This window comes from Streptomyces sp. NPDC091649, from assembly GCF_044756785.1.
Lineage (GTDB): Bacteria > Actinomycetota > Actinomycetes > Streptomycetales > Streptomycetaceae > Streptomyces.
In genome coordinates, this window is record NZ_JBIVTR010000004.1 from 110,723 (window position 1) to 166,734 (window position 56,012).

Here is a 56,012-nt window from a genome sequence, read left to right on the forward strand (position 1 = left end):
GACCCGACGCTGCGGACCCGGGTGATGGACGGGTGCCTCGGCCGCCGCCCGGCCCGGATCCCGGTGCCGGAATGGGCGGCCCCGTACGACGCGGAGACCGCCCGCCTGGACGCGCTGCTCCGCGACATCGGGGACTCCGAATGGCACGCCCCGGTACGCCTGCGGTGGTTCGAGGAGGAACGCGAGGCACGCCGGCGGACCACGGTCGCCGGCGTGATCGGCCATCTGACGGCGGTCGACGGGCTGCTGTCCGCCGCACTCGGCCTCGACGATCCGCTCGGCGGCGGCGAGGTGCCGCTGGACCCCACGGAGCGCACCGAGGCGTACTGGTCGGCGACGCGCCTGCCGCCCACCCGGGCCGTCCGCGAGCCCTGGCGGGCCCAGAGCCACGAGCTGATCCGTACGGCGTCCTTCGCCGGGCGGAACGTCGCCGAGACCTCCGTCTCCTACGGGTCCTTCGCGCTGCCGCTCCAGGACGCGGCTCTGGACCGGGCCTTCGAGTGCTGGGTGCACGGCGGAGACATCGCCGACGCCGTCGACTACCCGTACCGGGCCCCGTCGGCGGCCCATCTGCACCGGATGATCGACCTGGCGGCCCGGACGCTTCCGGCCGCCCTCGCGGGGCGCCGCCACACCGGACTGGCCGGACCGGCGAAGGAGCTGGTCACGGCCGGCGCGCCGGGCCGCTCGCTCCACCTGGAGATCGAGGGCCACGGCGGAGGCGACTGGTACATCGCGCTGGACTCGCCGGCCGCCGTCGGGTCGCCCGAGCGCGCGGTGGCACAGGTGGCGCTGGACGGGGTCGAGTTCTGCCGGCTCGTCGCGGGCCACATCTCACCGGTGGAAGCGGCCGCCGGCCAGGAGGGCGACCGCGAGGCCATCCGTGACGTGCTGTCCACGGCGGCCTCGCTCAGCCGGCTGTGACGCCGGGCCCGGCCGGCCACAGGCGTCCGGCTACGCGAAGATCACCGTGCGGCGGCCGTTCAGCAGGATGCGCCGCTCCGCGTGCCACTTCACCGCGCGCGCCAGCGCCTGGCACTCCACGTCCCGGCCGATCGCGACGAGCTGGTCCGGCGTCACGCCGTGGCCGACGCGCTCGACCTCCTGCTCGATGATCGGGCCCTCGTCGAGGTCCGCGGTGACGTAGTGCGCGGTCGCGCCGATCAGCTTCACCCCGCGCGCGTGCGCCTGGTGGTAGGGCTTGGCGCCCTTGAAGCTCGGCAGGAACGAGTGGTGGATGTTGATGATCCGGCCGCTCAGCCGCTTGCACAGGTCGTCGGAGAGGACCTGCATGTAACGGGCCAGGACGACCAGCTCGACGTCCTCCTCGCGGACCAGCTCCAGCAGCCGCGCCTCGGCCTCCGCCTTGTTGTCCTTCGTCACCGGGAGGTGCCGGAAGGGGATGCCGTACGAGGCGACCAGCTCGGCGAAGTCCGTGTGGTTGGAGACGACGGCCGCGATCTCGACCGGCAGCGCACCGGTGCGCGAGCGGAACAGCAGGTCGTTGAGGCAGTGGCCGAACTTGCTGACCATCAGCACGATCCGCATGCGCTCCGCGGCCCGGTGGATCTGCCACTCCATCCGGAACGCCTCCCCGATCGCGGCGAAGCTGGCGCGCAGCTTGTCCACCGTGACGGTGGCGTCCGCGGAGAAGTGGACGCGCATGAAGAACAGGCCCGTGTCGTGGTCGCCGAACTGCTGACTGTCCTCGATGTTGCAGCCGGTCATGAAGAGATAGCTCGACACGGCGTGCACGATGCCCTGTTTGTCGGGGCAGGAGAGCGTGAGGACGTGCTGCTCGGTCGCGGCGGCGTCCGAGGTGGCGGAGGGGGCGGGCTGCGGCGCGGTCATCCTCGTAGGGTGCCACAGCCCCCCGGCGTCAGGCAGCTCTGGTCATGATGCGGATGACGTCCAGCGATCGCGGCGGTGTGTCCGGATCCTCCGCGTCGTTGGTGGCGAGCATCACATGGGCCTCGCGTGCCGCCTGGACGGCCTCGGGCCAGCCGTGGTGCTCCAGATAGGCGGAGACGGGGGCGTCCGCGCCGACCTGGTGCATGATCCGCAGCACCCGCAGTGCGGCGGCGTCGACGGCGGCGGCCTCGGCGGAGTCCCTGAATATGGTGCCGACGTACTTCTCGGCGGACCAGTTGTCGAGCCAGGTGTCCTCGACCAGGCGGTACACGGCGTCGGTGACGTCTCCGTACCCCTCCTGGCCGGCGAGCCAGCACTCGTGGTGGAAGACGGGGTCGGAGAGCATGTGCAGCGCCGAGCGCACGTTGGTGCGCCAGCGCCACCACGGCATGTCAGTGAGCGGCATGCCGCCCATGGTGGAGGAGCGACGGCCGCGACGGGAAGAGTTCTCCGAACCTTGCTGCACGGTCGTCGATCGTACGTTCCTCCGCACCGCCCCCGCACGGGCCCCCGCAATTCACCTGGAGGTCACCGAGCGTTGAGGGCGGCACACCGCGCCGTTACCCGGGGCCCGGAAGGGTCAAGGACCATGACCGGACGGCGACGCCCCACCCTTCCCCGCCCCTTCCCGGGCGTCATCAGCGCGGCGGCGGCGGGAGCGGTGCTGCTGTCCGGCTGTGGTGTGCTCCCTGGGGTCTCGGGGGGGTCCAGGGAGCCCGTCACCGTCATGACCTGGGCGCCCGACCGGTCGGAGGACATCAACGCGGTGAAGATGGCCGGGGTGCCCGCGATGGCGCAGACGTACGCCCGCTGGGTCAACGACACCGGCGGCATCGACGGGCGCGAACTGCGGGTGGTCGTCTGCGACGAGGCCGACACCCCGATCGGCGCCGAGCAGTGCGCGCGGGAGGCCGTCGAGAAGGAAGTGGCCGCCGTGGTGGGTTCGTACAGCCGCCACGGGCAGAGCTTCATGCCCGCGCTGGAGGCGGGCGGCGTCCCGTACATCGGCGGCTACGGCGCCTCGACCGAGGAGTTCAGCAGCTACCTCTCCTACCCCGTCAACGGCGGCCAGCCGGCGCTGCTGGCCGGCCACGGGCAGCAGCTGGCCCGCAGTTGCGAGCGGGTGTCGCTGGTGCGGCCCGACTCGATCGGCGGCGACGGCATGCCGCCGCTCCTGAACAACGGGCTGATGGCCGCCGGACGGCCCGCCTCCACCGACATCCTGGCCCCGCTGGACGCCACGTCCTACGACGGGCAGGCCGCGCAGGCGCTGGAGCGGTCCGAGGGCGGCTGTGTGACGGCGGTGCTCGGCGGCCGTACGGAGACGTTCTTCGACTCCTTCCGCCGCCTGGAGCCGGACGGCGGGCAGGTCAGGATCTCCTCCGTGCTGGGCAGCGTCAACCAGCCCCTCATCGACCGCACGGGCGGCCGTGACAGCCCCTTCGAGGGCGCCTACGTCACCGGCTGGTACCCGGACGCGAGGAACGCGCGCTGGAAGGAGATGCGCGAGGTGATCGGGAAGTACGCCTTCGGGGACAACCGCATCGACGCCGACGACACGGCCGTGCAGACGACGTGGATCGCGTACACCGCGCTGCGGGCCGTCGTCCGGGCGATCGGCGACGAGGACATCACCTCGGGCCGGGTCGTCGCCGCCCTCAACGGGGGCGTCGAGGTGGAGACCGGCGGCCTGACCCCGACGCTCCGCTGGCGCTTCGAGGACCTGGTCGGCACGTTGAGCTACCCGCGCATCGTCAACACGAAGGTGACGTTCCAGGTGGTCCGCGGGGGCCGTCTCACCGCCCAGAAGAAGGGCTTCGTGGACGTCTCGGACGCCCTGACGGACGCCCCGCGCGGCTGACGGCCGCCCCGCGGGGCTTTCGCCGGCCGCATCCGGCTTCCCGGCTTCCGGAGAATCGGGAAGCCGGGAAGCCCGCTGTCAGAGTTCGGTGTACGCGTGCTCGGTGAGGCCGTACTTCGCCGCGATCGTGTTCCAGAGCTTCGACGCCTCGCGCTTGGCCTGGGTGGCCACCCCGCTCTGCTGGTTGGCGCGGGCCGTCTCGTTCGTCGTCCGGGCCTTGCCGCCCTTGCAGACGTGCTTCTGCTTCTTGGCCTGCCGGGCCCAGGTGGCGTAGTGCTCGTCGGCCGCCGCGGACGCCTTCCACGCCCGGTTGAGCGAGGAGGTCAGAGCCGCGTGCTGCGGGAGCTTGTCGACGGTGATCGCTTCCAGACGGGTCACCAGTTCCCGGCGCTGCTGGGCCGCGCCCCTGAGATCGGTGTTCGCCTGGTCCAGGTCCTTGCAGGACTTGATCTTCTCGACCGCGCTGATCACCGCGGCCCGGCTGTTGTTGCTGTCGGCCAGCAGCTTGTCCAGCGCCTCGGCCTGCGGCTTCGCCGGGTCGGGCGCCGCCTTGGTGGTCGGGTCCGCGCTCGGTGAACTCTGCGCGACGACCGGCTGCTTGTCGTCGGCGGAATCGTCGCCGCCGCTCATCAGCGCGCCCGCTCCGAGCCCGATGACGGCGCAGCCCACCACGACCGCGGCGATCAGCGGAACATGCGCGGACCGCTGGCGCGGAGCCTCGCCGCTCTGCTGCGGGGGCGGCCCGTCCTGGCCGCCGTGGCCGTGGAAGCCCTGGGGGCCGGGCTGGTGGCCCCCAGGCGTCTGCGGCGGCAGCTGGCCGCCCTGGGGCTGCCCGGGGGGCTGGTAGCCCTGCTGCTGGTACGCGGACGGCTGCTGCTGGTACGGCGGCGGGGACTGCTGCCCCGCGTCGAACTGCGGCATCTGCTGCGTGGCGCCCGCCGGTTCGTCCGAACGGAACAGGTTGTCGAACTCCGCGGGCGGCTGCCGGTCCGCCGGCTCGCCCGGCCTGATCCCGTACGGAGCCCCACCGGGCACCGGGGGTATGTACTGGGTCGCGTCGGCGTCCCCGCCGCCCGGCGAGGGCCCCACGGGGCCGCCCTGGACGGGCGCGATGAACTGGGTGGCGTCCGCGTCACCGCCGGGAGCGCCCTGGCCTCCCGGCCCGGCCTCCGGCGGCAGCGGCTGCGCGTACGGCTGCGGCTGCTGGTACTGCTGCTGGTAGGCGCCGGGTTGCTGGGGCTGGTGCTGCTGGGGGCCGGAGCCGGGCTGCTGGGGCTGGTACGCCCCGGGCTGCTGGTAGGCCGCCGGCCCGGGCTGCTGCTGCGCGGGGGGCAGGTGCTGCGCCGGCGGGTAGCCGTAATGCCCCTGCGGCTGCTGGTCCGGCTGCGGCGGAGCGGCGGACTGCGGCCCCCACTGCTGCCCCCACGGCTGTCCGCCCGCGGGCGCCGCCTGCTCGCCGTGCCCGGCCTGTCCGCCCTGCCCGGCCGCGGGCGCCCCGGGGTTCCAGGGGGCGCCGCCGTCGGCAGGCAGCACGACACCCTCGTGCGCGGGTCGTGCGGCGGGGAGCTGTTGCTCGCCGCCCTGTCCGCTCTGCGTCACCGGGACTCCTACGTGTGAACCTACGGAACCGTCGGCTCACGCTATCGGGTGGCCGACCGCCTCCGCCAAGCGCGTGGTGCCCCTCACGACCCCTTCACAGGGCGGGTAACATCCGGCCGCCCCGCGACGCTGTTAAGGGCTGCCCGGTGGATCGGCGCCGGATGGGGGCTCCCCCCTCTCGGCCGGATCGCCGCGAGCGCGGACCGGTCCGCACCGGCCCGCGCCTCCTCAGGCCGCCTGGAGTTCCAGGCGCTCGCCGAACTCCCGCACCGCGGGCTCCTCGCCGTAGGGCGTGAGCCGCTGCTGGAGGTCGTCGAGATACTCGGCGCCCCGGCTGGAGCGCACGGTCGCCAGCAGCTCCATCGCCCGGGTCCCCGTGTGGCACGCCCGCTCCACCTCGCGCTGCTGCACCTGCGCGGAGGCCAGCAGCACCAGTGCGATGCCCCGGCGGCGGGCCCGCGTCTCCGGCAGCGCGGCCAGCGCCTCCTTGGCCCGCCGGGCCGCCGCCTCCGGCTGCCCCAGGTCCCGGTGGCAGTGGGCCAGTTCGTCCGCGAGGTAGCCCGCGTCGAAGTGCGCGATCCAGGCCGGGTCGTCGCCGGACTCCGGACCTGCCTGCTCCAGCGCGGCGACCGCCCGCCCCGCCACCGCGTTGCAGGTCCGGGCGTCCCCGAGCAAGGCGTGGCCCCGGGCCTCGGCCGCGTAGAACATCGCCTGGGCGCGGGGGGTGACCTGTCCCCGGGCCCCTTCCTGCGCGGCGCGCGCCAGTTGGGCGATCTCGCGGGGGTTGCCGAGCTGGGCGGCGAGATGGCTCATCGACGCGGCGAGCACATAGCCGCCGTAGGCCCGGTCGCCGGCCGCCTGCGCGAGCCGCAGCGCCTGGATGTAGTACCGCTGGGCGAGGCCGGGCTGGCCGGTGTCGACCGCCATGTAGCCGCCCAGCTCGGTGAGCCGGGCCACCGCGCCGAACAGCTGCCGCCCCACCTGCTCGCGGTAGGCCCCCGAAAGCAGCCCGGAGACCACACTGTTGAGGTAGTGCACGAGCACCGGCCGCACATGGCCGCTGCCGAACCGGTGGTCGAGGTCGGTCAGCGCGGCCGTCATCGCCCGCACCGCCTCGACGTCCGACATCCCGACCCGGGCCCCCGCCGCCCGCTCGACCTGCGCGTCCGGGGCCGAGATCAGCCAGTCCCGGCTGGGCTCGACCAGCGCGGACGCGGCGACCGCCGACGCGGTGAGCAGATCGCGGCGGCCCACGTCGCTGCGCCACAGCTCGCAGACCTGCTCGACGGCCCCGGTGACGGTCGGCGCGTACTGGAGGCCGACGCCGGAGGCCAGGTTCTTGCCGTTGGCCATGCCGATCTCGTCGATCGTGACGGTACGGCCGAGCTTGCGGCCGAGGGCCTCGGCGATGATGCCCGGCGCGCGGCCCCGGGGCTGCTGTCCGCGCAGCCACCGGGCCACGGATGTCTTGTCGTAGCGCAGATCGAGCCCGCGCTCGGCCCCGACCATGTTCACGCGGCGCGCGAGGCCCGCGTTGGAACAGGCGGCTTCCTGGATCAGCGTCTGGAGCCGTTCGTTGGGCTGGCGGGCTACGAGTGGCCGTGCAGCCATATGTCCCCCTGAAATATCGGTTATGTGCAGTGATCGGTGGAAGGGATCACTGCCCGGCACATACACAAGAAATGCGCATATTCCATCGGCATTCGGTACGGACATGGCGCGTTGCACCGTCGCGGAGGCACGGGAGCGGGCCCGGGCGGCGGTCCTGGAGGTGGTTACCCGTCGTCCGGTGCGACACCGCACGCGCGCCCCCGCTCGTGCACCGATGCGCCCCTCGTGCGGGGGCGATGCGCCGGGCCCGGTTCAGGGGAGGCCGTAACCCCACGTGACGGCGGGAGTTGTGCCGGGCGTGGAAGAGCCCATCGGAGTCACGGAAGCCGCACAGGTCCCTCAGCAGCGGGGCGAGCACCTGCTCGACGCAGCGGTGCGGTATGCGGAAGAACGCCACTGGGACGTGTTCCCCGGCACCTGGCTGGAGGCGGTGGACGGCGGGGAGCGCTGCTCGTGCGGCGACGCCGGCTGCGCCCTGCCAGGGGCCCACGCGGACCGGCCCGACTGGGCGGGCCGGGCGACCGGCAGCGGGGCCGCGGCCCGGCGCATGTGGACCAGGCAGCCCCGCGCCTCGGTGCTGCTGCCGGCCGGCCGGGCCTTCGACGCGCTGGAGGTCCCCGAGTCCGCGGGCTTCCTGGCGCTGGCCCGGATGGAGCGGATGGACCTGACCCTCGGCCCGGTCACCCGCACGCCCGACCGCCGGATGCTGTTCTTCGTGCTGCCGGGGGCCGCCGCCAAGGCCGCCGAGCTGGTGCGCGCCCTGGGCTGGAACGCCGAGGCGATCGACCTGGCCGGCCGCGGCGAGGGTCATTACGTCGCCGCCCCGCCCACCCGGGTCGGCGGCCGGGGGGCCGTCCAGTGGGCCCGCAGGCCGACCCACGCCAACCGCTGGCTCCCCGAAGTGGACGAGCTGATCAGCCCGCTGGCGTACGCCTGCGCGCGGGAGGCGGCCGACGCCCGCACCCGTGTCCCGTAGAGCACCCGTCCCGCGCCCTTCGGGGCCCCGGTCCGGCCTTTCGTAGGGTGGTCCCCATCTATGGGGATATCGAAAGGCTGTGCCATGCCGGACCGGGCAGATGCACGTACGAAGACGGATACGCAGACGGACACGGACTCGACGACGACGGGCGGTGCGCGGCCGGCGCCGCCCGCCGTCCGGGTACAGGGGCTGTGGAAGAGGTTCGGGGAGCAGGTCGCCGTCTCGGGGATCGATCTGGAACTGCCGGCGGGGAAGTTCATCGGCCTGGTGGGGCCCAACGGGGCGGGCAAGACGACGACGCTCTCGATGGTCACCGGGCTGCTGAGGCCGGACATGGGGAAGATCGAGGTCGCGGGTCACGACGTGTGGGCGGACCCGGTCGAGGTGAAGGCCCGGATCGGGGTGCTGCCGGAGGGGTTGCGGCTGTTCGAGCGGCTCTCGGGGCGTGAACTACTCGCCTACAACGGGCGGTTGCGCGGACTGCCGGGCGACGAGGTGGACCAGCGCGCCACTCAGTTGCTGGACGTGCTGGATCTCGCGGGCTCGCAGCACAAGCTGGTCGTGGACTACTCGACCGGGATGCGGAAGAAGATCGGGTTGGCGGCGGCGCTGCTCCACAACCCCGAAGTGCTCTTCCTGGACGAACCGTTCGAGGGCGTCGACCCGGTCTCGGCGCAGACCATCCGGGGGGTGCTGGAGCGCTACACGCGGTCCGGGGCGACCGTGGTCTTCTCCAGCCATGTGATGGAGCTGGTCGAGTCGCTGTGCGACTGGGTCGCCGTGATGGCGGCGGGCCGGATCACGGCGCGGGGCACGCTGGCCGAGGTGCGCGGCGACGCCCCCTCGCTCCAGAGCGCCTTCCTCGAACTGGTCGGCGCGGGCGGCCGGGACTCCGGCGACTCCCTCGACTGGCTGGGCGGCACCCGATGAGCGTGCTCGACGCCCCGGTCACCGCGACCGCCCGGACGGCGCCGACGACCGGTCTGACGCCGGTCTTCGTCGCGCTCAAACTGACGCTGCTGCGCAACGGGCTGCGCCAGTCCTCCGGCCGGCGGGCGGCGTTCATCGCCTCCCTGGTCTTCACCCTGCTGCTCGCCGCGGGCCAGGTGCTCGGCCTGGTCCTGCTGCGCGGCACCGAGCACGCGGGCACCGTCGTGGTGCTGCTCACCGGCGTCGTGGCGCTCGGCTGGGCGGTGCTGCCGCTGTTCTTCCCCAGTGGCGACGACACCCTCGACCCGACCCGGCTGGTGATGCTGCCGCTGCGGCCCCGGCCGCTGATCCGGGCCCTGCTGGTGTCGTCGATGATCGGCATCGGCCCGCTGTTCACCCTGTGCCTGGCGGTCGGCTCGGTCCTGGCGCTGGCGCACGGGGCGGCGGGCGTGGTGGCGGCGGTGTTCGCGGTCCCGCTGACGATGCTGCTCTGCGTGGCCCTGTCCCGGGCGGTGGCCACGGCCAACGTCCGGCTGCTGAACTCCCGCAAGGGCCGCGACCTCGCGGTGCTCAGCGGGCTGGTCATCGCGGTGGGCATCCAGTTCGTCAACTTCGGCGCACAGCGGCTCGGCCAGGCCGGCGGGGTCTCCGCGCTGGAGCCGGCGGGCGACGTGGTGCGCTGGCTCCCCGGCGCCTCCGCGGTGGCGGCGGTGGAGGCGGCCTCGGACGGTTCGTACGGGGTCGCCGTCCTCCAGCTGCTCATCACGGTGGCGGCCCTGGCGGCGCTGATGCGGATGTGGCAGCGGAGCCTGGTGAAGCTGATGACCGCGCCGGACGGTTCGACCCTGGCGGCGGCGGAGCCGGCCCGTGAGGAGTCCGGCCGGGGCCGCCTGGCGGCGCTGCTGCCGGAGGGCCGTACGGCGACGGTGATGCAGCGCAGCCTGCGGTACGTGGCACGGGACCCGAAGACCAAGGCGGCCTGGGTGACGGCGCTGGCGATCGGGGCGATCGTGCCGCTGCTCAACGCGCTCCAGGGCACCGGTTCGGTCTACTTCGCGTGCTTCGCCGCCGGGATGCTCGGCATGCAGATGTACAACCAGTTCGGTCAGGACACCTCGGCCTTCTGGATGGTGGCGCTGACGATCTCCTCGCGCCGGGACGCGTACGTGGAGCTGCGGGCGCGGGCGCTGGTCCTGCTGCTGCTCACCCTGCCGTTCACGCTGATCGTCTGTGCGGTGACGGCGGCGGTGCTCGGCGACTGGCGGTCGCTGCCGGGGGCGCTGGGCGTCTCCTTCGCGCTGCTGGGCTCGATGCTGGCGACGGGGGCGGTGGCCTCGGCGCTGTTCCCGTACTCGATTCCGCAGGAAGGCGCGTTCAAGAACGTGGTGCCGGGGCAGGGCGGTCTGGCCTGGATCTCGATCCTCGGCGGCATGCTGGCCGCCGCGCTGCTGGCCGCGCCGGTGATCGCACCGGCTGTCTGGATGCATGTCACGGACCACCACGACGCGTTGTGGCTCCTGGTGCCGGGCGGGCTCGGCTACGGGGCGCTCGTCGGGTGGGCGGGGCTGCGGTACGCCGCCCGGCGCACGGCGGACCGCCTGCCGGAGATCCTGGCGGCGGTCAGCAAGGGCTGAGGGCCGGCCGGTCGGGTCCGGTCTGCCGGGGCTACGGGGAGACCGGTTCGCGGTCGTCCCGGTTGTCCTCGGCGAGCTGTTCCAGGAAGGGTTCCACCGCGGCCCGCCAGCCCTCCGGCTGGTCGTAGTGGACGAGGTGGCCCGCGTCCGCCACTTCCGCGTACTGGCCCCGGGGCAGGACCCGGACCATCTCCTGGGCCTCGGCGCGGCCCAGCTCCCCGTCGAGGCCGCGCAGCACCAGGGCGGGGCACCGGACCTGGGCCAGCTCCTCCCAGTGGGCGTCGAAGACCCAGGTGGCGCGGGAGACGAGCATCTGGCGGCGCGAGAAGACGGGGCGCCAGCCGTCCTCCCGCTCGGCCATCACCTCGGCGTAGAACGCGCCGCGCGAGGGGTTCGGCCGCTCCACCCAGGGGTCGTCCTCGCCGAACCACTTCCGTACGTCGGCGAGGGTGGCGAAGGGCAGCGGCCAGGAGTCGAACCAGTCGCTCCACTCCCGCTGGGAGGCCGCCCCGAGGGCGGAGGCGCGCATGTCGCAGACGACGAGGGCGCGGACGAGGTCGGGGCGCTTGGCGGCGAGCTGCCAGCCGGTGAGCGCTCCCATGGCGTGGCCGACGACGGTGACGGGTCCGAGCCCGAGCTGTTCGATCGCGGCCTCGGCGTCGGAGACGTAGGCGTCACGGGTGTACGGGCCGTCGGCGGGTTTGTCGCTGCGGCCGTGGCCCCGCTGGTCGAGGCCGACCGCGCGGTGCCGTTCGGCGAGCCAGCGGGCGGTCGGGGCCCAGTGCGAGGCCCGGCCCATCAGTCCGTGCAGCAGTAAGACCCCGGGAGCGGCGTCCGCTTCCGGGCGCCCCTTGGGCGGGTCGGCGAACTCCCATGCCGCGAGGCGTACGCCGTCGGTTCCGGTCACATCGATGCGCCGCACCATAGTCCTGGCACCCCCTTCTGGTTCTCGATCACCGTGTGGTCGCGCCCCGTCAGGCTATCGAACCTTTATTCGAAAGCAGGCTTCCGCCACCCAACACCCCACGTTCGAGTGACACCCGTCGAGGATTGACGCCGACCGGCCGGGGGAGATCTTCAGCGGGAGGCGGGCCGCTCGGGGACAGGGGCCCGCGGGAACTGACCTTGAGAGCTCGGGGCTCCGGGTCAGCACAGGGGAGGAACGGCCCCGGCGTCTTCGGCCGTCGGGGCCGCCCCCTTTCCGGGGACGCCCCCGACGGCCTCGACAACGATGGCAGGCGGCGGCCCGAAGCGCCCCGCACCCACCGGGAGCAGGGCATCGCGCAGTACGGCGGGCACCGTCGCGGTGCGCGTGGTGGTACGACGGGCGCATTCCCTGCTCCCTCCCCGACCGTGCCGGCCGTGGCCGGCCGACACCCCCCGGTCCTCTGCCTGGCCTCAGCCTGGCACGCGACGCGTCCGGGCGCTGCCGTTCCGGACGGAAATCGGTCAGCGCACATCACGGTTGTGTCGCCGCCGCGTGCGCGTGACCGGCCGGCGGCCGCGTCAGCGCTTGGCGACGAAGACGTGCGAGGCGACCTCGGAGTCGAGCTCGGCCGCCTCCCCGCTGGAACCGACCAGCACCCCGCCGGGCGACTCGGTCACGCTGACGACGGACCCGGGCTGCACCCCGGCCCTGCGCAGCGTGTACATCAGCTGGGCGTCGGTCTGGATCGGCTCCCCGATCCGCCGCACCACCACGGTCTTGCCCTCGGCGCCCGGGTCCAGCTCGGCCAGGCTCACCATGGACGCGTCCAGGAACGGGTCCGCCTCGGCCTTCTCGCCCAGCTCCTCCAGGCCCGGGATGGGGTTCCCGTACGGCGACTCGGTCGGGTGGCGCAGCAGCTCCAGCACCCGGCGCTCCACCGCCTCGCTCATCACGTGCTCCCAGCGGCACGCCTCGGCGTGGACCTGCTCCCACTCCAGGCCGATCACATCCACCAGCAGGCACTCGGCGAGCCGGTGCTTGCGCATGACGCGGGTGGCGAGGCGACGGCCCTCCTCGGTCAGCTCCAGGTGGCGGTCCCCCGCGACCCGGACCAGTCCGTCGCGCTCCATGCGGGCCACCGTCTGGCTGACGGTGGGACCGCTCTGGTCCAGCCGTTCGGCGATGCGGGCGCGCATGGGGACCACGCCTTCCTCTTCCAGTTCGAGGATGGTGCGGAGATACATCTCCGTGGTGTCGATCAGTCCGGACATACGTGCCCCTCGATGCTCTGACTAGAAAACGTCGTGCGATGGCCCTGCACCCAATTCTGACCTATAGCGCCGACAACCGTGCCGTCCCGGCGGAAGACCGGTGGAAGAGCGTGCGGGCGGGGTCGAGGGGCGGTATTGACAGGCCACTGGTCCAGACCGCAACGTGATCGGCGGCACCGGCGTTCCCGCACCTCCCGAGGCCCTGCCGCACCACCGCCCCATCCCCCGCCGAAAGGGCTCCCCGATGAGCGACAGCAAGCTGGCCGGTCAGTTCTTCGATGCGGCGATCGGCCTGCTGACGCGGGTGCGGGACGAGGAGGCGGGCAGCATCGCCGAGGCCGGCGCGGCCGTCGCGGACACCGTCGAGTCGGGCGGCCGGCTCTTCGCCTTCGGCGCCGGGCACTCCTCGCTGGCCGCCCAGGACGTCGTCTACCGTGCGGGCGGCCTGGCCCTGATGAACCTGCTCACCGTCCCCGGCGTCGTCGGCGTGGACGTCATGCCCGCCACGCTGGGCTCGGCCCTGGAGCGCGTGGACGGACTCGCCTCGGCCGTCCTGGACTCCAGCCCCGCCACCGCCGGGGATCTCCTGGTGATCGTCTCGCTCTCCGGCCGCAACGCCCTGCCGGTCGAGATGGCGCAGAACGCCCGCGCCCTCGGGCTGAAGGTCGTCGGCGTCACCTCGGTCGCGTACGCGGAGCACACTCGCTCCCGGCACGCCTCCGGCGGCTTCCTGCGGGACCACTGCGACATCGTCCTCGACAGCAAGATCGCGATCGGTGACGCGGAGCTGACGGCCCCCGGCATCGAGGCCCCCTTCGCCCCCGCCTCGACCGTGGTGACCAGCGCGATCATGCAGGCGATGCTGGCCGCCGCCGCCGAGCAGCTGGTGGCCCGGGGCATCGAGCCGCCGATGCTGCGCTCGGGAAACGTCGACGGCGGCCACGAGTGGAACGGCCGGGTCATGACGGAGTACCGGGACCGGATCTTCTACCGTCACTGAGCGGCTTCGGCCGCCCCGCCGCGAGGCGGGCCGACGCGCCGGCCCGCCCGGCGGGATGCCCGCCCGTCAGCGCCCCGCCCCGGAAGGCGGCCCTCGCTCACGCCCCCGCCGTCACCTGGGCCAGGTCGACCGCTCCGGCGACCCGGGCCGCGACCGTCTCCGCGTACACCGCGTCCGGGCGTTCGAAGGCGGCCCGGTTCGCCGCGCGGAGGAAGGTCAGCACGCCCAGCGTCCGGCCCCGGCTCCGGAGCACCGCGCACAGCGCGTGCGCGGCGTCCCGGGGCCAGCGGCGTTCCGTCGCCCATGCCTGAGCGGCGTTCCCGGCGCCCGCGCTCGTACGCACGGTGCCGGTGCGCTCGACCGCCTGGAGGGCCGGGTGGCCGGGGTCGTAACGGGCCGGTACGGCGCCGCCGAAGACCGGGAGGCAGGGGCCCGGAGCGTCGGAGGGCGTGGCGGCCGTGCGCACCAGGCGTTCGCCCGCCGCCAGGTCGACCAGGACGTGGTCGGCGAATCCGGCGAGTGCGAAGTCCAGCAGGGAGGTCGCCGCCTCCATCGGGTCCTCGCACTCGGAGGCCGTCCGGGCGGCCCGGTGCAGCTGGCTCGTCCGGAACCGCTGCCGGTCGGCCTCCTGCTCCGCGAGCTTCGCCGCGGTGACGTCCCGGAACAGCCAGCCCGCCCCGAGCGGGACCGGCTCCTCCGTCAGCGGGGAGGCCAGCCGCAGGAACCCGCTGCGCCAGCACCGGCGGCGCTCGCCCTCCGCTGTCCGCAGGGTCACCCACAGCTCGGCCGGGGCGCTCGGCGCGCCCTCGGCGAGCACATGGTGCAGGGCCGCCTCCAGCTCCTCGACGCCCTGGACCACCAGTTCGCCGAGCGGGCGGCCGAGCAGCGCGGTGCGGCCCCCGCCGAGCGCACGGGCCGCGTACGCGTTGGCCACGGTCGGGCGCAGGTCGACGTCGACGAGGACCACGCCCCAGGAGGCGTCCTCCAGCAGCGCCTCACTCAGCGCGATGGCCCGCTCCAGGTCGATCCGGGCGTGCACCTCGCTGAACGCGCAGTAGAGCCCGGCCGGTTTCCCGTCCGCACCGCGGACCCCGGCCGACTGGGTGCGCACCAGCACCCGCCCGCCGTCCTTGCGCAGCAGCGCGAACTCGTGCACCTGGCGCCCCGGCGCGTCCATGGCCGACATCAGCCGCGTCCGCACCTCTTCCGCGTCCGAGCGGCGCACCGCCCAGCCCGCGAAGCCCGCACGGCCCACCGCCTCCCGCGCCGACCAGCCGAGGATGCGTTCGGCCTCGCGGTTCCAGTGGGTGACCGTGCCGGCCGCGTCGAAGGCGCAGAGCGCGGCGTCCATGCCGTCGAGCAGCGCCGCCAGCAGCTCGGACCCGGCGGACGCCTCAGGGGCCCCGCCCGGGCCGGCCGGAGGCGGTGGACCGGCGGAGCGCCCCGGGCGCCCGCCGCCGGAATCCTCGTCCGGTCCGATCTCATCGGTGGTCCCGCTGCTCCTGGAAGCACCCACTCCGCACCCCCCGCAGAACGTGTCGGCGGCCGTTTCCCCACGCGCCGCCGCGTGTATTGCCGCACGTCAGACCATTCAACTCGAACGTGACCCAGCACACATCATCTTCACCGAAATCATTTCCGCGGCCCGCGGTCCACCGATCGATTCACGCCACGCCCGGATTCCGCCGGGAACCCCTCGCACCGCCCGCCGGGTCCGCCCCGCGCCCACGGGTGACGGGGAAGCCGCCGAACGAGCCGCATAAACCGGTTGAACCCCGCACCGGAACGCTTTTAGGCTGTGGGCAGCGAAGAAAGGAGGTGTTCCGGAAGTGATTTCTTCTCGGACTCGTGAGGTGGCTGCGGGCTGACGCCCGTCGTCGCGCTCTTTGCAGTGCATGGCCGGACGCCGGCCAATTCCCAGCAGTCACCGACCCGCAGGCTCGCCGGTAAGTCCGGCCGGCTCCTCCGTGCACGGAGGACCCAGAGCCTGCGGGTTTCTGCGTTCCCCGGCCCGCCCTTGCCCGGCGGGGGCGGGCGTCACGGACAGAGCCGCTCGACCCGCCACCCGCCGGACGCCCCTTCGCCCTCCCTGACGTACCGCAGCCGGTCGTGCAGCCGGTTCGCGTGCCCCTGCCAGAACTCGATCGTCCCGGGCACCACCCGGAAGCCGCCCCAGTGCGGCGGGGCCGGCACCTTCTCGCCCTCGGGGTAGCGGGCGGCCAGCTCCTCGTACCGGCCGATCAGCTCCTCCCGGGACCCGACGACGGTGGACTGGGCGCTGGCCCACGCGCCGAGCTGGGAGCCGTGCGGGCGGGTGCGGAAGTAGCCCACGGTCTCCGCGCGGGAGACACGGCGGGCGGTGCCGGTGACGATGACCTGGCGGGCCATCGGGTGCCAGGGGAAAAGCAGCGACACGTGCGGGTTCGCGGCCAGTTCGCGGCCCTTGCGGGAGTCGTAGTTCGTGAAGAAGACGAAGCCCCGGTCGTCGTACTGCTTGAGGAGCACGGTGCGCGAGGACGGGCGGCCGTCCGGGGTGGCGGTGGAGACGACCATCGCGTTGGGCTCGTGCAGCACCCCGCCGGCGGCGACCTGGCGGAACCAGCGGGCGAACTGGTCCATCGGATCGGGACTGAGGTCGCGCTCGGTGAAGTCCTCCGAGCGGTACTGCTCGCGCATCGCCGCCGGATCGGTGGTGGAATCGAGGGGGGAGGGCCCGGCGGAAGGAGCCTGATGGGCGGCGTGATCCGGTGCGGGCACAGCATGATCCGGAGTCGGCACGGAGTGATCTGGTGTGGGCACGGCTCCATCCTGCCGCAGCGCCCGAGTCTGCCCGGCGGGGAGGGTCGGTAACCACGCGCCGTCGAAATGGGGCCCTGTGCCGGATGTCACGCTTCCCCGCTCCGTGGGAACCCGCCAATATCTTGGGGCAGGCCCCTGTGGCCTTCGTACAGCCGCGGCCTTCCACCCACCTGCTCCAGGTACGCCCCGGCCGCCGATCACAGCATGCCGCCCGCCGAACTGAGGGAGCCGCCTGATGTCCGACTTCGTACCCGGTCTTGAGGGAGTCGTCGCGTTCGAAACGGAGATCGCCGAACCGGACAAGGAGGGCGGGTCGCTCCGTTACCGCGGGGTCGACATCGAGGATCTCGTCGGCCACGTCTCGTTCGGGAACGTGTGGGGCCTGCTGGTGGACGGGGCGTTCAGCCCCGGCCTGCCGCCCGCCGAGCCGTTCCCGATCCCCGTCCACTCCGGCGACATCCGGGTCGACGTGCAGTCGGCACTGGCGATGCTGGCGCCCGTATGGGGCCTGAAACCGCTGCTGGACATCGACGAGGCGACCGCCCGGGACGACCTGGCGCGTGCGGCCGTGATGGCCCTGTCGTACGTCGCCCAGTCGGCACGCGGCCAGGGGCTGCCGATGGTGCCGCAGAGCGAGATCGACAAGGCGCAGTCCGTGGTGGAGCGGTTCATGATCCGCTGGCGCGGCGAGCCGGACCCCAAGCACGTGAAGGCGGTCGACGCGTACTGGACGTCGGCGGCCGAGCACGGGATGAACGCCTCCACGTTCACCGCCCGGGTCATCGCCTCGACCGGGGCGGACGTCGCGGCGGCGCTGTCCGGCGCGGTGGGTGCGATGTCGGGCCCGCTGCACGGCGGCGCCCCGTCCCGGGTCCTCGGCATGATCGAGGAGATCGAGCGCACGGGCGACGCGAGCGCGTACGTGAAGCAGGCCCTGGACCGGGGCGAGCGCCTGATGGGCTTCGGCCACCGCGTCTACCGCGCCGAGGACCCGCGCGCCCGCGTCCTGCGCCGCACCGCCCGCGAGCTGGCGGCCCCGCGTTTCGAGGTGGCGGAGGCGCTGGAGAAGGCCGCGCTGGAGGAGCTGCACAACCGCCGCCCGGACCGGGTGCTGGCGACGAACGTGGAGTTCTGGGCGGCGATCGTGCTGGACTTCGCGGAGGTCCCGGCGCACATGTTCACGTCGATGTTCACCTGCGCCCGCACGGCGGGCTGGTCGGCGCACATCCTGGAACAGAAGCGCACCGGCCGCCTGGTGCGCCCCTCGGCGACGTACACCGGCCCGGGGACGCGGGACCCGCGCGAGATCACGGGGTACGAGGACATCGTCGCGGGCTGACGCTCCGGACCGGTGCGCCGCCGGGCGGGGCCTCGGCCGCGGGCCTCCCCCGGCGGCCTCAGCCGAGGCGGCGGTCGCGGCCGGGCTCGCGGCGGACGGCGATGACATTGTCGGTCACAACGGCCCTCTCGCCGCCGGGACCGGTCGCGGTCCGCCGGGGCGCGTGGCAGCGCTCGGTCCGCCATCCGTCGCCGAGCCGCAGGGACGCGAGTACGTCCTCGGGGGCGGGGAACCGTACGTCCTCGTGCCCGTCCCGCCAGGACCAGGGAGCGAGCGAGGCATGCTCGACCAGCACCAGGAGGCCACCGGGGGCGACGGCCCGGACCGCGCGCCGGAGCACCTGCTCGCGCGGGATCTCCACAGGGGTGTGGAAGTAGCTGGCGGCCACCAGGTCGAACATCCCGTCGGGGAAGGACCGGGCCAGATCGTGCCGGCTCGGGTGGACACGGTCGGTCAGCCCGGCCGCGTCGGCTCCGGCGGCGACCCGGCCCAGTGCGGTCGCCGAGACGTCGACCGCGGTGACGTCCCAGCCGCGCGAGGCGAGCCAGAGCGCGTCGCCGCCGTGCCCGCAGCCGAGGTCCAGCGCCCGGCCGCCGCCGTCCGGCTCGGGGGCCAGTGCGGCGACGATCTCGGCGAGGACGGCGTTGGGGCGGGTGCCCCACTGCGCGTCGAGGCCGGCGTAGTGGTTCTCCCAGAAGGCGGCGGAGTCGGTGGCTCCGGTGGTGTCGCTGCTCATGGCTGTCCCCTTCGCTGTCCGCGGGGTCCGCTCGGGTGAGCACCCCGCTGGGTAGGACGAAGGTGCGCCGCGCCCGGCCATCCTTGCAAGATCCCATGCTGTTTCGGCAACCTGGTGCTCATGGCAGCCAGGGAAGACGCGGCAGGACACACCCCCAGGACGACGAAGGACGGCGTCCTGGCGGCGGTGGGCCCCCGCCTGCGGGAGCTGCGCCGCAGGCACGGGATGACCCTGGCCGAGCTGGCCGAGCGGACCGGCATCAACGAGAGCACCCTGTCCCGCCTGGAGGGCGGCACGCGCAAGCCCACACTGGAACTGCTGCTGCCACTGGCGGAGGTCCACGCGGTGCCGCTGGACGAACTGGTGGGCGCGCCCCGCACGGGCGACCCGCGCATCCACATCCGCCCGGTCACCCGGGACGGCCTCACGTACGTGCCGCTGAGCCGCCCCGGCGGGGTCCAGGCCCACAAGCTGCTGATCCCGCCGAGGCCGGACACCGAGCCGACCTTGCGGACCCACGAGGGCTTCGAGTGGCTGTACGTGCTGGCCGGGCGGCTACGGCTGATCCTGGGCGAACGGACGCTGGTGCTGAAGCCCGGCGAGGCGGCCGAGTTCGACACCCACGTGCCGCACTGGCTCGGCCCCGACGACGACCGGACCGTGGAACTGCTGGTCCTCTTCGGCCACCAGGGCGAACGGGCCCACCTGCGGGCCCGCCAGGAGCCTTTGCGAGGATCAGCCGATGGGACCCACTGACGCGGCATCCGTACGGCACTCCCCCTCGACCTGGCGACAGCCCTGCCCCGCACCGGCGTCGGCCGAGCGCAGCGCCCTCACCGAAGCACTCGCACAACGCGTCCTGGCCCTCGGCCCGGGCCGGCAGCTCGTGGGCATCGACGGCTTCACGGCAGCGGGGAAGACGAGCTTCGGCCACGAACTCGCCGCGCACCTGGCGGTGTCGGGCCGCCCCGTGCTCCGGGCCACGCTGGACGACTTCAAGAACCCGTGGAAGGACCGCCACCTGTACGACCGGGAGTCGGGCGAAGGCTACTACCGCAACGCGTACGACTACGACGCGGCCAAGCGCCTCCTGCTGGACCCCGCCCGCTCCCCGGAGGCGGCGTCCTGCGCACTGTGTTCCATCGATCCGCTGACGCAGGAGAACCACGCGGCCGACACGACCCCCCTCGCCCCGGACTCGGTGCTGATCGTGGACGGAGTCTTCGCGTTCCGCCCCGAGATCGACGCGTACTGGGACTTCCGCGTCTGGATGGACGTGGACGCCGAACTCTCCGTGAGCAGGGGCGCGGAACGCGACCAGGACTGGGCGGGCTCGGACGCGGAGGCGATCCACCGCGACCGCTACCTGGTGGCGGAGCGCCTGTATCTCGACGAGGTGGACCCGCTGCCGAGGATGGACGCGGTGGTGGACAACACGGACTTCGCGCGGCCGCGGCTGATGGGGGTATGACGTGTCGCGTGGTGTCTCTTCCGGGTTCGGGAAGAGACACCGGCCCGCGAACGTCAGCTCACATCTCCCGCCTCTGCGGCGGAACATCGCGGACCAGACTGGTCAGCGGGCTGTGGGTGCGCCACCCCAGGGACGCGTAGAGCGCCCGCCCCTCGACCGTCGCGGCCAGCACGGCGGACGAGGAGCCCGAGGCAACAGCGGCGTTCTCAAGCGTCCGCATCACGAGGCTGCCGAGCCCCTTGCGACGGTGGGCCGGCGATGTCTCGACCTGGTCGAAGACGGCGGTACACCCAGGGCCGGGCATGGCGACCTGACCACGGGCGGCGAACGCGCCGTCCTCTGCCAGAACGAGCACCCGCGTGACGCCGCCCCGCGCCCACGTGCGCACCCGGTAGCCGTCGGGGGCCACTGCGTCGTCGGTGCGCAGCAGTGCCGACATCAGGAAACCGTCGTCATCGAGGCGCCAGCCGGGGGCCGCCCACGAGGCAACAGTCCGCGGCGGCAGGAAGAGCTTGAGCCAGGTGTCCGGGACGGTGACCGTCTCCGTCAGTTCGCGGACCAGTGACTCGTCAGCATCCGTCAGCACGTGCCGGGTGACCTGACCGGACAGCCCGACGTCGACGGTGAAGCCCCAGGGCTCGGACACCGGCGGCGCGGCTCCGCGTGAGACGGCCCAGCCCTCCACCCAGGAACGTACGGCTTCGGCGTCCACGCGAATCCCTCCGTAATAAGTGCAGAGCACGAATGCACATTACCCGGGGAGCCTTGACGAGAAGGAGCAGCCGATAAATCCGAGTGCTCCGGCGGGCAGGGCCGCGCTAGGGTCACCCGCATGAACGTCACCGGCCCAAGCACCACCGCGACCGCGCGAGCGACCAGCTCGCCGGTTGCCGCCGCCTGACTTCCTCTCCCCCCCGGCGACCGGAAACGGTCCGTCGGCAGTGCCGTGGAGCCTCTGGCCCCGGCCGGGTGACTGAACGGTCCCGTTCTCCGGTGCCTCCCCCGCAGCAACGCGAAGGAGCCACTCCCATGCATACGGATCAGCTGGTCAGCACGTTCGTCGAGTACTACGAAGAGCGCGGCCACCGCCGGATCACCGGATCGACGCTGCTGCCACCGCCCGGCGACTCCGTGCTCTTCACCACCTCCGGCATGCACCCGCTCACCCCGTACCTGGAGGGCCGCCCCCACCCGCTGGGCAAGCGGCTCGTGAACGTACAGCGCTGTCTGCGCACCACGGACCTGGACGAGGTCGGGGACGCCACCCACCTGACCGTCTTCGAGATGCTCGGCACCTGGTCGCTGGGCGACTACGAAGGCCCGCTGAGCCTCGACTGGGGGTACGGGCTGCTCACCGAGGGACTGGGCATCGATCCCGGACTGCTGCACGCCACCGCCTTCGCCGGTGACGGCCGGACAGAGCCGGACACCGCTTCTCTCGGACTGTGGCAGGGCCTCGGCGTCCCCGTGGAACTCACCGTGGAGGACAACTGGTGGCCCAACGGTTCTGACGGACCTGTCGGACCGTGCGGCCCCGACTCGGAGATCTTCCTGTGGAGCGGTGACGGCCCGCCTCGGTCGACACCCACGCGCGACGACCGCTGGGTGGAGGTGTGGAACCACGTGACGATGACCCATCGCCGGCTCGACGACGGCTCGCTCGTACCGCTCCCCCAGCGCAACGTCGACACCGGACTCGGCCTGGAGCGGCTGGCCTCCCGGCTCCAGGGCAAGTCGTCCGTCTTCGAGTGCGACGTCTTCGAACCCTGGCGCCGCCTCGTGCCGGCCCTGTGGTCCCTGGACGAACCTTCGCTGCGCCTGGTCTGCGACCATCTGCGCTCGGTCATCGTGCTGCTCGGCGACGGCGTGCGCCCGGCCGGCACAGGACAGGGCTACGTGCTGCGCCGCCTGCTACGACGGGTCCTCACCGTGCTCCGGCGGGAGGACCCCTCGCGCGGTATCGAAGACCTGCCGGAGGAACTGGTCCGGCACACCCTGGACCACTTCCGGCAGGACATGCGCCCGGACGACGTGCTCCGGATGCTGCGCGAGGAGGAACACCGGTTCGGCCAACTCCTGGAACGCGGCCGAGGGGTACTCGCCAAGCCCCGGTTCCGAGGCCCGCTGACCGAGGAGGACTTCCACTACCTCCACGACACCCATGGACTGCCACGCGAGCTGATCACGAGCCTGCGCCCGGAATAGAGGAGGCCAAGCGCATCGCACCCACCCGGCAATGAACGGGCAGCCCGCATCGCTCCGCGCCCGGTCGTGCGCGACGACCGGGCGCGGAGCGATGCGGGCTGCCCCGGATGTCCTGTCTCACCGAAGGCTGAGCGCTGGGCGCTCCGCGCCCAGCGGGGCATGGGGGTATGGGGGCATCCGAAAAGCCCGGCGACCTCTCGCGACCGACGCGGCACAATTGCCGCATGATCGGCAGACGGACCACCCATCGCACAGCGGACGGCGTCCGCATACCCGGAACCTGGCGCCACGCCTTCATCCGCAACGGAAGCTCCTACTTCCTCACCGACCTCTTCATCTACGCCGACGGGCTCATCGACTGCTGGGGTCTGGTGACCGTCGAGGAATTCGAGGAGAAGCTCCGGACCGGCTGGGTGGCCACCACGTTCCCGGACGGCGCCAAGGCGTCCGCACACGGTCTGGCCCGCTGGAAGTTCAGCGAGTCCCGGACCGGGCTCACCCCCGAGCTGTTCGCCGCCGAGGTCCGCGACACCATCGACCGGCTGAACGACCGACCCGATGCGACCGGCCGGTGTCTGGCCGCCGTGGACGTCTTCCTCGCCGACCGGACGGAGGAGAACCGGACAGCGGCCCGCGACGCCTTCCTGTCCATCCCGGCCACGAAACGCCGCTACGCGCTGGGAGACATGGACAGCAAGGACGGGCCGCTTCGCGTGCTGGTGGCAGGGCCCGGCGGCACGACGTACCAGCCGACCGACCCGCCGGTCACCCAGGACTCCTACGACAGGGCCGTCGCGTACTTCGAGGACCGGGCCCGATGGAAGGCCGAGCGGGACACGCGTGTGCTCGCGGACGGACCGGCGGCTCCGCACAGCCCGGCGGTCCAGCTCCACCACTCCCCTGCGCACGAGCCCCGGGCCCGCCCCGGTCAGCTCGGCCTGCGCCACGACTACCCCGCACCGATCACCGTGAAGGAGAGCGCCTACCCCTCCGTCGCCCACGCCTACTGGGCTCTGTCGGTCACTCAGTCGGAGGTCCACGACGCGATCGCCGCAGCGGACACCTCTTCCGCGGCACGCCGGCTCGCGGCCGGGGCAACGCGCCGCGAGGACTGGGCCCACGTCCGCACCGCCGTCATGACCGGGCTGCTGCGTGCCAAATACGACCAGCATCCCGAGCTGGCCGAGATCCTGCTGGCGACGGACGACGCCACCCTGATCTACGACGACGTGGACTCGATCTACTGGGGCGACAACGGCGGCCGAGGACGCAACTGGGCGGGTCGTCTCCTCGAACTCGTCCGCTCCGAACTCCATATGCGGAGAGCCGGGCTCTCCGGTCTCTGACCGGATCACGGGCGCGGGTCAGCGAACGGACGCGGCGGCGACGGGATGCGGCGGTGAAGGCTCTGGAGGGGGGCCGGCCGATGTGCCTCCGGGACGGCGCCACCGACTGGTGAGCCGAGTTGCCGAGGCACTCCCTCCGGAACGCCTGCGCCCACCCACACCGTCACCAACTCGACCAGGCCGTGGCTCCGTCCTCTCGAAGCTCGTGGCCCGATTCCCGTTTCCCGGAACCCGAGCTTCGGGAGAGCTGATTCACTCCTCCGGGGGTACGTGAGTGGGGCTCCGGCCCGAAGCTCGGGTCCCGGGCTTCGGGCGCCGGGATGCGGGACCCGGGGTTCGAGCGCCTTCGGTTCGAGAACCGAACGACCCCGACGCGGTGGTTGCACACCAGGCCGGGGTCTCACCGCAAGATCGATCACCTAGAAAGCCGATCCCGTGGCTACCCAGCAGCCTAGCTCCGCCCCGCCCGCGCCCGCACGCTCCGCCCCGTACCCGATGGCCAAGCCCGGCTACGGCAAACGCACCGCGCCCGGCCAACACCCCCGCGCACCGCACGACTTCACCCTGCTGCCGACGCGCGAGCGGTATGTCGCCGGGTTCGTCGACCACCTGCCCGAGGGTGCGGCGATGAGCGTGAAGCAGCTCGCCAAGCAGCTCCCGCTCTACGGGCAACAGGCCATCTCCACGGCCCTGCCAGCCCTGTCCGTCGCCGGGCACCTGCGACGCGTACGGTGCTCCGTCGGCGGGGGCGACGAGACCCGCTGGGTCTTCCGCACCTTCTGGTCCCGCACCGCCCGCGACAACGAGTGGTGGAACACCTACCTCGCCACCGAGAAGGCCACCCGAACCGTCAACTCCGCGACTGCCTGGCGTTCCTTGGACTCGCCGCACCGCTCTGCTGCTACAAACGCCTCCTCCGACTCTCCCCCTAGGACACGGTCCAAGAGGTCGGTGTTCCGTCTTGCGCGCAAGGCGGTGGGGGTCGCCGTGCGGGTCGTGGCTGGTGAGGAGGACAGTCAGGGCTGCGGCGGCCAGCAGCACGGCGTCCACTCCGGAGGGTCCGCCGCACGACCCGCGTCGGATCCTCCTTCGACAGGTGTGACAGGTGCGGGAAAACAGGTTGTCCGCCTGGGGAAGCCGGCGTGAGGATGGTCGGGAAAGATCGGCAGTTTTGCGAGGAATCATGCACACCACCATCCCCACCACGGCAGGCCACGTCCGCGGACGACTCGAGGGAAAGATCTCGGTGTTCAAAGGCATCCGGTACGCGGCGCCACCGTTCGGACCGCGACGGTTGCGGCCCCCTGAGGCACCGCAGCCGTGGACAGGAGTGCGCGACGCGCTCGTCCCCGGGCCTTCAGCACCACAGCCCGGATACCTGCCGGTTATGGCCGGGTTGCTGGAAGAAGCCGTCAACCCGGGCGAGGACTGTCTCAATCTCAACGTGTGGACGCCTGCGCCGAGCCGCAGCCAGGGGCGGCTCCCGGTCATGGTCTGGATCCACGGAGGTGCCTTCCGTAACGGTTCCGGTTCCCTTGCCACCTATGACGGTGCGCGGCTCGCCGCCGACGGTGTCGTGTGCGTCACACTCAACTACCGGCTGGGTGCGGAAGGATTCCTGCTGCTGCCCGATGGCACCTCCAACCTCGGTCTGCTGGACCAGATTGCCGCGCTGGAATGGGTTCGGGACAACATCGCCGGTTTCGGTGGCGACCCGGACAACGTCACCGTCTTCGGCCAGTCCGCAGGGGCCATCAGCATCACCGCGCTCATGACCATGCCGCGGGCCCGCGGGCTGTTCCACCGTGCGATCACGCAGAGCGGCGCCGGACATCACACCCATCCCGAGGGAGTCGCCCGGCGCCTCACCGAGCGGCTGGCCGCTCTCGCCGGTGCCGAGCCGACCCGCGAGAGTCTGGCCGCCTTGCCGCCCCAGCGGCTCATCGCCGCCAACGACGCTTTGGGCCGGGAGATCGCACAGGCTGCCGATCCCGGGCAGTGGGGCGAATCCGCGGGCGGCGGCACCACCGTGCTGCCCGTCGTGGACGGAGCCACGCTCCCCGAGCGCTCGATCGACGCCCTCTCCGGCGGGATCGGCCGTGAGATCGACCTGCTCACCGGCACGACCAGCGACGAGTTCCGCCTCTTCCTCGTCCCGCTGGGGATCGCCCCGCGCATCACGGACGAAGTCCTGCACGGTTTCCTGGCCGGTCTCGGTCTCGACGCCGACAGGGCTCGCAGCGTCTACGCGGCCGCCCACCCCGGCGCGACACCCGGCGATCTGCTGTCCGCGGCCATGACCGACCACGCCTACCGGATCCCGGCCCTACGGGTGGCCGAGGCCCGTGCCGTCCACGGCGCGGACACCTACGTGTACGAGTTCGCGCGCCCCTCGCCCGCTCTGGACGGCGTCCTGGGCGCGTGCCACATGGCCGAAATCGGCTTCGTTTTCGGTAACCTCGACGACCCACACGCCGGCCCCGACGCCCCGCAGCATCTTTCCGACCAGATGCGCGAGGCATGGATCTCCTTCGCCCGGACCGGCCGCCCGGGCCCTTCCGTCCCGGGCGCGATGCCGTCCTGGCCCGCCTACTCCGGACTCCGGTCCGTCATGCGCCTGGGCGAGGGTACGCCCACCGTGCTCAAGGACCCGTCACCGGACGAGCGTCGCCTCTGGCAGAACCTGCGCGATGCCGTCATCAGTGGCACCTGACCACGGCCTGTCCCACCGGGAGGAACCTACGCCCGTAGCCGCCACGATGAGCTGCTCCGATGGCTGCCGCCCTGGCCGTGGCCGGCACGCTGCCCGCGTCCGCGGCGTCTCAGGGCCGCGGCCCGGGTGGCGTCGTGCGGCAGGGGCTGGACCGCCTCCAGGGGTACGGTCCCGCGCTCCAGGGACGGTCGCGCACGGGTGACGCGGGGCTGCCCTGCTTCGGCACCGCGCCTCGCGGCATCCCCGCGTAGCCCGGCGCCCCGGAGGTCTCCGGGGCCCCCGCCGGTTCGGGCTGCGCCTCGTCCCTACGTCCGAGTGCCCGCCGGGCCGGCCTTCCGGCCGCGACCCAGACGCGGTCGGGCAGGAACACCGCGTCAGCGATCAGCGCGGCACCTTCCTTGCCGGGCCGCCCGTCACCTACGCCTCGGCCGGGTTCGCCGCCGTGGCGCCCGGCTACCTCGGCATGGACGCGGAGCCTGCGGCGTCCCTGCGGGGCAATGAAGTCGGGGCGAAAGTGGTGGACCCGGGGGCGGTCGACTTCCAGGGATCGCGGCATCCGGGGTCGAATGTGCGGGGCACGGTGGAAGTACTGCACTGGTTCCGGCAGTTGCGGTGAGGACGCGCGCGCCGCAACCCCGTGGCGTTCGGCGTGGAGATCAGGAAGGCTGGCGCGCATGGTTTCGATAGTGCAGAACATGGCGATCGACTGTGCGGATGCCTATGAGCTGGCGCGGTTCTGGAGCGGTGCGACAGGCCGTCCGCTGCACCCGGAGGACAGGCCGGGCGACCGGGAGACTCAGGTGCTGCTGGCGGAGGGCCCGGTGCTGCACTTCAATCAGGTGCCCGAGGCGAAGACGATCAAGAACAGGCTCCATCTGTGTCTGCGCCCCGAGACCTCGCGCGATCAGGAGGTGGAGCGCCTGCTGGGCCTCGGTGCCACGTTCGTCGCTGATCACCGGAGTCCCGATGGTTCGGGCTGGGCGATCCTCGCTGATCCCGAAGGCAACGAATTCTGCGTTCTGCGCAGTGAGTCCGACCGAGCCGCCATGTCCTCCTGACGCGCACGTAGGTCATACCTCGGCACCAGGGGCGCCTACCCAGCGGGGGAGGGAGACCGTTCCGGCGGCCGACGCACCGCACCCCGGTCGAAGCGACGTTCAGAACACGACCGGTACTGAACGGACGACGAAGGCGCTCTGGAGCTCCTGGTGGCGGCGATGGCCTCACTGGGCGCCCTGGGCGACGATGCTGTGGGCGGTGCTGCCGTACGAGCCCCGTCCGCCGCACCGCGCCTCGTCCAACTCGCCGCCTGGGCAGGGACACTGGCCTTTGTCCCGTACGCGGCGATGAAGCTGGTCTGGGCGTCCGGCGGGTGCCGCGCTGGCTTCCGCTCACCCCGGCTCTGCTCGGCGCTGCCACGCTCGCCCCGTACGGCGTCGTGGGGGGCGGATACCTGGCCCTGGCCACGACCGGCGTCGTGACGATGGGGCGCGGCGACTTCCCCACCTCGGGTGACGCGCTGCTGGTCGGCTGGGTCGGGATGGTCGCCTTCGCCGTTTATGGCATGGCCCTGAGCATCGCGGTCCGCTCGTACCGGGTGCGAACGCGTCCTGCCCACGTGCCGATCCGGATCCGCTGCCAAGCGGATCCGGCCGGAAGGCGACCGTGATGCGCAGCCCGCCGGAGTTCACTGGGGCGGGCGGCCCGGGGGGACGACGTCGTGGCGGATGTCCTACCACCAGGCGAGGCCCGTCCCGGCCGGTGAGGGCCCCGAGCACTCCGGAGTCGCGCGGCTCCGAACGAGTGGACTTGCCGGGGCGCGGCCGGGATGCGGCGCGGAGGCCGGAGGGCGGATGGTGTCGTTGCCGTCCGCTCCGCTCCCCTCCCTCCCGGCCCGGAAGAGGCACACCCACATGCGACGCTCCCCCACCCGACGACTGTTCGCCGCGATGCTGCTCGCGGCGTCCGTCCTGGCCCCGATGGCCGTGGCTCCCGCCCCGGCGGTCCACGCCGCGGGCCCCGATCAGCACGGCAGTCACGACCGGCACGGCGAGGACGACTGTCCTCCGGGCGGTCTCGACCCCGCGCTGACCGCCAAGCTGGACGGGACCATCGAGGACGTCCGCGAGCAGGCCGGCATTCCCGGTGCCGTCGTCGGGCTGTGGATGCCGGGGAAGGGCAGCTACGTCCACGCGAGCGGCGTCGCCGACACGGTCACCCGCGAGCCGATGTCGGCCGACACCCGTATCCGGATCGGCAGTGAGACCAAGACCTTCACGGTCACCGCGCTGCTCGAACTCGTCGACGACAAGCGCGTCAAGCTGGACGACCCGATCTCCGCCTACGTCCCCGGGGTACGCAACGGCGACCGGATCACGCTCCGCCAGCTCGCCGGGATGCGCAGCGGCCTGTTCCCGTACACCGCCGACGCCGACTTCGTGCACGACCTGCTGAGCGACCCGTACCGCTCGTTCACCCCGCGCGGTGTGCTCGCGTACGGCATGAAGCACAAGAACACCTTCAAGCCGGGCGCGGAGTTCCAGTACTCCAACTCCAACCTCGTCCTGCTCGGCCTGGTGATCGAGAAGGTCACCGGTCAGAGCCTCGACCGCGTCATCCACGAGCGGGTGCTCCGCCCCGCCCGCCTGCACAACACGCTCTTCCCGACCGGGGCCGAGTTCCCCGAGCCGCACGCACACGGCTACACCGACCAGACGCTGAGCGGCGAGACCGAGGACGCCACGGACTGGAACCCCAGCTGGGCGTGGGCGGCAGGCGCGATGATCTCCGATCTGCACGACCTGCGCCGCTGGGCCAAGGTCGTCGCCACCGGGGAGCTGCTGAGCCCCGAGACGCAGGCGCAGCGGCTCAAGACCCAGCCGACCGGGTTCCCGGGGCTCAGCTACGGCCTCGGAATCTTCGATGCCGACGGGTGGATCGGGCACAACGGTTCCCTGCCGGGGTACGAGACCGTGACCGTCTACCTGCCCGCGCAGAAGGCCACCATGGTCATCATGATCAACACGGACTCCCTCAGCGGAGGCCAGGAGCCGTCCACCCTGCTCGCCCGCGCGGTCACGCAGATCGCCACCCCGGACCACGTCTACGACGGCAGCGCCTCCCGGGGGCCCGGCACTCCCTGAGGTCAGGGGAGACCGTCATCGGCGGCAACCGGGCCCGCCGCAGCTCGCTGTGGCGCCGGCGGCCCGACGGGACGGCGTGGCGGATGTACTACCACCGGGCGACGCCCGTCCCGGCAGGGGTGAGAGGGAGCCCGGGCGCCCCGGACGTCGCGGCTCCCGCCCCTTGCCCCTGGCGGCTCCGCCTCATCGCCCCAGCCCCTCCTCCACCAGCGCCGCCCACTGCGCCACCACCCGCGCCCGCCGGGCGGTGTCGTCGGTGAGGAGGTTGGCGAGGCCGAGGCCGCGGGCCATGTCCAGGAGGCCCTGAACCGTTTCGCGGACGCCGGGGCGGGACTCGTCGGCGCCCAGGAGCTCGACGGCGATGCGGTGGGTCTCGCGGCCCACCCGCGCCTCCAGTTCGGTGACGCGCGGGCGGAGCTGGACCTCGTTGGAGGCGGCGACCCAGAGCTGGAGGGCGGCCCGGAACAGGGGGCCGGTGTAGAGGTCGACCAGGGCCGCGACCACCTCGGCGCGGCCCTGGACGGGCAGTGCCCGCAGGGCGGCGGAGCGTTCCTCGGCGACGTACTCCACCGCCCCGGTGAACAGGTCCTCGCGGGTGGGGAAGTGGTGCTGGGCCGCGCCGCGCGAGACGCCGGCGCGTTCGGCGACGACGGAGACGGTGGAGCCTGCCCAGCCGTGGTCGGCCAGGCAGGCGACGGCGGCCTCCAGGAGGCGCTGCCGGGTGGCCCGGCTGCGGTCCTGTTTGGGTGCGGTCGGAGACTTGGGCGTGCTGGAAGGAGGTGTCACCGCACCCATGCCGGTTCCCGTCGTTCGAGGAAGGCCGTCATCCCCTCCCTCGCCTCGTCGGAGGCGAACAACGCGGCGGATCGGGCGATGAGGTCTTCGGCGTACTGGTCGAAGTTCCTCAGCACCGTAGCCGTGACCAGCTCCTTCGACGCGGCCAGCCCCTGGGGCGAGGCCCGGCGCAGGCCGTCCAGGACCGGTACGAGCGCCTGGTCCACGTCCTCGGCGGCCAGCGTCACCAGGCCGATACGGGCCGCCTCCGCCGCGTCGAAGCGCTCGCCCGTGAGGTAGTAGCGGTGCGCCGCCGTGCGGTCCAGGCGGGCGAGCAGGGTGAGGGAGATGACCGCCGGGGCCAGGCCCAGGCGGGACTCCGTCAGCGCGAAGGTCGACGACGGGCCCGCCACGGCGATGTCGCACGCCGCCAGCAGGCCCAGGCCACCCGCCCGGACGTGGCCCTCCACCCGGGCCACGACGGGTTTCGGCAGTGCCGCGATCTCCCGCATGAGGGCCACGAACGCCTCCGGGTCCGGCGGCGCCGTCAGGTCCGCCCCGGCGCAGAACGTCGTGCCGGTGTGGGTGAGCAGGACCGCCCGTACGGTGGTGTCGGCGGCGCACCGCGCCAGCGACGCGCGCAGTTCGCCGACCAGCTCCGCCGAGAGCGCGTTGCGGTTCGCCGGGGAGTCGAGCGTCAGCGTGGCGACGCCCCGGTCCTGCCGCGTGGTCATCGGGGTCACTTCTCCTCCGCCTTCTCCCGGTCGCGCAGCTCGCGCCGGAGGATCTTGCCGGACACCGCCCGGGGCACCGCCTCGATGAACTCGGCCTGCCGCACCTTCTTGTACGGGGACACCCGCTCGGCGACGAACGCCATGACGTCGTCGGTGGTGAGGTCCGCGCCGGCCGGGCCCCGGACCAGGAACGCCTTGGGGACCTCGTTGCCCTCCGCGTCGGGCACTCCGATCACCGCCGCGTCCGCGAGGTGCGCGTGGGTCAGCAGCAGTGCCTCCAGCTCGGCGGGGGCCACCTGGTATCCCTTGTACTTGATCAGTTCCTTGACCCGGTCGACGACGAACAGCCAGCCGTCCGCGTCCACCCGGCCGATGTCGCCCGTGTGGACCCAGCCCGCCGCGTCGATCATGTCGGCGGTGGCGTCGGGTCGGCCCAGGTAGCCCTTCATCACCTGGGGGCCCCGGATGAGGATCTCGCCGTCCGTCGCGGGCTCCGCGTCCTTCGCCGGGTCCTCCAGGGACACGATGCGCATCTCGGTGCCCGGCAGCAGCTTGCCGACGGTGCCCGGCGGCGGCCGCTCGGCGGAGAGCGGCACCACGTGCGTGCCGGGCGACAGCTCCGTCATCCCGTACGCCTGCCGCACCGGCGGCAGCCCGAGGCGGGCCGAACAGGCGGCGGCCAGGCCGGCGTCGAGCGGGGCGGCGGCGCTGACGATGTACTGGAGCGAGGAGAGGTCGTACTCCCCCACCAGCGGGTGCTTCGCGAGGGCCAGCACGATCGGCGGAGCCACGTACAGGCCGGTGATGCGGTGCGTCTGGATGGCCTCCAGGAACTGGGCCAGGTCGAAGCGGGGCAGGACGACGACCGTCGCGCCGCAGCGGAGCGGGGCGTTCATCAGGGCCGTCAGCCCGTAGATGTGGAAGAAGGGGAGGACGGCTAGGACGCGGTCGCCCTCTCCCATCGGGATGAACGGCCTCAGCTGCTCCAGGTTGGTAGCGATCGAGCGGTGCGTCAGCATCACGCCCTTGGGCGTTCCCGTCGTGCCGGAGCTGTACGGGAGGGCCGCGACGTCCTCGCCGGGGTCGATGGCGATCTCCGGCTCGGGTGCGGTGCAGGACAGCATGTCCAGGATGGAGGTGTGGCCCTCCGCCTGGTCGCAGACGTAGATCTCGCGTACCCCGCCGGTCAGTTCGGCGGCCCTGCAGGCGGTCGCCAGGAGCGGGGAGACCGTGACGATCCACTTCGCCCCGCTGTCGGCGAGCTGTTTGGCGAACTCCTCGGGCGTGGCCAGGGGGTGGATCGTGGTGACGGAGGCGCCGGCGCGGGTGGCCCCGTAGAAGACCGCCGGGTAGGCGATGGTGTTCGGGCTGTGGAGGGCGAGGACGTCGCCCTTGCGGAGGCCGGCCTCGGCCAGGGCGGCGGCGATGCGCCGGTGGAATCCGTCGAGCTGGGTGTACGTGAGGGAGGCGCCGTTCGTCCCGTCGATCAGGGCGACGGTGTCTCCGAGCCGGGCGGCCTCGCCGAGGACCGCTTCGTGGATGGGTGTGTCGAGGGCCGGTACGTCTGCGTACTCGCTGCGGAACACCATGGCGGTCCCCTGTCGTCGCGGCTGCCCGCGCCGCCCGGAGGAGGCGCGGGACGCCGTGCGGGTGTGGAGGGTCAGAATCGCCCCTGTGGGGGAGGGATGGGGAGGGGTCGGACGGAAGCGGATCGGGAAAGGCTCAGTACGACTTCGGCAGGCCCAGCGTCTGGTGCGAGACGTAGTTCAGGATCATCTCGCGGCTGACGGGGGCGATCCGGGCCACCCGGGACGCCGTGATCAGGGAGGCGAGGCCGTACTCGCGGGTCAGTCCGTTGCCGCCGAGGGTGTGCACGGCCTGGTCGACCGCCTTCACGCACGCCTCGCCCGCCGCGTACTTCGCCATGTTCGCCGCCTCGCCCGCCCCGATGTCGTCGCCGTCGTCGTACAGCCGGGCCGCTTTCTGCATCATCAGGCGCGACAGCTCCAGGTCGATGTGCGCGGTGGCCAGGGGGTGCGCGATCGCCTGGTGGGAGCCGATCGGAGCCTTCCACACCTGCCGGGTACGGGCGTACTCCACGGCCCTGCCGAGGGCGAAGCGGCCCATCCCGATGCCGAACGCGGCCGTCATGATCCGCTCGGGGTTGAGTCCCGCGAAGAGCTGGAGGAGGCCCGCGTCCTCGTCGCCGACGAGCGCGTCGGCCGGCAGGCGTACGTCGTCGAGGACCAGCTCGAACTGCTTCTCGGGTGCGTGGAGTTCCATGTCGATCTGGTTCCGGCCGAAGCCCTCGGCGTCGCGCGGGACGATGAACAGGCAGGGCTTCAGCTTCCCCGAGCGGGCGTCCTCGGTGCGGCCGACGATCAGCGTGGCGTCGGCTATGTCGACGCCGGACACGAAGACCTTGCGGCCGGTGAGCAGCCAGTCGGCGTCCGGGCCACTGCCGTCGCGGCGGGCGGTGGTGGTGATGCGGTGGGAGTTGGAGCCGGCGTCGGGCTCGGTGATGCCGAAGGCCATGGTGAGGCTTCCGTCGGCGAGGCCCGGCAGCCACGTCCGTTTCTGCGCGTCCGTGCCGAAGCGGGCGATGACCGTGCCGCAGATCGCGGGCGACACGATCATCATGAGGAGGGGCGAGCCGGCCGCGCCCAGCTCCTCCAGCACGATGGAGAGTTCGGCCATGCCGCCGCCTCCGCCGCCGTACTCCTCGGGGAGGTTCACTCCGAGGTAGCCGAGCTCGGCGGCCTCCGCCCACAGCGCGTCGGTGTGGGAGCCGTCGCGGACGACGGTGGTCATGTAGTCGCGCCCGTAGCGCTTCCCGAGGGCGGCGACGGCGGCGCGCAGGGCCTGGTGCTCTTCGGTTTCGAGGACGGTGCTCATGCGGTCTCCTCCGGTACGGGGGCGGTCGGTACGGGGGCGGTGCCCGGGTCCTCCTGGACCACGGCGAGCAGTGCGCCGACCTCGACCTGGTGGCCGGGGGCGGCGTGCAGGGCGGTGAGGGCGCCGGTGGCGGGGGCGAGGATGCGGTGCTCCATCTTCATCGCCTCCAGCCAGATCAGCGGCTGCCCGGCCTCGACCCGGCACCCGGCGGCCAGGCCCTCCGCGAGCCGGACGACGGTCCCGGGCATCGGGGCGAGCAGGGAACCCGGTTCGGTCTGGGCGGCCGGGTCGGTGAAGCGGGGGAGCACGGTGAACGTGTACGAGGCGTCGGCGGTGTCCACGTACACCCGGTCGCGGTGGCAGACGACCTCGAAGTGGCGGGCCACACCGTTGATTTCGCAGGTGACCCGGTCGGCGGTGGCGGTGACGACCCGCAGGCCCGGCTGCTGTCGCGGTTCCGGGACGCCGGAGCGCGGGGTGCGGTAGGCGACCTCGTGCTCGGTCCCGTCGGGTTCGCTCCGGTAGCGCTTGAGCTGCGGCCCCGAGGGCACGTTGCGCCAGGCCCCGAAGCGGGTGGGGGCCGGGCCGCCGGATGCGGTGGTGCGGACGGCTGCCGCCAGGGCGGCGGCGAGGGCGGCCGGTGCGGGGTCCCGCCCGGGCGCCGGGGCGGTCAGGTCCGCCAGGTGCCGGTCGTAGAACCCGGTGTCCAGGCGGGCCGCCGCGAAGTCCGGGTGGCGCAGCGACCGTACGAGCAGGTCGCGGTTGGTGACCGGGCCGTGGATCCGGGCCCTCTCCAGTGCGCGGGCCAGCAGCCGGACGGCCTCGGCGCGGGTCGGGGCGTGGGCGATCACCTTGGCGAGCATCGGGTCGTAGTGCACGCCGACGGTGTCGCCGCCGGTGTACCCGCTGTCCAGGCGCAGGCCCGGCGCGTCCGGAACCTCCAGCGCGTGCAGTGCGCCGGTCTGCGGCTGCCAGTCGCGGGCCGGGTCCTCGGCGTAGAGCCGGGCCTCGACCGCGTGGCCGGACGGCTCCGGGGGGCGGGGCGCGGGCAGCGGCCCGCCCTCCGCCACACGCAGTTGCAGGGCGACCAGGTCGAGCCCGAACACGGCCTCCGTCACCGGGTGTTCGACCTGGAGGCGGGTGTTCATCTCCAGGAAGTACGGCTGCCCGCCGGCGGACACGAGGAACTCCACGGTTCCCGCGCCCCGGTAGCCGACCGCCCGTGCGGCGGCGGTCGCCGCCTCGTGGAGCCGGGCGCGCAGGGCCTCGTCCAGGCCGGGGGCCGGGGCCTCCTCGATGACCTTCTGGTGGCGGCGCTGGAGCGAGCAGTCCCGGGTGCCCAGCGCCCACACGGTGTCGTGCCCGTCCGCCAGCACCTGGACTTCGACGTGCCGGCCGCGCTCGACGTACGGCTCGGCGAAGACCTCGCCGTCCCCGAAGGCCGACGCCGCCTCGGCGGCGGCGGCCAGCAGCTCGCCGGGCAGCGCGTCGAGTTCCCGGACGATGCGCATCCCCCGGCCGCCGCCGCCCGCCGCCGCCTTCAGCAGCAGCGGCAGGTCGCCCTCCCCGGCCGTCGCCGGGTCCACGGGGTCCAGCAGCGGGACGCCGGCCCCGGCCATCAGCTCCTTGGCCCGGGTCTTGGACGCCATCAGCTCGATGGCCTTCACCGGCGGGCCCACCCACACCAGACCGGCGTCCTGGACGGCGGCGGCGAAGGCGGCGTTCTCGGAGAGGAAGCCGTATCCGGGGTGCACGGCGTCCGCCCCGGCGGCCAGGGCGGCGGCCACGACGAGGTCTCCGCGCAGATAGGTGTCGGCGGGGGCCGTGCCCGGCAGCCGTACGGCGAGGTCCGCCTCCCGTACGTGCAGGGCGTCGGCGTCCGCGTCGGAGTACACGGCGACCGTGGTGATGCCCAGGTCACGGCAGGTGCGGAAGATCCGGCAGGCGATCTCGCCCCGGTTGGCGACGAGAAGTGCGGTGATCATCGGGGCCCTGCGGTCGGTGGTGGTCATCCGGCCCTCACATTCGGAAGACGCCGAAGCCGCCGCGGGCGCCCTCGAACGGTGCGGTGTGGATCGCGGACAGGCACATGCCGAGGATGGTGCGGGTGTCGCGGGGGTCGATGACCCCGTCGTCGTACAGCCGCCCGGACAGGAACACGGGGAGCGACTCGGCCTCGATCTGCTGTTCCACCATGGCCCGCAGTCCCGCGTCCGCCTCGTCGTCGTACGGCTGCCCCTTCGCGGCGGCGGAGGCGCGGGCGACGATGGAGAGGACCCCGGCGAGCTGCTGCGGGCCCATGACGGCGGATTTGCTGCCCGGCCAGGCGAAGAGGAAGCGCGGGTCGTAGGCGCGTCCGCACATGCCGTAGTGGCCGGCCCCGTACGAGGCCCCCATCAGGACCGACAGGTGCGGGACCTTCGAGTTGGCGACCGCGTTGATCATCATCGCGCCGTGCTTGATGATGCCGCCCTGTTCGTACTCCTTGCCGACCATGTAACCGGTGGTGTTGTGGAGGAAGAGGAGCGGGATGTCGCGCTGGTTCGCCAACTGGATGAACTGGGCGGCCTTCTGCGACTCCTCGCTGAACAGCACGCCCTGGGCGTTGGCGAGGATGCCGACCGGATAGCCGTGCAGCCGCGCCCAGCCGGTGACCAGGCTCGCCCCGTACAGCGGTTTGAAGGCGTCGAAGTCCGAGCCGTCGACCAGGCGGGCGATGACCTCGCGCGGGTCGAAGGGCGCCTTCAGGTCGCCCGGCACGATGCCGAGCAGCTCGTCCTCGTCGTATTTCGGCGGCTCCGCGGGGCCCGGATCGGCATGTGCTTTGCGCCAGTTGAGCCGGGCGACGATCCGCCGGGCCTGGCGGATCGCGTCCTGCTCATCGACGGCGAAGTGGTCGGCGAGCCCGGAGGTACGGGCGTGCATCTCGGCCCCGCCGAGGGACTCGTCGTCGCTCTCCTCGCCGGTGGCCATCTTCACCAGGGGCGGTCCGCCGAGGAAGACCTTGGACCGTTCCTTGATCATCACGGTGTGGTCGGACATCCCGGGGACGTACGCTCCGCCGGCGGTCGAGTTGCCGAACACGACGGCCACGGTGGGGATTCCGGCGGCGGAGAGCCGGGTGATGTCGCGGAACAGTGCGCCGCCCGGGATGAAGATCTCCTTCTGGGACGGCAGGTCGGCGCCGCCCGACTCGACCAGGCTGACGCAGGGGAGCCGGTTGGCGAAGGCGATCTCGTTGGCGCGCAGGGCCTTCTTCAGGGTCCAGGGGTTCGAGGCGCCCCCGCGCACGGTCGGGTCGTTGGCGGTGATCAGGCACTCGACGCCCTCCACCACCCCGATCCCGGTGACGAGCGAGGCCCCGACGGCGTAATCGCTGCCCCAGGCGGCCAGCGGCGACAGCTCCAGGAACGGGGTGTCGGGGTCGACGAGCAGTTCGATCCGCTCGCGGGCGGGGAGCTTGCCGCGCCCCCGGTGCCGGGCGAGGTACTTCTCGCCGCCGCCCGCCAGCGCCTTGGCGTGCTCGGCGTCCAGCTCCGCGAGCTTCGCCAGCATGGTGGTGCGGTGGGCCGTGTACTCGGGGCCTTGGGTGTCGAGCCCGGTGGGCAGGACGGTCATGCGGTCACCTCCGGGAGGGGGACGCCTTCCAGCAGCGGTACGGGGACGGGAAGCGACCGGGAGCGCAGCCACTCCCCCAGCGCCTTGGCCTGCGGGTCGAACCGGGCCTGGGCGGCGACACCCTCGCCCAGCAGCCCGTGGACGGTGAAGTTGAGGGCGCGGAGGTTGGGCAGGACGTGGCGTACGACGGTCAGCGGGGCGGTCTCCGGCAGGAGTTCCCTCAGCCGTGCGACGGTCAGTTCGTGCGCGAGCCACCGCCAGGCGTCGTCGTCGCGCACCCAGACGCCCACGTTGGCGTCGCCGCCCTTGTCGCCGCTGCGGGCGCCGGCGATCAGGCCGAGGGGGGCACGGCGGGTGGGCGTGGCGGGGTACGGCTCGGGAAGCGGTGGATCGTCCACGTCCGTCGGCTCCTGGGTCCGGGAGGGCGGGGCGAGGACCGCTCTCCGGCCGTCCGGCAGTACGGCGGTGTGCTCGACGTCCCCCGCCGGTACGGGGCGTGCCTCGAACACCCCGTAGGGCGCGCCCTTTCCGGGCGGGGCGGTGACATGGAAGCCGGGGTAGCTGCCGAGGGCCAGCTCCACGGCCGCCCCGGAGACCGCCCGGCCGACGGTGCCGGCGTCCTGGTCGCGGACGACGAGCCGCAGCAGGGCACTGGCCCGCTCCTCGGTGTCCGCGTCGGGGTGCTCGGTGCGGGCCGTCTCCCAGCGCACCTCGGCGGGCGGGCGGCCGCCGCCCCGTTCCAGGGCGTCGGCGAACTGGTCCTTCACCAGGTCCGCCTTGGCCTCGATGTCCAGGCCGGTGAGGACGAAGACGACCTCGTTGCGCCAGCCGCCGAGCCGGGTGAGTCCGGCCTTGAGGGTGGGCGGCGGGGCCTCGCCGCGTACGCCGTCGACGCGGACCCGGTCGGGCCCGTCCTGGGTGAGCCGTACGGTGTCGAGGCGGGCGGTGACGTCGGGGCCCGTGTACCGGGCTCCGCCGGTCTCGTACAGGAGTTGGGCGGTGACGGTGCCGACGTCGACGACCCCGCCCGTGCCAGCGTGCTTGGTGATGACCGAGGTGCCGTCGGCATGGATCTCGGCGAGGGGGAAGCCGGGGCGGCGCAGGAGGCGGGCGTCGTGCTCGCCGAAGAACGCGTAGTTCCCGCCGGTCGCCTGGGTACCGCACTCCAGGACGTGCCCGGCGACGACGGCCCCCGCGAGCGCGTCCAGGTCGTCCGGGCCCCAGCCGAAGTGGGCGGCGGCGGGCCCGGTGACCAGGGCCGCGTCGGTGACCCGGCCGGTGACGACGACATCGGCCCCGGCCCGCAGGCAGGCGGCGATCCCGGAGCCGCCGAGGTAGGCGTTGGCGGTGAGGAACCCGTCCGGGACGGGCAGGCCGTCACCCTCGACATGCGCGACGGCGACCGGGATTCCGGCCTTGTCCGCCAACTGCCGCACGGCGTCCGCGAGTCCGGCCGGGTTGAGCCCGCCGGCGTTGGTGACGATCTTCACCCCGCGCTCATGGGCGAGCCCGAGCCCCTCCTCCAGCTGGCGCAGGAAGGTGGAGGCGTAGCCCTTCGCCGGGTCCTTGAGGCGGCTCCGGCCGAGGATGAGCATGGTCAGCTCGGCGAGGTAGTCGCCGGTGACGACGTCGAGGGGGCCGCCGGTGAGCATCTCGCGGAGCGCGTCGAAGCGGTCGCCGTAGAAGCCGGAGGCGTTGCCGACGCGCAGCGGCGCGGGTCCGGGGGCGGCGTTCACCGGTCACCGTCCCGCTCCGCGCGGGGCAGGCGGCCCGGTCCGGGGGGCCCGGCGAACGCCTGGGCGATGCCGAGCCACTGGTCGGCCGCCCGGCCCTCGGCGGTGACCGCGAGGTCGGACCGGTGGGCGCGCTGGGTGACCAGGAGGCAGAAGTCCAGGAGCGGGCCGGTGACGCGCTGGGGGGCGCCCTGCGGCCCGTACGCGATCACCTCGCCCTCGGGGGTGTGGAGCTCGACGCGGAACTCCTCCTCGGGAGCGGTGATCCCGCGCACCGCGTAGGCGTAGTCCCGGGACCGTACGCCGATCCGCGCCACGTGCCGGAGCCGGGTGGTGGGAGCCCGGGTCACGCCCAGGGCGTCGGCGACGTCCTGGCCGTGCGCCCAGGTCTCCATGAGCCGGGCCGTCGCCATGGACGCGACGCTCATCGGGGGCCCGTACCAGGGGATGCGGGTACCGGCCGGGGCGTTCCGCAGGACCTCGTGGAGCCGCCGCCGCGCCTCCCGCCACCGGGCGAGCAGGGCGTCCGGGGCGTGCGCGGCGACCATGGCGTCGGCCGCCTCGTCGACGAAGGACTCCGGGGCGGCCAGGGCCCTGGTCACCTCGTCGCCGAACCGGTCCGGCTCGGTGGCCGCCAGCAGCGCGACCTCGTCGGTCCAGTGGAGGTGGGCGATCTGGTGGGCGACGGTCCACCGCTCGGCGGGCGTCGGGCCGCGCCAGCCCGGTCCGTCCAACGCACTTACCAGGGCGTCGAGTTCGTCGCTCTCATCGCGCAGATCGTCGATCACGGCTGCGGCAGCGGACACGTGCGCTCCCCTCGGGACCGGGTGTGGTGCCCAGGAGCATGGCAGCGCACCAGGAAACAATCAAGCATGCCTGCATGATTTTCCTGCCGGTCGCCCGCCCAACCCGTCACCCGCCCGCGCCACCCGTCGGCACCTCGGCCGCCCGTGCGACAAGTGAGGCGCACGCGCTGAGCCCGTCCGGCGCGCGACCCCCTACCGGGTAGTACCGCGCGCCCCGGCCGTGTCGGAGGAGCTGACGGATGTCCGCTTCCCACTCCGGGCCCGCGAGTGACAGGGTCCTGGACTTCCCGGGCAGTCCCCAGACCTGCGGCACCACCCTGCCCTACGTAGGGCAGGGTGGTAAATTCGAGGGCATGATAAAGACGACCGTGTACCTTCCGGAAGAACTGGAAGCGCGACTGGATGCCGAGTCCTCCGCGACCGGCGTCAGCAAGGCCGAGCTCATCCGGCGGAGCATCGCCTTGCTGCTGGACAGCGCGGAGCGGCCGAAGCGCACCCGGGAACTGCCCGTCTTCGACAGCGGACGCTCCCGCACCCCTGACGAGATGGACGACTCGGTGTACGAGCACATCAAAGAACGGACCGCACGTCGTTGATCATCGTCGCCGACCCCTCAGCCCTCTACGCCGCTTTCGACGCCGCACAGGCAGAGCACTCGAAGGCGGCCAGGATCCTGGAGAACGAGAGGCTCGCCATCTCCCCCCTGGTCGTCACCGAGCTGGACCACCTGGTCCACCGCGACCTGGGATTCCCTGCGGCCATGCAGGTGATGGAGGCGCTGAACAGCCGTATGGATGACGGGCAGTACCGCCTCGCCGAACTAAGACTCGCGGATCTGCGTACCGCCCAGGAAGTCCGGCAGAAGTACGAAGGGCTGCGGCTCGACCTGGCCGACGCGGTCGGCGTGGTCCTCGCCGACCGGTACCGGACCGACCGCATCTTCACCTTGGACCAGCGCGACTTCCGGGCCATGTCACCACTGACTCCCGGACTGAACGCCTTCCGGATCCTGCCCGCCGACGACTGAGGGCCCGGCCCGGGCGCGCGGCTCACGTCCCGAGTGGGCTCACCCCTCGCGGCGTCCGCCCGCCCGGCTGCGCACCGCGCCGACACTGGCCCCGATGACCAGGGCGATGGCGAGGGCGTCCGTCGTGGAGAGGGCCTGGTCCAGAATCAGGAAGCCCGCGCCGGCGGCGATGGCCGGCTCCAGGCTCATCATCACGGCGAACGTGGACGCGGGCAGCCGGCGCAGGGCCATCAGCTCCAGGGTGTACGGGAGGACGGAGCTGAGCACCGCCACCGCCGCGCCGAGCGCCAGGGTGGAGGGGACCGCGAGCTTCGCCCCGGACTCCATGACGCCCAGCGGCAGCGAGAGGACCGCGGCGACCACCATCGCCAGCGCCAGCCCGTCCGCCTGCGGGAAGCGGCGGCCGGTGCGGGCGCTGAACACGATGTACGCCGCCCACATCGCCCCGGCCCCCAGGGCGTACGCCGCACCGACCGGGTCGAGGCGGTCGAAGCCGCCGCCGCCCAGCAGGACGACGCCGATGAGGGCGAGGCCCGCCCACACGAGGTTGATCAGGCGGCGGGAGACGAACACCGAGAGGGCCAGCGGGCCGAGCACCTCCAGGGTGACGGCGATGCCGAGCGGAATCCGGTCCAGCGCCTGGTAGAAGAGCGTGTTCATGCCGCCCATCGCGATGCCGAAGGCGAGCACCGTGCCCCAGTCGGCACGCGAGTGACCGCGCAGTTTCGGACGGCAGATCACCAGCAGGATCAGCGCGGCGGCGGCCAGGCGCAGGGTGACGACGCCCAGCGCGCCCGCCTTGGGCATCAGGAGCGCCGCGACGGCCGAGCCGAACTGGACGGACAGGCCGCCGGCGACCACCAGCACGATCGGCGTCAGGGCCGCCCGCCGGCCGGCCCCGGCCGGTGCGGCGGGGGCGCCCGCGCCGGCGCCCCCCTGGCCTCCCACGTCCACACCGGCGCTTTCGAGTGCCGGTACCGCTTCGGGCACGGCGACGGCTGCGGCGGCCGGTTCGGCGGCGCTGCGGTGGTCGTTCACGGGGGACCTTCCGGGAGAGCGGGGCGGGGCGGGGAGGCGCGGGGCGGGGAGGGGGTGAGCGGGATGGAGGGGAGCGGGATGGAGGAAGCCGGGAGTGGGCCGGGCCCGGATTCCCTTCCGGGGCCAGACCCACCGGGCCGGTACACTCCAATGGACTGGACAGTACGGGAAGACGCACTGCCCCGCCACCGGTTTCCCTTCACCGTAAGGACGTCCGCGCGTTCCGTGAAATGCCGGACACGCTCCCGTTATGCTTCCCACGCATGAACGAGGGACCCCCCACCGGCCGCCCCGTGGAACTCCGGCATCTGCGGGCCTTCCTCGCGGTCGCCGAGGAGCTCAACATCACGCGCGCCGCCGCCCGCCTCCGGCTGACCCAGCCCGCCGTGTCCCGCACCCTCGCGGCGCTGGAGCGGCACCTGGGCGTCCGGCTCGTCGACCGCTCCACCCACCACCTCGCCCTGACCCCCGACGGCGTCGCCTTCCGCGACAAGGCCGCCGCCGCGGTCGCCGCCTTCGACGAGGCCCTCGCCCCCGGGCGGCTGCGCACCTGGCCACTGCGGCTCGGGCACGCCTGGTCCGCGTTCGGGCCGTACACCACGCCGCTGCTGCGGAGCTGGCAGGAGCGGCACCCGGGGACGCCGCTGGAACTGCTCCGGATCGACGACCGCACGGCCGGCCTGACCCGGGGCGAGGTCGACGCGGCGCTGCTGCGGGGACCCGTGGACGCGCCGGGGCTGGTCGCCGAGGTGCTGTTCACCGAGGCGCGGGTGGCGGCGGTGACCGCGGACGGGCCGCTCGCGGGGCGGGCCTCGCTGGCTCTCGCCGATCTCGCGGACGGCCCCGTCGTCCTCAACACCGTCTCCGGCACCACCACCCTCGGCCTGTGGCCGCCGCACGCCCGTCCGGCCGCCACCCTCACCGTCAAGAACACCGACGACTGGCTCACCGCCATCGCCGCCGGCCGCGGCAGCGGGGTGTCCACCGCCTCGACCGCGGACCTGCACCCGCACGCGGGGGTCGCCTACGTCCCGCTCGACGACGCACCGGACGTCCCGGTCCTCCTCGCGCGCCGCGACGCCCCCGGCCATCCCGCCCTTCCCCGGCTGGCCGCCCTGGCCCGCGAGATCGTCGCGCGGGACGGGTGAGTCGCGCGGACGAGTCGTCGGGCGGGGCACGGGCCGTGCTCGGGCGGCGAACGAGGTCCGGGCGGCATGCGGGGGCCGGGCGTACGGGAGTTCGGCCGGACGCACCGGACCGGTACCGACCTCGTGACCGGCACCGCAGACGCCTTCGGGCCTCCCGCCCGGCCCTTCCCTACCCGCTGATCCCCCCGGCTCAGGCGCCGGGGCCCGGCCCCTCCCCGACGGCGTCCCCGATGGCCTCCGCAAGGACCTCCGCGAGGTGCCGGGCCCGCCGTCCGGCCAGCTGGTCGAGCTGCGTGCGGCAGGAGAAGCCGTCCGCGAGGAGTTCCGTCCCGGGCGCCGCGTCCCGTACGGCGGGGAGCAGTTGCTCCTCCGCGCAGGCGACGGACACCTCCCAGTGCCCCTTCTCGAAGCCGAAGTTCCCGGCGAGCCCGCAGCAGCCGCCGCTGAGTTCACCGGTCAGCCCCATGCGTTCGAGCAGCCTGCGCTCCGCCGCGTCGCCGAGGACCGCGTGCTGGTGGCAGTGCGTCTGGCCGGCGACCGGGCGGTCCAGGCGGGGCGGGGCCCAGTCGGGGGCGTACTCCTCCAGATACTGGGCGAACGTCCGCACGGACGAGGCCAGTTCGGCGGCGCGCGGGTCGTCGGGGAGGAGTTCGGGCAGGTCGGTGCGGAGCGTGGCGGCGCAGCTCGGTTCGAGGACGACGAGCGGGTGGCCGGGTGGGAGGCAGAGGCGGTCCAGGGTGCGGCGCATCACCCGGCGTGCCGCGTCGAGCTGGCCCGTCGACACGTACGTCAGGCCGCAGCACACTCCGCGCGGGGGCGGCAGCACCGTACGCCCCGTCGCCTCCTCCAGGACCCGGACGGCCGCCCGGCCCACCTGCGGCGACAGGTGCTCGGTGAAGGTGTCCGCCCAGAGCGCCACCGCCCGGTCCGGGGAGAGGTTCCGCGTCTCCTTCCCCCGGCGGCGGAGCAGCCACCGGCTGTACGTCTCCGTCGCCAGTACCGGGAGCGCCCGCTCGGGCGCGATCCCCGCCAGCCGTTTGGCGAGCGCGGCGAGGGGCCGCTGCCGGGCCAGCGCGTTGAGCGGCCGGGCGAGGGGGGCGGCCAGGCGCAGCCGGCGCGGGAGCCGGCCCATCGCGTAGTGGGCGGCGGGGCGGAGGCGGCCCCGGTAGTGGTGGTACAGGAACTCCGCCTTGTACGTGGCCATGTCGACGCCCACCGGGCAGTCGCCGCGACAGCCCTTGCAGGAGAGGCAGAGGTCGAGGGCGTCCCGGACCTCCTCGCTGCGCCAGCCGTCCGTGATGACCTCGCCCGCCAGCATCTCGTGCAGCAGCCGGGCCCGCCCACGGGTCGAGTGGGCCTCTTCGCCGGTCACCCGGAAGGAGGGGCACATGACGCCCGCGCCGGCCGTCTCCGTCGTCCGGCACTTGGCGACGCCGACGCAGCGGCGCACCGCGCCGGCGAAGTCCCCGCCGTCCTGGGGGTAGCCGAACTCCACGTCCACCGGGTTCTTCGGGAGGACGGCGAAGCGGAGGTTCGCGTCGAGGGGGGCGGGGCGGGCGAGGATGCCGGGGTTGAGGCCGCAGTCCGGGTCCCACAGGTCCTTGTAGCGGCCGAAGAGGGCGACGAGTTCGTCCCCGTACATCCGGGGCAGCAGCTCCGCGCGCGCCTGGCCGTCGCCGTGCTCGCCGCTGAGGGAGCCGCCGTGCGCGACGACGAGATCGGCCGTCTCCTCGGAGAACCGGCGGAAGCGGGCCACCCCCTCCGCGCTGATCAGGTCGAAGTCGATACGGACGTGGACGCAGCCGTCGCCGAAGTGGCCGTACGGGGCGCCGCGCAAGCCGTGTTCGGCGAGGAGGGCCCGGAAGTCGCGGAGGTACGCGCCGAGCCGGGCGGGCGGCACCGCGCAGTCCTCCCAGCCGGGCCACGCCTCACTGCCGTCGGGCATCCGGGTGGCGGTCCCGGCGGCGTCCTCGCGGATGCGCCACAGGGCCCGCTGCCCGGCCGGGTCCGTGACGACGGCCCCGTCCACCGCGCCGGCTGCCCGCAGGACGCGTTCGGCGTGCTCCTTCGCTTCGGCCGGGGTGCCGCCGCCGGTCTCGACGAACAGCCAGGCGGCCCCGCGCGGCAGTCCGGCCGCCGCGGTGACGAGGTCGGCGGCCATGCCCTCGACGGTGAGCGGGCGGTACGGCAGGAGGCCCGGGGCGGCGTCGGCGGCGTCGGACTCGTCGGCGTACCCGAGGACGGCCAGGGCGCGGGCGCGCGGCGCCTCGACCAGGCGCACGGTGGCCTCCGTGACGACGCCGAGGGTGCCCTCGCTGCCGCAGAACGCCCGGACGGGGTCGGGGCCGCCGGGGTGTTCGGGCAGCAGGGCGTCGAGCGCGTACCCGGAGATGCGGCGCGGGAGGCCGGGGTAGCCGGTGCGCAGGAGGGCGAGGTGGGAGGCGATCAGTTCGCGCACGCCCTCGGGTCCCCTCCCGTCCTCCCACCGTGCCCCCTGTGCCAGGCGCAGCGCCTGGCCCCCGTACCGGAGCACCGACAGCTCCCGCACGTTGTCCGCCGTCGTGCCCCAGGCCACCGAGTGCGCGCCGCAGGAGTTGTTGCCGATCATCCCGCCGAGGGTGCAGCGGCTGTGGGTGGAGGGGTCGGGGCCGAAGGTCAGGCCGTGGGGCGCGGCGGCGTTCCGCAGGTCGTCCAGGATCACGCCGGGCTGGACGACGGCGGTGCGGGCGGCCGGGTCCAGGTCGAGGATCGCGCGCAGATGGCGGGTGAGGTCGAGGACGAGACCGGTGCCGGTGGCCTGCCCCGCGATGGAGGTGCCGCCGCCGCGCGCCACCACCGGGACCCCGTGCTCCCGGCAGACGGCGAGGGCGGCGGCGATGTCGTCGGCGTCGCGCGGGGCGAGCACGCCGAGCGGGACGCGGCGGTAGTTGGAGGCGTCCATCGTCGTCAGCGCCCGGGCGCCCGCCCCGAAGTCGCTCGCGCCGCGCACGGCGGAGCGCAGCGCGGCGACGAAGTCAGGGGGTGGTGCGGCGGGGCGCCCGGCCGGCTGTGCGGGAAGCGGTCCGCCGCCCGGCCCGCCGGGGGTTCCGGTACGCGGCCCTCTGGGCGATCGATGGTGTTCGGCCATGCTCTCAGCATGCCTGCGCTACAGGTGAACTCTTGGGATGCGGGCGGATCAAAGCACGTAAGCCGTACAAAAAAGCCCACAAGATCTTCCCAAACAGACCGTCAAGTCTCCTATAGTGACCAAGACTTGCGCAGGAACTGTCAGCTCCAGTTGCGCTGGATCGCCCATACCCGTGACGAACTGTCCTGAATTCACCCAGTCGGATTCGCCCGGTTCGCACACATCTCCACACATCCCCACATAGTCCGCCCACCCCCGCACCTCCCCATACCGTCCCGCACCGTCCGCCACCGAGGACTCCGATTGCGCCCCTCACACCGGCCCACCGCACTCGCCCTGCTGATCACGGCAGCCGCAACCGGCACGCTGACCCTGTGGGGCGTCGCCGCGGCCCCCGACGCGGCACGGACACCGCTGGCCTGGGGCGCGGGAGCAGCCGCCGTGCTGCTGAGCGTCTGCGTGGCCGTCACCGTCCACACCCTGGGGACCGCCAGGTCGCTGCGCGCCGCGCGGGCCGCCGACGCCCAGCGCTTCACCGCCGAGACCTCCCGCCTGGTCTCGGCCTCCGCGGCCGAGGCCCAGCGCTTCACCGCCGAGACCGCCCGGATCAAGGGCGCCGCCTCCGCCGAGACCGCCCGGGTCGTCGCCGACTCCCGCGCCGAGCAGGAGCGGATCGCCGCGCACGCCGCAGCCGAGCAGGCCCGCCTCACCGTCACCGTCGACCGGCTGACCGCCCGCGCCACCCGTGCCGAGGCCGAGCGCTCCGCCGCCGTCGCCGCCTGCGCCAACGCGGCGGGGCGGATGCAGGCGCTGGCCACCAGCATGCTGGCCGACCTCCGCGAGATGGAGCACCGGCACTCCGACGAGTCCGTGCTCGGGGACCTGCTCCACCTGGACCACCGCACCGCCCAGGCGGGCCGCCTCGCCGACTCCATCGCCGTGCTCACCGGGGCCCGCTCCGGCCGGCGCTGGGCGAAGCCGATCGTCATGGAGTCGATCCTGCGCGGCGCGATGGGCCGGATCGGCAGCTACCAGCGGGTCCGCCTGCACTCCACCAGCGACGTCGCCATCGCCGGTCACGCGGCCGAGGGCGTCATGCACGCGCTCGCCGAGCTCCTCGACAACGCTGCCAACTTCTCGCCGCCCACCGCCGAGGTCCACGTGTACGTGGAGGAGGTCCCGGCGGGCATCGTCATCACCGTCGAGGACAGCGGGCTCGTCATGAGCGAGGTGCAGCTGCGCCGCGCCGAGAAGGCGGTCTCCGCCGAGAACCAGGACCTCACCAACCTCTCCGGCACCCGCCTCGGACTCGCCGTCGTCGGCCGGCTGGCCCGCAAGCACGGCCTGACCGTGTCCTTCCGGCCGTCCGCCCGCGGCGGCACCGGCGCGCTGATGATGCTCCCCCAGGACCTCATCTCGCGGGCGCCCGCTCCGGCGCCGACGGTCCCGGCGGCCACCGCCCCGGCCGCCCTCACGGCGCCCGCCGAGCCGGAGCCCTCGCACGCCTCGGCCGCCGGAACGGACACCGCCGACGCCGCCCCCGCGGCCCGGTCCCTGTCCGAGGACGACGCCTCCGCGCCCCTGACCCCGGCGGCGGAGCCGGAGCCCTCGGGCTCCTCGGCGGATTCGGAGTCCGAGTCCACCGGCGCCGTACCCGCGTTCGGCGAGAGCGGCCTGCCCAAGCGCCGCCGCGGCCGCACGCTGGCCGCCGCCGAGTCCCGTACCGGCAACGCCGCCCCCGGCGGAGCCGAAACCCCCCGGGCCCGTACCACCGACCCGAAGGTCCAGGCAGCGCGCTTCAGTACCTTCAGCAAGGCGGTACGAGCCAACTCCCCGCACCCGGAAGGCAACACCCGATGACCGCGACCACCGACGAGAAGCTCAACTGGCTGCTGGAGGGGCTGCTCGACCGGACCCCCGGTACCCGCCACGCCCTCGTCCTGTCCCGCGACGGACTGAAGCTGTGCCGCACCCCCGAGCTGTCCGTCGACCAGGCCGACCAGCTGGCCGCGATATCCGCCGGTATCCAGAGCCTCTCGCACGGCGCGTCCATCGAGTTCGGTGACGGCACCGGCGGCGTACGGTCCGCGATGGCCGAGTTCTACGGCGGCGTGCTGTTCATCGTCGAGGCGGGGGCCGGGGCGCACCTGGCCGTCGTCGCCGACGAGGAATCCGACGTGGGCCTCGTCGGCCACAACATGAGCGAGCTCGTCGAGCAGCTCGGCGAACACCTCGTCGCGCCGCCGCGCGAACCCGCCGAGGCCCCGGCCGTATGACGACGGCGCCCCGCCCCCGACCGGGCCGCGACGACGATCCGGACCGGCTGTACACCCTCACCGGGGGCCGCAGCCGCTCCGACTCCGCCGCCTTCGACCTGGTGACGCTCGTCGTCGCCGAGTGCGACCCGGCCCCCGGGATGCAGTCCGAACACGTCGCGATCCTGCGGATGTGCCAGGGCCCCACCGCCGTCGTCGAAATCGCCGCGAGCCTGAACCTGCCGGTCAGCATCGTCCGCATCATGCTGTGCGACCTGCTCGACACCAGCCGGATCAGCGCCCGCCACCCCCGTACAGCCCGTGTCGCGGACCGGCTCCCCGACCCCGACATCCTGGAACAGGTGCTCGTTGGACTCCGCAACCTCTGACCGCGCCGCCCTGAGCGCGACGGCCGACAACGGACTCAAGATCGTTGTCGTCGGCGGCTTCGGGGTCGGCAAGACCACCATGGTCCGATCCGTGAGCGAGATCCGTCCGCTCAACACGGAGGAGACCATGACCCGCGCGGGCGAGGCCGTCGACCACCTCGACGGCATCCAGGCCAAGACGTCCACCACGGTGGCGTTCGACTTCGGCCGCATCACCCTGGACGCACGCTCGGTGCTCTACCTCTTCGGCGCGCCCGGACAGGAGCGGTTCTGGTTCCTGTGGGACCGGCTGTTCTCCGGCACGCTCGGCGCGGTCGTCCTCGTCGACACCCGGCGGCTCGCCGACTCCTGGTACGCCATCGACCGCCTGGAGCACCACGGCACGCCGTTCATCGTGGCGTGCAACGACTTCGGCGGCCCGCTCCACAGCGAACAGCAGATCCGGGAGGCCCTGGACCTCTCGGAGGACGTCCCGCTGGTCGAGTGCGACGCCCGCGACCGCTCGTCCAGCAAGTACGTGCTCATCACGCTCGTCGAGCACCTCGCCGCGCTCTCCGCCGCCCGCCTCCGCGCCCCCGAGGCGGCCCTGGCGGCGGCCGGCCCGACCCCGGAGCCCGCCCCGTGACCCCTGTCTCCGGCTGCCCCGTCACCCACGGCTCCGTCCCCCTGTCGGGGCCCCGCTTCCAGATCGACCCGGTCCAGCTCTACCGGGACATGCGGCGCGACCACGGGGCACTCGCCCCGGTCGTGCTGGAGGGCGACGTACCCGCCTGGCTCGTCCTCGGCTACCGCGAACTGCACCAGGTCACCGGCGACCCCGTCCTCTTCAGCCGCGACTCCGAACTGTGGAACCAGTGGGACCGCATCCCGGACGACTGGCCGCTGCTGCCGATGATCGGGCGCAGGCAGCCCTCGATCCTCTACACGGTCGGCGAGCGCCACAGCGTCCGCGCCATGATGATCAGCAACGCGCTGGAGGGCGTCGACCCGTTCTCCCTGAAGCGGTACGCGGAGGAGTTCGCGGACGGGCTGATCGACCGGTTCAGCACCAGGGGCTCGGTCGACATCATCGCCGACTACGCCAAACTGCTGCCCGCCCTCGTCCTCGCCAGGATCTACGGCTTCTCCGACGAGCACGCCCACCCGCTGGCCGACTCCCTCAACGACATGATCGACGGCCGGGAGCGGGCACTCGCCGGCCAGCAGCACCTGGGCTCCTCGATGTTCCAGCTGATCGCCGACAAGCACGCCGAGCCCGGTGACGACGTCGCCAGCCGGATGATCGCCGACCCCGGCGGCTTCACCGACGAGGAGATCGTCCAGGACCTCATGGTCATGATGGCGGCCGGTCACCAGCCGACCGCCGACTGGATGGGCAACTCACTGCGCCTGATGCTGACGGACGACCGGTTCGCCGCCTCCCTCTCGGGCGGCCGGCACAGCGTCGCCGAGGCGATGAACGAGGTCCTCTGGGAGGACACCCCCACCCAGAACGTGGCCGGCCGCTGGGCCGCCCGCGACACCCACCTCGGCGGCCGGCACGTCCGCGCCGGCGACCTGCTGCTCCTGGGCATCGCCGCCGCCAACGGCGATCCGCAGGTGCGCACCCACGCGTCGGCGCTGACCGGCGGCAACAACGCCTTCCTCTCCTTCGGCCACGGCGAGCACCGCTGCCCGTTCCCGGCCCAGGAGACCGCCGAGGTCATCGCCCGTACCGGCATCGAGGTCCTGCTCGACCGGCTGCCGGACGTGGACCTCGCCATCCCCGCCGAACAGCTCACCCGCCGCCCGTCACCATGGCTGCGCGGACTGACCGAGCTGCCGGTGATCTTCACGCCCACGCCCGCCGTCGGAAGACCCGGAAGCTTCGGAGGCCCCGCATGACCCGCATCGCGCTCGACCCGTTCGTCACCGACCTCGACGGCGAGAGCGCCGCGCTGCGGGCGGCCGGCCCGCTGGCCGAGGTGGAGCTGCCGGGCGGAGTGCACGTCTACGCGGTCACCCGCCACGCGGAGGCCCGCGCGCTGCTCACCGACAGCCGCGTCGTCAAGGACATCAACGTCTGGGGCGCCTGGCAGCGCGGCGAGATACCGATGGACTGGCCGCTGATCGGCCTGGCCAACCCGGGCCGCTCGATGCTGACGGTCGACGGGGCGGACCACCGCCGACTCCGTACGCTGGTGGCGCAGGCCCTCACCGTGAAGCGGGTCGAGCGGCTGCGCGCCGGCATCGAGGCGCTCACGAACGCGAGCCTGGAGAGGCTGGCCGCCCTCCCGGCCGGGCAGCCGGTGGACCTGAAGGCCGAGTTCGCCTACCCCCTCCCCATGAACGTGATCAGCGAGCTGATGGGCGTGGACGCGGCGGACCACCCCCGGCTGAAGGAGCTGTTCGAGAAGTTCTTCTCGACGCAGACGCCGCCGGAGGAGGTCCCGCAGATGATGGCGGACCTCGGGGCCCTCTTCACGAAGATCGTCGACTCCAAGCGGGCGAACCCGGGCGACGACCTGACCAGCGCCCTGATCGCGGCCTCCGAGAACGGCGACCACCTCAGCGACGAGGAGATCGTCAACACGCTGCAACTGATCATCGCCGCCGGGCACGAGACCACGATCAGCCTGATCGTCAACGCCGTGGAGGCGCTCCAGACCCACCCCGAGCAGCGCAAGAAGGTGCTGAGCGGGGAGATCGGGTGGGACGGCGTGATCGAGGAGACGCTGCGCTGGAACACCCCCACCTCGCACGTCCTGATCCGCTTCGCGACGGAGGACATCGAGGTCGGCGACAAGGTGCTGCCGAAGGGCGAGGCCCTGATCGTCTCGTTCGGCGCGCTGGGCCGGGACGAGGAGCAGCACGGCCCGACGGCCGGCGAGTTCGATGCCACCCGTACTCCGAACCGCCACATCGCCTTCGGTCACGGCCCGCACGTCTGCCCGGGTGCGGCGCTGTCCCGCCTGGAGGCGGGCATCGCGCTCCCCGCGCTGTACGAGCGGTTCCCGGAACTGGAGCTGGCGGTACCGGCCTCCGAGCTGCGGAACAAGCCGATCGTGACGCAGAACGACCTGTACGAGCTGCCGGTGGAGCTGGGCTGCCCGTTCGGCCACGACGCGTAGGTTCCTCCCCTCCGGCCCGGTGCGCGGGCCGGAGGGCCCCTCCCTCCGGACGCCGTACACCGGCCGGGCGGGCGTCTCATCCGACGGACACGGTTGCTGAGCCGTGCCACCGAGGGGCTACGCTCCGTCTCGTGGCCGACATCCAGATTCCCGCTGACATCAAGCCCGCTGACGGACGCTTCGGCGCCGGTCCTTCCAAGGTGCGGACGGAGGCGCTCGACGCGCTGGCCGCCACCGGCACCTCTCTCCTCGGTACGTCCCACCGCCAGGCCCCGGTCAAGAACCTGGTCGGCGAGGTACGGGACGGTGTGCGCAGCCTCTTCTCCCTCCCCGAGGGATACGAGGTCGTCCTCGGCAACGGCGGCTCCACCGCCTTCTGGGACGTCGCGACGCACGGTCTGATCGAGTCGAAGTCCCAGCACCTGAACTTCGGCGAGTTCTCCTCGAAGTTCGCCAAGGCCGCGAAGCTCGCGCCCTGGCTGTCCGACCCCACCGTCATCGCCTCAGACCCGGGCACCCACCCGGACCCGAAGGCCGAGGCGGGCGTCGACGTCTACGCCTTCACCCACAACGAGACCTCCACCGGTGTCGCGGCCCCGGTCAAGCGCGTCGAGGGCGCCGACGAGGGAGCGCTCGTCGTGGTGGACGCCACCTCCGGCGCGGGCGGCCTGCCGGTCGACATCACCGAGTCCGACGTCTACTACTTCGCCCCGCAGAAGTCCTTCGCCTCCGACGGCGGCCTGTGGATCGCCGTGTTCTCCCCGGCCGCCCTGGAGCGCGCCGCCCGGGTCCACGCCTCGGGCCGCCACATCCCGGAGTTCTTCTCGCTGCCCACGGCGATCGACAACTCGCTGAAGAACCAGACGTACAACACCCCGGCGCTGTCCACGCTCTTCCTGCTGAACGAGCAGCTGAAGTGGATGAACACCCAGGGCGGGCTGGACTTCACGACGGGCCGCACGGCGGCTTCGTCGGGCCACCTCTACAGCTGGGCCGACGCGTCCAAGTACGCCACCCCGTTCGTCACGGACCCGGCGAAGCGCTCGCAGGTCATCGGCACGATCGACTTCGCGGACGAGATCGACGCGGCGGCCGTCGCCAAGGTGCTGCGCGCCAACGGCATCGTGGACACCGAGCCGTACCGCAAGCTGGGCCGCAACCAGCTGCGCGTGGCGATGTTCCCGGCGATCGACCCGGCGGACGTCCAGGCACTGACGGCGTGCGTCGACTACGTGATCGAGAAGCTGTAACCTCCCGGCCTCCCGGTCCTCGACCGTACGGAGACGGCCCGGCACCCGCGTGGTGTGCCGGGCCGTCTCCGCTTCGTGGCACCGCCCCCGGACGGCCCGCGCGCCCTGCACACATCTCACTCCCCCGACGCCCCCACCAGCACCGCGCGCAGCGCGGCTATCCCCGCGAGCCACTCCTGGTCCGCGCCGGCGTCCGCCCACAGGTCCAGCGGCTCGGCGTTCTTCGCGGTGAGGCGGTCCAGGGCGCGGACGGCCAGCGGGCGCAGGTCGGCGGGGAGCGGCGGCAGCGGCTCCTTCGGCCCGTACGCGGTGGTGACCGGCTCTCCCCCGGGACACCGCGCGGCGATCAGCGCGGCGGCTGCCACCGCCTCCTCCCCGCCGTCCGCATAGTCCGCCGGCCCGGTGTCCGCGACGGCGGTCAGGACGTCACGGAGCACGTCCGCCTTCTTCCCCGGCTCCGCGTCGTCGACCCGGCCGCCGAAGTCGGCCGCGGTGTCGTTGTCGAAGTGGCCGATGTCCCAGGCGCCCATGGCGTCCCCCTCAGTCCGCTGTGCTGATGTCCCCATCCTCACAGCCACCACTGACAGCCGGCCTGCGCGCGAGGACGAACCCCTGCGGCGCCCGCTCCGGGAACGGCCCGTCCGTCTCCCGCTCCCGCCACACCACGGACCTGACCTCCAGGCCCGCGTCCCGCAGCAGTGCGGCCATCCTCTCCGGCTGCCGCCGGTGGAAGACGAGGGACACCTCCATGCCTCGCGCCTCCGTCAGCCGCAGCGGCTCGTCGCCGACCTGGAAGCCGAGCTGCACATGGGCTCCCGGGGCGAGCACCCGGTGGAACTCCGCGAAAGCGCGCGGCAGTTCCTCGTCCGGGACGTGGATCGTCGAGTACCAGGCCAGCAGGCCGCCCAGGGACGCGTCCGGCAGGCCGAGGCCGAGCATGGACCCCACCTCGAAGCGCAGGCCCGGGTGCTCCTCGCGCGCCATGGCCACCATCCGGGGGGCGAGGTCGACCCCGAACACGTCGAGTCCCAGGCCGAGTCCGTGCAGATACCCGGTCACCCGGCCCGTGCCGCAGCCGACGTCGGCCAGCGGCAGACCGCCGCCGCCCGCCGCCGTCAGCTCGGCGAACGTCGCCAGCAGCGCGCGCTCCAGCGGCTTGGCCGCCAGTTCGTCGCGGGCCCACTCCACGTAGTCGGCGGCCAGGGTGTCGTACGAGGTCCGGGTGGCGTGCAGGAAGTCAGGTTCGACGGTCATGGACGGGAACCCTACGACAGGCACGACACACCACAACCCCAACGCGGCACCGCCGCGGGCCGGGTGCGGCGTGCGGGACGCCCACCGTCGATGCCCGGCCCCTGAGGGACGCTGACCCGCCGGTTCTCCATGTTCCGGTTCGTCGAGCGCGGGGACCACTCGCCGCGACCAGGCCAGGTCACGGATCGCCGGGCGACCACAGCCGGGGGCCCTGGGCCTCTTCGAGTCCTGGGGGCCAGCCCCGCGTGCGCGGGGACCATGTCACGTCGCACAGCACCGAGTCCTTCGGGCCGGGACCACCCCCGCCTGCGCGGGGACCATGTGAACCGCGACTACGAGGGCGAGATCGGCGCGGGACCACCCCCGCGTGCGCGGGGACCATGAACGGCCGGCCGAGTGGGCGGACGCCGTGAAGGGACCACCCCCGCGTGCGCGGGGACCATCCGATGTTCGAGGCGACCGCGCCCAGCGCTTCGGGACCACCCCCGCGTGCGCGGGGACCATAGTTCGTGACCTGCGGGTTTATGAGCCCGAGGGGCTATTTCTACTCACTTCTTGAGAAACGGACATGTCCCCTCGATACGGCAAATCACCCCGGCCCGAAGCCGGGTACGTCAGGAGCGATTCTGCCCTTCGCCGGCCATGTGAGCCATCCCGTCCCCGCAAAAGGAAGGACGTTCGTCGTCGTGTCCGGGATCGCGCAGAGACGAGTGGTTGCCGTGTGTCAGTTCAGCCAATTTGCAGGCGCTTTGCCAAGTGGCTTCCATTGGCCGAAGGCGCGAACTGATCGTGGCTCTCGGTCTCAGACGGGCTTGAGCAGGTCGCGGAGGTTTGCCATGTGCGCCTTGACGTCGGCGATCTCGGCAGAGTCGGGCAGGCTCTCGTCGGCCGGGGAGCGGGTGGTGCGGCAGGGGTGGCAGAGGCCGTCGGGGAGGGCTTCCGGGGGGCCGGGGCGGCCGCAGTCGGCGCATTCCATGAGGAGGCGGCGAGGTGGGGCCGAGGTGGCGGGTTCAGCGTTCTCGGTGGGCAGCCAGGGTGGGAGCTTGTCGGTGAGGCGGCGGCGGAGGAGTCCGACGGGGGAGTCCACCTGGGCGGGGAGTCCTGCGGTGAGGGCGCTGGTCAGGTAGTCGATGGTGACGCCCCGGGCGAGCCATTGGGCCGCCTGCGGTTCGAGGGCGGTGCAGTCGGCGGCGGAGAGGGCGAGGCGGTGGTCGTCGCGGCCGAGGCGGGCCAGGGCGAGGTAGGCGGGGGAAGGGCCGGCTTCGGAGGTGCGGGGCATCGCGGGGGCCGTGTTCGGGGCGGGCGGAACGGTCGGGGCGGTCCCGCCGCCCGGCCCCTGGGAAGGGGTGCGTTGGTGCGGCACGGCGGGGCGGTCGGG

General features: G+C 73.1%; 51 protein-coding genes, 1 pseudogene and 1 CRISPR repeat array (2 of these 53 running past the window's edge). Of the genes and pseudogenes, 29 read left to right on the forward strand and 23 right to left on the reverse strand.

What is annotated here, in order from left to right:
* Nucleotides 1–924: the 3' portion of a zf-HC2 domain-containing protein gene (locus tag ACIQMU_RS10205; protein WP_402688630.1), read on the forward strand. It extends 612 nt beyond the left edge of the window; the window shows 924 of its 1,536 coding nt (coding positions 613–1,536); the start codon falls outside the window, past its left edge; its stop codon occupies nt 922–924.
* 30 nt (nt 925–954) lie between these two features.
* On the opposite strand, the gene purU is transcribed toward ACIQMU_RS10205, so the two are convergent.
* A complete protein-coding gene (gene purU / locus ACIQMU_RS10210; protein ID WP_352242938.1) occupies nt 955–1,851 on the reverse strand; it encodes a formyltetrahydrofolate deformylase in 897 nt (298 codons plus the stop codon).
* 28 nt (nt 1,852–1,879) lie between these two features.
* Nucleotides 1,880–2,326 carry a hypothetical protein gene (locus ACIQMU_RS10215; RefSeq protein ID WP_402688749.1) on the reverse strand — a complete coding sequence of 149 codons (447 nt, stop codon included), beginning with the start codon at nt 2,324–2,326 and terminating at the stop codon, nt 1,880–1,882.
* Nucleotides 2,327–2,500: 174 nt separating this feature from the next.
* On the opposite strand from ACIQMU_RS10215, the gene ACIQMU_RS10220 reads away from it, so the two are divergent.
* Nucleotides 2,501–3,772 (forward strand): ABC transporter substrate-binding protein, encoded by a 1,272-nt coding sequence (locus ACIQMU_RS10220; protein ID WP_352242939.1) that lies wholly within the window; start codon nt 2,501–2,503, stop codon nt 3,770–3,772.
* A 78-nt stretch (nt 3,773–3,850) separates the two neighbouring features.
* Here ACIQMU_RS10220 and ACIQMU_RS10225 read toward each other — a convergent pair whose 3' ends face one another.
* Both ACIQMU_RS10225 and ACIQMU_RS10230 read right to left on the reverse strand, forming a co-directional pair.
* Entirely contained in the window at nt 3,851–5,371 is a 1,521-nt protein-coding gene (locus tag ACIQMU_RS10225; protein WP_402688631.1) for a hypothetical protein, read from the reverse strand.
* Between the two features lie 228 nt (nt 5,372–5,599).
* On the reverse strand, nt 5,600–6,982 hold the full coding sequence (locus ACIQMU_RS10230) for a transcriptional regulator (protein WP_352242941.1): 1,383 nt from the start codon (nt 6,980–6,982) through the stop codon (nt 5,600–5,602).
* Nucleotides 6,983–7,271: 289 nt separating this feature from the next.
* Between ACIQMU_RS10230 and ACIQMU_RS10235 the strand changes: the two genes are divergently transcribed.
* The 3 genes from ACIQMU_RS10235 (at nt 7,272) to ACIQMU_RS10245 (ending at nt 10,525) form a co-directional block, all read left to right on the forward strand.
* Nucleotides 7,272–7,958, forward strand: coding sequence for a bifunctional DNA primase/polymerase (locus ACIQMU_RS10235; RefSeq protein ID WP_352242962.1), 687 nt, complete (start codon nt 7,272–7,274; stop codon nt 7,956–7,958).
* 84 nt (nt 7,959–8,042) lie between these two features.
* Nucleotides 8,043–8,891: an ABC transporter ATP-binding protein gene (locus tag ACIQMU_RS10240; protein WP_352242942.1), complete on the forward strand. Its 849-nt coding sequence runs from the start codon at nt 8,043–8,045 to the stop codon at nt 8,889–8,891.
* Nucleotides 8,888–10,525, forward strand: a complete 1,638-nt coding sequence (locus ACIQMU_RS10245) for a transporter (RefSeq protein ID WP_402688632.1) — start codon at nt 8,888–8,890, stop codon at nt 10,523–10,525. Before ACIQMU_RS10240 ends, ACIQMU_RS10245 begins: the two co-directional genes overlap by 4 nt.
* A 31-nt stretch (nt 10,526–10,556) precedes the next feature.
* On the opposite strand, the gene ACIQMU_RS10250 is transcribed toward ACIQMU_RS10245, so the two are convergent.
* Both ACIQMU_RS10250 and ACIQMU_RS10255 read right to left on the reverse strand, forming a co-directional pair.
* Complete coding sequence (locus ACIQMU_RS10250) at nt 10,557–11,450, reverse strand: alpha/beta hydrolase (protein ID WP_352242944.1); 894 nt, start codon at nt 11,448–11,450, stop codon at nt 10,557–10,559.
* A gap of 581 nt (nt 11,451–12,031) precedes the next feature.
* Nucleotides 12,032–12,724, reverse strand: coding sequence for a metal-dependent transcriptional regulator (locus ACIQMU_RS10255; protein WP_352242945.1), 693 nt, complete (start codon nt 12,722–12,724; stop codon nt 12,032–12,034).
* Nucleotides 12,725–12,968: 244 nt separating this feature from the next.
* Here ACIQMU_RS10255 and ACIQMU_RS10260 point away from each other — a divergent pair, with 244 nt between their 5' ends.
* Nucleotides 12,969–13,724 carry an SIS domain-containing protein gene (locus ACIQMU_RS10260; protein ID WP_352242946.1) on the forward strand — a complete coding sequence of 252 codons (756 nt, stop codon included), beginning with the start codon at nt 12,969–12,971 and terminating at the stop codon, nt 13,722–13,724.
* A gap of 97 nt (nt 13,725–13,821) precedes the next feature.
* Here ACIQMU_RS10260 and ACIQMU_RS10265 read toward each other — a convergent pair whose 3' ends face one another.
* Nucleotides 13,822–15,240 carry a PAS domain-containing protein gene (locus ACIQMU_RS10265; RefSeq protein WP_402688633.1) on the reverse strand — a complete coding sequence of 473 codons (1,419 nt, stop codon included), beginning with the start codon at nt 15,238–15,240 and terminating at the stop codon, nt 13,822–13,824.
* A gap of 521 nt (nt 15,241–15,761) precedes the next feature.
* Nucleotides 15,762–16,400, reverse strand: coding sequence for a pyridoxamine 5'-phosphate oxidase (gene pdxH, locus ACIQMU_RS10270; protein ID WP_352242963.1), 639 nt, complete (start codon nt 16,398–16,400; stop codon nt 15,762–15,764).
* Between the two features lie 358 nt (nt 16,401–16,758).
* Here pdxH and ACIQMU_RS10275 point away from each other — a divergent pair, with 358 nt between their 5' ends.
* Nucleotides 16,759–17,862 carry a citrate synthase 2 gene (locus ACIQMU_RS10275; protein ID WP_352242948.1) on the forward strand — a complete coding sequence of 368 codons (1,104 nt, stop codon included), beginning with the start codon at nt 16,759–16,761 and terminating at the stop codon, nt 17,860–17,862.
* A 58-nt stretch (nt 17,863–17,920) separates the two neighbouring features.
* On the opposite strand, the gene ACIQMU_RS10280 is transcribed toward ACIQMU_RS10275, so the two are convergent.
* Nucleotides 17,921–18,598 carry a methyltransferase domain-containing protein gene (locus ACIQMU_RS10280; RefSeq protein ID WP_352242949.1) on the reverse strand — a complete coding sequence of 226 codons (678 nt, stop codon included), beginning with the start codon at nt 18,596–18,598 and terminating at the stop codon, nt 17,921–17,923.
* Between the two features lie 120 nt (nt 18,599–18,718).
* On the opposite strand from ACIQMU_RS10280, the gene ACIQMU_RS10285 reads away from it, so the two are divergent.
* Together ACIQMU_RS10285 and ACIQMU_RS10290 are read left to right on the forward strand one after the other, a co-directional pair.
* The gene (locus ACIQMU_RS10285; RefSeq protein WP_402688634.1) at nt 18,719–19,354 is read left to right on the forward strand and encodes a helix-turn-helix domain-containing protein; all 636 of its coding nucleotides are present in this window, start codon (nt 18,719–18,721) and stop codon (nt 19,352–19,354) included.
* On the forward strand, nt 19,341–20,069 hold the full coding sequence (locus tag ACIQMU_RS10290) for a uridine kinase (RefSeq protein WP_402688635.1): 729 nt from the start codon (nt 19,341–19,343) through the stop codon (nt 20,067–20,069). Before ACIQMU_RS10285 ends, ACIQMU_RS10290 begins: the two co-directional genes overlap by 14 nt.
* A 58-nt stretch (nt 20,070–20,127) precedes the next feature.
* On the opposite strand, the gene ACIQMU_RS10295 is transcribed toward ACIQMU_RS10290, so the two are convergent.
* Nucleotides 20,128–20,781 carry a GNAT family N-acetyltransferase gene (locus tag ACIQMU_RS10295; RefSeq protein WP_402688636.1) on the reverse strand — a complete coding sequence of 218 codons (654 nt, stop codon included), beginning with the start codon at nt 20,779–20,781 and terminating at the stop codon, nt 20,128–20,130.
* A gap of 317 nt (nt 20,782–21,098) precedes the next feature.
* Here ACIQMU_RS10295 and ACIQMU_RS10300 point away from each other — a divergent pair, with 317 nt between their 5' ends.
* From ACIQMU_RS10300 to ACIQMU_RS10345, 10 genes and pseudogenes are all read left to right on the forward strand, one after another.
* Nucleotides 21,099–22,274, forward strand: a complete 1,176-nt coding sequence (locus ACIQMU_RS10300; protein WP_402688637.1) for an alanine--tRNA ligase-related protein — start codon at nt 21,099–21,101, stop codon at nt 22,272–22,274.
* Nucleotides 22,275–22,340: 66 nt separating this feature from the next.
* Nucleotides 22,341–22,502: a WhiB family transcriptional regulator gene (locus ACIQMU_RS10305; RefSeq protein WP_402688638.1), complete on the forward strand. Its 162-nt coding sequence runs from the start codon at nt 22,341–22,343 to the stop codon at nt 22,500–22,502.
* Nucleotides 22,499–23,620 carry an NADAR family protein gene (locus tag ACIQMU_RS10310; RefSeq protein ID WP_352243914.1) on the forward strand — a complete coding sequence of 374 codons (1,122 nt, stop codon included), beginning with the start codon at nt 22,499–22,501 and terminating at the stop codon, nt 23,618–23,620. The genes ACIQMU_RS10305 and ACIQMU_RS10310 overlap by 4 nt, the downstream gene beginning before the upstream one ends.
* Nucleotides 23,621–24,115: 495 nt before the next feature.
* Nucleotides 24,116–24,464, forward strand: a pseudogene (locus ACIQMU_RS10315) (MarR family transcriptional regulator); the annotation flags it as partial.
* A gap of 339 nt (nt 24,465–24,803) precedes the next feature.
* Nucleotides 24,804–26,333: a carboxylesterase/lipase family protein gene (locus ACIQMU_RS10320; protein ID WP_402688750.1), complete on the forward strand. Its 1,530-nt coding sequence runs from the start codon at nt 24,804–24,806 to the stop codon at nt 26,331–26,333.
* Nucleotides 26,334–26,392: 59 nt separating this feature from the next.
* Nucleotides 26,393–26,584 carry a hypothetical protein gene (locus tag ACIQMU_RS10325; RefSeq protein WP_352243913.1) on the forward strand — a complete coding sequence of 64 codons (192 nt, stop codon included), beginning with the start codon at nt 26,393–26,395 and terminating at the stop codon, nt 26,582–26,584.
* 191 nt (nt 26,585–26,775) lie between these two features.
* Nucleotides 26,776–26,949, forward strand: coding sequence for a hypothetical protein (locus tag ACIQMU_RS10330; protein ID WP_352243912.1), 174 nt, complete (start codon nt 26,776–26,778; stop codon nt 26,947–26,949).
* Nucleotides 26,950–27,007: 58 nt separating this feature from the next.
* On the forward strand, nt 27,008–27,391 hold the full coding sequence (locus ACIQMU_RS10335; RefSeq protein ID WP_402688639.1) for a VOC family protein: 384 nt from the start codon (nt 27,008–27,010) through the stop codon (nt 27,389–27,391).
* A gap of 314 nt (nt 27,392–27,705) precedes the next feature.
* Nucleotides 27,706–28,002, forward strand: a complete 297-nt coding sequence (locus ACIQMU_RS10340; protein WP_402688640.1) for a hypothetical protein — start codon at nt 27,706–27,708, stop codon at nt 28,000–28,002.
* A 244-nt stretch (nt 28,003–28,246) separates the two neighbouring features.
* Entirely contained in the window at nt 28,247–29,476 is a 1,230-nt protein-coding gene (locus ACIQMU_RS10345) for a serine hydrolase domain-containing protein (protein ID WP_402688641.1), read from the forward strand.
* A 183-nt stretch (nt 29,477–29,659) separates the two neighbouring features.
* Here the strand turns inward: ACIQMU_RS10345 and ACIQMU_RS10350 are convergent, their stop codons facing one another.
* The 8 genes from ACIQMU_RS10350 to ACIQMU_RS10385 all read right to left on the reverse strand — a co-directional run bounded on the left by ACIQMU_RS10350 (nt 29,660) and on the right by ACIQMU_RS10385 (nt 40,036).
* Complete coding sequence (locus ACIQMU_RS10350) at nt 29,660–30,271, reverse strand: TetR/AcrR family transcriptional regulator (RefSeq protein WP_352243908.1); 612 nt, start codon at nt 30,269–30,271, stop codon at nt 29,660–29,662.
* Nucleotides 30,259–30,984 (reverse strand): enoyl-CoA hydratase family protein, encoded by a 726-nt coding sequence (locus ACIQMU_RS10355; RefSeq protein WP_352243907.1) that lies wholly within the window; start codon nt 30,982–30,984, stop codon nt 30,259–30,261. Before ACIQMU_RS10355 ends, ACIQMU_RS10350 begins: the two co-directional genes overlap by 13 nt.
* A gap of 5 nt (nt 30,985–30,989) precedes the next feature.
* Nucleotides 30,990–32,573 carry a 4-coumarate--CoA ligase family protein gene (locus ACIQMU_RS10360; RefSeq protein ID WP_402688642.1) on the reverse strand — a complete coding sequence of 528 codons (1,584 nt, stop codon included), beginning with the start codon at nt 32,571–32,573 and terminating at the stop codon, nt 30,990–30,992.
* A 133-nt stretch (nt 32,574–32,706) separates the two neighbouring features.
* Nucleotides 32,707–33,879 (reverse strand): acyl-CoA dehydrogenase, encoded by a 1,173-nt coding sequence (locus tag ACIQMU_RS10365; protein ID WP_352243905.1) that lies wholly within the window; start codon nt 33,877–33,879, stop codon nt 32,707–32,709.
* Complete coding sequence (locus ACIQMU_RS10370) at nt 33,876–35,864, reverse strand: acetyl/propionyl/methylcrotonyl-CoA carboxylase subunit alpha (protein WP_402688751.1); 1,989 nt, start codon at nt 35,862–35,864, stop codon at nt 33,876–33,878. The genes ACIQMU_RS10365 and ACIQMU_RS10370 overlap by 4 nt, the downstream gene beginning before the upstream one ends.
* A gap of 34 nt (nt 35,865–35,898) precedes the next feature.
* Nucleotides 35,899–37,497 carry a carboxyl transferase domain-containing protein gene (locus ACIQMU_RS10375; RefSeq protein WP_352243904.1) on the reverse strand — a complete coding sequence of 533 codons (1,599 nt, stop codon included), beginning with the start codon at nt 37,495–37,497 and terminating at the stop codon, nt 35,899–35,901.
* Nucleotides 37,494–39,233, reverse strand: a complete 1,740-nt coding sequence (locus tag ACIQMU_RS10380) for an acyclic terpene utilization AtuA family protein (RefSeq protein ID WP_402688643.1) — start codon at nt 39,231–39,233, stop codon at nt 37,494–37,496. Before ACIQMU_RS10380 ends, ACIQMU_RS10375 begins: the two co-directional genes overlap by 4 nt.
* A complete protein-coding gene (locus ACIQMU_RS10385) occupies nt 39,230–40,036 on the reverse strand; it encodes a TIGR03084 family metal-binding protein (RefSeq protein WP_402688644.1) in 807 nt (268 codons plus the stop codon). Before ACIQMU_RS10385 ends, ACIQMU_RS10380 begins: the two co-directional genes overlap by 4 nt.
* Before the next feature lie 353 nt (nt 40,037–40,389).
* On the opposite strand from ACIQMU_RS10385, the gene ACIQMU_RS10390 reads away from it, so the two are divergent.
* On the forward strand, nt 40,390–40,632 hold the full coding sequence (locus ACIQMU_RS10390) for a CopG family transcriptional regulator (RefSeq protein WP_352243900.1): 243 nt from the start codon (nt 40,390–40,392) through the stop codon (nt 40,630–40,632).
* A complete protein-coding gene (locus ACIQMU_RS10395; RefSeq protein ID WP_402688645.1) occupies nt 40,629–41,063 on the forward strand; it encodes a type II toxin-antitoxin system VapC family toxin in 435 nt (144 codons plus the stop codon). The genes ACIQMU_RS10390 and ACIQMU_RS10395 overlap by 4 nt, the downstream gene beginning before the upstream one ends.
* 39 nt (nt 41,064–41,102) lie before the next feature.
* On the opposite strand, the gene ACIQMU_RS10400 is transcribed toward ACIQMU_RS10395, so the two are convergent.
* Entirely contained in the window at nt 41,103–42,101 is a 999-nt protein-coding gene (locus ACIQMU_RS10400) for an EamA family transporter (RefSeq protein ID WP_352243897.1), read from the reverse strand.
* A gap of 263 nt (nt 42,102–42,364) precedes the next feature.
* On the opposite strand from ACIQMU_RS10400, the gene ACIQMU_RS10405 reads away from it, so the two are divergent.
* Nucleotides 42,365–43,249: a LysR family transcriptional regulator gene (locus ACIQMU_RS10405; RefSeq protein ID WP_402688646.1), complete on the forward strand. Its 885-nt coding sequence runs from the start codon at nt 42,365–42,367 to the stop codon at nt 43,247–43,249.
* Between the two features lie 190 nt (nt 43,250–43,439).
* Here ACIQMU_RS10405 and ACIQMU_RS10410 read toward each other — a convergent pair whose 3' ends face one another.
* Entirely contained in the window at nt 43,440–46,190 is a 2,751-nt protein-coding gene (locus tag ACIQMU_RS10410) for an FAD-binding and (Fe-S)-binding domain-containing protein (protein WP_352243915.1), read from the reverse strand.
* Nucleotides 46,191–46,679: 489 nt separating this feature from the next.
* Here ACIQMU_RS10410 and ACIQMU_RS10415 point away from each other — a divergent pair, with 489 nt between their 5' ends.
* The 7 genes from ACIQMU_RS10415 to serC all read left to right on the forward strand — a co-directional run bounded on the left by ACIQMU_RS10415 (nt 46,680) and on the right by serC (nt 53,380).
* A complete protein-coding gene (locus tag ACIQMU_RS10415; protein WP_402688647.1) occupies nt 46,680–48,236 on the forward strand; it encodes a sensor histidine kinase in 1,557 nt (518 codons plus the stop codon).
* Nucleotides 48,233–48,652 carry a roadblock/LC7 domain-containing protein gene (locus ACIQMU_RS10420; protein WP_352243893.1) on the forward strand — a complete coding sequence of 140 codons (420 nt, stop codon included), beginning with the start codon at nt 48,233–48,235 and terminating at the stop codon, nt 48,650–48,652. Before ACIQMU_RS10415 ends, ACIQMU_RS10420 begins: the two co-directional genes overlap by 4 nt.
* A complete protein-coding gene (locus ACIQMU_RS10425) occupies nt 48,649–49,020 on the forward strand; it encodes a DUF742 domain-containing protein (RefSeq protein ID WP_352243892.1) in 372 nt (123 codons plus the stop codon). The genes ACIQMU_RS10420 and ACIQMU_RS10425 overlap by 4 nt, the downstream gene beginning before the upstream one ends.
* Nucleotides 49,001–49,645 carry an ATP/GTP-binding protein gene (locus ACIQMU_RS10430; protein ID WP_352243891.1) on the forward strand — a complete coding sequence of 215 codons (645 nt, stop codon included), beginning with the start codon at nt 49,001–49,003 and terminating at the stop codon, nt 49,643–49,645. Before ACIQMU_RS10425 ends, ACIQMU_RS10430 begins: the two co-directional genes overlap by 20 nt.
* Complete coding sequence (locus ACIQMU_RS10435; RefSeq protein ID WP_352243890.1) at nt 49,642–50,904, forward strand: cytochrome P450; 1,263 nt, start codon at nt 49,642–49,644, stop codon at nt 50,902–50,904. Before ACIQMU_RS10430 ends, ACIQMU_RS10435 begins: the two co-directional genes overlap by 4 nt.
* Nucleotides 50,901–52,130 carry a cytochrome P450 gene (locus ACIQMU_RS10440; protein ID WP_352243889.1) on the forward strand — a complete coding sequence of 410 codons (1,230 nt, stop codon included), beginning with the start codon at nt 50,901–50,903 and terminating at the stop codon, nt 52,128–52,130. The genes ACIQMU_RS10435 and ACIQMU_RS10440 overlap by 4 nt, the downstream gene beginning before the upstream one ends.
* A 131-nt stretch (nt 52,131–52,261) precedes the next feature.
* Entirely contained in the window at nt 52,262–53,380 is a 1,119-nt protein-coding gene (serC, locus tag ACIQMU_RS10445; RefSeq protein ID WP_352243888.1) for a phosphoserine transaminase, read from the forward strand.
* Nucleotides 53,381–53,496: 116 nt separating this feature from the next.
* On the opposite strand, the gene ACIQMU_RS10450 is transcribed toward serC, so the two are convergent.
* The 3 genes from ACIQMU_RS10450 to ACIQMU_RS10460 form a co-directional block, all read right to left on the reverse strand.
* Nucleotides 53,497–53,910, reverse strand: coding sequence for a DUF4259 domain-containing protein (locus tag ACIQMU_RS10450; protein ID WP_402688648.1), 414 nt, complete (start codon nt 53,908–53,910; stop codon nt 53,497–53,499).
* Nucleotides 53,911–53,920: 10 nt separating this feature from the next.
* Nucleotides 53,921–54,634: a class I SAM-dependent methyltransferase gene (locus ACIQMU_RS10455; protein WP_402688649.1), complete on the reverse strand. Its 714-nt coding sequence runs from the start codon at nt 54,632–54,634 to the stop codon at nt 53,921–53,923.
* Between the two features lie 231 nt (nt 54,635–54,865).
* Nucleotides 54,866–55,138: direct repeats of the CRISPR family, unit length 29 nt; unit sequence GGGACCACCCCCGCGTGCGCGGGGACCAT.
* Between the two features lie 298 nt (nt 55,139–55,436).
* On the reverse strand, nt 55,437–56,012 hold the 3' portion of the coding sequence (locus ACIQMU_RS10460; protein ID WP_402688650.1) for a MarR family transcriptional regulator. 528 nt of this gene lie beyond the right edge of the window; the window shows 576 of its 1,104 coding nt (coding positions 529–1,104); the start codon falls outside the window, past its right edge; its stop codon occupies nt 55,437–55,439.

Bases quoted from the DNA above. Each gene is read 5' to 3' on its own strand.
- purU (WP_352242938.1), bottom strand. From the start codon at position 1,851: ATGACCGCGCCGCAGCCCGCCCCCTCCGCCACCTCGGACGCCGCCGCG.
- ACIQMU_RS10215 (WP_402688749.1), bottom strand. From the start codon at position 2,326: ATGGGCGGCATGCCGCTCACTGACATGCCGTGGTGGCGCTGGCGCACC.
- ACIQMU_RS10220 (WP_352242939.1), top strand. From the start codon at position 2,501: ATGACCGGACGGCGACGCCCCACCCTTCCCCGCCCCTTCCCGGGCGTC.
- ACIQMU_RS10230 (WP_352242941.1), bottom strand. From the start codon at position 6,982: ATGGCTGCACGGCCACTCGTAGCCCGCCAGCCCAACGAACGGCTCCAG.
- ACIQMU_RS10240 (WP_352242942.1), top strand. From the start codon at position 8,043: ATGCCGGACCGGGCAGATGCACGTACGAAGACGGATACGCAGACGGAC.
- ACIQMU_RS10245 (WP_402688632.1), top strand. From the start codon at position 8,888: ATGAGCGTGCTCGACGCCCCGGTCACCGCGACCGCCCGGACGGCGCCG.
- ACIQMU_RS10250 (WP_352242944.1), bottom strand. From the start codon at position 11,450: ATGGTGCGGCGCATCGATGTGACCGGAACCGACGGCGTACGCCTCGCG.
- ACIQMU_RS10255 (WP_352242945.1), bottom strand. From the start codon at position 12,724: ATGTCCGGACTGATCGACACCACGGAGATGTATCTCCGCACCATCCTC.
- ACIQMU_RS10260 (WP_352242946.1), top strand. From the start codon at position 12,969: ATGAGCGACAGCAAGCTGGCCGGTCAGTTCTTCGATGCGGCGATCGGC.
- pdxH (WP_352242963.1), bottom strand. From the start codon at position 16,400: ATGCGCGAGCAGTACCGCTCGGAGGACTTCACCGAGCGCGACCTCAGT.
- ACIQMU_RS10275 (WP_352242948.1), top strand. From the start codon at position 16,759: ATGTCCGACTTCGTACCCGGTCTTGAGGGAGTCGTCGCGTTCGAAACG.
- ACIQMU_RS10280 (WP_352242949.1), bottom strand. From the start codon at position 18,598: ATGAGCAGCGACACCACCGGAGCCACCGACTCCGCCGCCTTCTGGGAG.
- ACIQMU_RS10285 (WP_402688634.1), top strand. From the start codon at position 18,719: ATGGCAGCCAGGGAAGACGCGGCAGGACACACCCCCAGGACGACGAAG.
- ACIQMU_RS10290 (WP_402688635.1), top strand. From the start codon at position 19,341: ATGGGACCCACTGACGCGGCATCCGTACGGCACTCCCCCTCGACCTGG.
- ACIQMU_RS10300 (WP_402688637.1), top strand. From the start codon at position 21,099: ATGCATACGGATCAGCTGGTCAGCACGTTCGTCGAGTACTACGAAGAG.
- ACIQMU_RS10310 (WP_352243914.1), top strand. From the start codon at position 22,499: ATGATCGGCAGACGGACCACCCATCGCACAGCGGACGGCGTCCGCATA.
- ACIQMU_RS10320 (WP_402688750.1), top strand. From the start codon at position 24,804: ATGCACACCACCATCCCCACCACGGCAGGCCACGTCCGCGGACGACTC.
- ACIQMU_RS10325 (WP_352243913.1), top strand. From the start codon at position 26,393: ATGGCTGCCGCCCTGGCCGTGGCCGGCACGCTGCCCGCGTCCGCGGCG.
- ACIQMU_RS10335 (WP_402688639.1), top strand. From the start codon at position 27,008: ATGGTTTCGATAGTGCAGAACATGGCGATCGACTGTGCGGATGCCTAT.
- ACIQMU_RS10345 (WP_402688641.1), top strand. From the start codon at position 28,247: ATGCGACGCTCCCCCACCCGACGACTGTTCGCCGCGATGCTGCTCGCG.
- ACIQMU_RS10350 (WP_352243908.1), bottom strand. From the start codon at position 30,271: ATGGGTGCGGTGACACCTCCTTCCAGCACGCCCAAGTCTCCGACCGCA.
- ACIQMU_RS10355 (WP_352243907.1), bottom strand. From the start codon at position 30,984: ATGACCACGCGGCAGGACCGGGGCGTCGCCACGCTGACGCTCGACTCC.
- ACIQMU_RS10360 (WP_402688642.1), bottom strand. From the start codon at position 32,573: ATGGTGTTCCGCAGCGAGTACGCAGACGTACCGGCCCTCGACACACCC.
- ACIQMU_RS10365 (WP_352243905.1), bottom strand. From the start codon at position 33,879: ATGAGCACCGTCCTCGAAACCGAAGAGCACCAGGCCCTGCGCGCCGCC.
- ACIQMU_RS10370 (WP_402688751.1), bottom strand. From the start codon at position 35,864: ATGATCACCGCACTTCTCGTCGCCAACCGGGGCGAGATCGCCTGCCGG.
- ACIQMU_RS10375 (WP_352243904.1), bottom strand. From the start codon at position 37,497: ATGACCGTCCTGCCCACCGGGCTCGACACCCAAGGCCCCGAGTACACG.
- ACIQMU_RS10390 (WP_352243900.1), top strand. From the start codon at position 40,390: ATGATAAAGACGACCGTGTACCTTCCGGAAGAACTGGAAGCGCGACTG.
- ACIQMU_RS10405 (WP_402688646.1), top strand. From the start codon at position 42,365: ATGAACGAGGGACCCCCCACCGGCCGCCCCGTGGAACTCCGGCATCTG.
- ACIQMU_RS10410 (WP_352243915.1), bottom strand. From the start codon at position 46,190: ATGGACGCCTCCAACTACCGCCGCGTCCCGCTCGGCGTGCTCGCCCCG.
- ACIQMU_RS10420 (WP_352243893.1), top strand. From the start codon at position 48,233: ATGACCGCGACCACCGACGAGAAGCTCAACTGGCTGCTGGAGGGGCTG.
- ACIQMU_RS10425 (WP_352243892.1), top strand. From the start codon at position 48,649: ATGACGACGGCGCCCCGCCCCCGACCGGGCCGCGACGACGATCCGGAC.
- ACIQMU_RS10440 (WP_352243889.1), top strand. From the start codon at position 50,901: ATGACCCGCATCGCGCTCGACCCGTTCGTCACCGACCTCGACGGCGAG.
- ACIQMU_RS10450 (WP_402688648.1), bottom strand. From the start codon at position 53,910: ATGGGCGCCTGGGACATCGGCCACTTCGACAACGACACCGCGGCCGAC.
- ACIQMU_RS10455 (WP_402688649.1), bottom strand. From the start codon at position 54,634: ATGACCGTCGAACCTGACTTCCTGCACGCCACCCGGACCTCGTACGAC.